Below are 57,671 nucleotides of genomic sequence, written 5' to 3' on the forward strand. Positions count from 1 at the left end.
CAAGAGAATGCCAATTTGGTCTTTGCAAACCAATGCAGTCTCTTGTTTCTATTCTTTTACAAACACTAGCGTTCCAAAACGCTGCGGAATATGAAAATTCACTTTACCGGTAGGTGACCACGCCCAGTAATGCCGATTACCTGCCATATCGTCATCAATCCGATACAGGTTCCACCCCCACTCGGCGCCGTGCCGAGGGACTCGCATCCGCTCTCGCTCCAGCTCCTGCATTCGCCCCAGCTCCAGCTCCCGCTCTCGCCCCAGCTCGCGCTCCTCCCCGCCCTCAGCCAACAAATCGGCAAAAGGAATCCGCAGCTCGTAATGCTTCCACCCGGCTTCGCCATCGGCAACCGAAGTCGTCAGGCCCTTGGCGTCCCAAGCCACATCCACCTCTTTATTTCCATCGAGGCTATTGCGGATCAAAGCGTCGAATTCCACGCCCTTCGGGCTAAGCTCGAATTCATAGTAGATTCTGCCTGTGCCGATGGGATCGAGGAACACTTCCACGACATCCTCCTCATAGATCGGATCGTCACGCCGCTCCATCGTCGCCACGACATGATCGTCCTCACATTCAAAACGCACATGCAGAACATCCTCCGTCCAGCAAGCACGGAAACGCGTCTCCAAACGCGGCTTGCCTCCGGTTACAACTTCAACCAGCGTTCCTGCAGCCATTTCCTCCCATGGAAGATGACCTTCTGCAGCGTTTATAAATCGGCATTCGTATCTCATCCTGGCCCTTGCTCCTCGCTTTGCTATTAGCTTTTATACACAATATTAATATCATGTTCTTTATCTAAAAAGCTAGAGATTTGATCGCGCGCCTCGGACTTGACGTCTTTTAACCAGGATGCATCCAGTTTGTCGATCGCTTCCATTCTTAAATTCTCATATTTGGATTTCGCTTTTTCAATTCGCGCCACCCGGTTTCGTGTAAACATGAAAAAAGAGATAGAAGCCAGCAGCGATCCCGATAATAGCTTGTTCGAAGTCAGCAAATTAAGAATGGCTAAGGCATTGCCGCCTGAAACTAGCAGCACTTTTTGATAGAAAGTAAAGGTAAAATATAGAATCAACACGCCGGTTAGCACGATAAATATGACTTGAGTCCTCTTAAGCTTGTCCCAATCTTTCTTTCTATCTTTCAGCTTTTCCAACAATTTCATCGTATCGTCGCTTAGATTTAGTTCAGGCTGCTTCATCGGCACTCCCCCTCACTACCATCGTATGCTGGATCACAACGAATCTTGCAAGAAAAAAAGACCGAAAGCATCACTCATAGAGCGTGGTCGAAGATGCTTTGGTCTTTGAATATTCATGTTAGAAACGCTTTTTTCCTACTAGGAACTTTTTGTTTCCTTTTTTCGCTGTCACAGGCACATGCTTGTAACTGCGGATCATCGGATTTTTGCATAGAGGACAAGTTGGTAAAGCTTCCGTAACGAATTCTTTGCGAACCCATGCTTTACAATCTGACTCTTTACATTTCCAAATTTCAATCTGTTCGACTTCTGGTTTCTGTTCTTCCGTAACGGTACTCGTTGATGTAGACATTTCAGCATGTTCTCCCTGTTTCGTAGATTAGACTACTTATTATTATACAGATCCCATTTAATATCAAGTCTTTCCCGTATTCAAAATTATTTACCGATGGTAGAATGGGAAAAGCGGCTACAAATTAGACACACAATACAAAGGCAGGAATCTAGCATGACAAATTTGCTTCGAGAATGGAAGTCTCAGTTTCAGGGATACAGTCGTAATATTTTGCTGTTCTTTTGGTTTAACTTTGTTTGGAACTTAGGATTGGGCATGTTCGGACTCGTTTATAATCTTTATGTGAAAAGTCTAGGCTATGAGCAAACGACGGTCGGCAGCATCGTTGGCATGACGGCACTGGCTGCCGCCATTATTCTTATCCCGGCTGGTATGATGAACGACCGGTTCGGGCCAAAACGCGTCATTACGTTTGGTCTGGTTTTTACTATTATCGCTTTGACTGTGCGTTCTTTATTTGAAGCCGAAGGAGGCATGTTGGTTTCATCTTTCTTCGGAGGCATGGCGCTTGCCGTTGTTTCGGCGACGATTCTGCCTTTTATGGCCAACAATTCCACTCCGCAGCAGCGTGTGCATTTGTTCAGCTTCAATATGGCGCTAGTGATGATTGCCAACGTCGTTGGCATTGCGCTCGGCGGCGTGCTGTGCGACTTTTTTCAATTCATGATCGGACTTGAGGAAATTCTAAGTTTGCGTTTTACTTTATTGATTGGAGTCGCCATTGCCGCGCTTGGCATCATTCCTATCGCTTTATTCGAAAAGAGCGAGCAGGAAATACAACCCGAGAAACAATCACTCAACATCAAGCATACGTGGCGGGCACACAAAACCTCCCTTCAAGTCATCGCTATTTTTTGTCTGTTGGGATTGCTGTCCTCGATCGGCGGGGGCATGATTGTTCCGTATTTAAATGTGTATTTCGAGGATCGGTTTGAAGCTTCAAAGTCCGCCATCGGTATTGTTGTTGCTTTAGGCCAAGGCGCTACGGCGATCGCTTTCCTGATCGGGCCTATGATTGTGAAGAGATTTGGGGAAGTCAAATCCGTTGTATATTTGCAATTGTGCTCCATCCCTTTCCTTCTCTTGACTGCTTTCTCGGCAAATTTCTATTTGTCCTCCGGCGGGTATTTGTTCCGTCAGGCACTGATGAATGCGGCGAATCCTTTTTACAATTCGGTCAAAATGAGCTATGTCGACCGCTCGCTGCGCGGACTAGCCTCCTCTTCAGGAGAAGCCGTTTTCAATCTCGGCTGGTTCTTGGCGGCTCCGGTGAGTACTGGCCTCGTTTTTCGTCACGGCCCCTACTATGGCTATGCGTATGCCTTCTGCATCACAGCTGTAGTCTATACCGTCATCTCCTATTTATTCTATTTCTTTTTCGGAAAAAACCGGTTCAAACCCGTTGAGGAATCCCAATAAATCTAGCAATCTTACTCATAAAATGATTCTTTTCTGTCGTTGACTTCTGCGATGGAAAGGAAATACAATAAAATGAGAGCGCATACATAAAATCATTTTTGAACTCGTTTCTAGGTCCGATTTTGATTGTGAGGAGATTGCTATATGAAAAATAAAATCATCTTTAATGGACAAAGTATTGTCTTAACGTGGATGATCTCCTACATCGTTATTCTCCTTTTACCTGTCGTAATCGGCTTATTACTGTATGTGGAATCCAGCAGAACGCTGAAAGAGGAAATTCAGCAAGCCAACGATTCCTTATTGAAACAGGTTCGCGAGGTGATGGACAATCAGTTCAAAGCCATGGAGCAGCTGAATTTCGAAATCACCTGGAACGTGAATATGCAGGAACTGCTCTATTCAAATAAGTACGAAGCTTTCCCCAAAGAATACCGATATGATATTTCTCAAATCGCTCGCAATCTATCGATATACAAAACCTCCTATCCGCTGATTGACTCTTTCTATGTCTATTTGTTTAAAGATCAATCTGTAATTCTTCCGACGACGGTTAGGCCAAGCGCTTTTGCCTATCAAACCTTGCATATGAGCGATGATTTCTCCTTCTCCGCCTGGCAGGACATTGTGAATCGTACCAATTTCAAAGGTTTTATTCCGATGGCCCGGATCGGCGACGATAATAAGCTGCGCAAAACAGTTGCCTATATTAGCACTTATCCTGTTGAGCATAATCAACCTCTCGCCACGAATGTGATCATGGTCGATCAATCACGTATCCTTGGCGCCATTCAAAACATGGAAATTTGCAATAGAGGCCACGTCTTTATTTTAAATAATGAGAATCAAATTCTGGCTTCCAATTCTGCTAACGCGCTTCCGGGCGATTTTCCTTATGACAAACTCGAGACTGCGCCGAACTTCTATTTTTCCGGCTCCAGCGGTGAGAAATACGAGGTTTTTAACATTCAGTCCCCCCGTTCCAAATTAAAATACGTTTCGATCATGCCGAGTACGATTTTTTGGCAAAAGGCCGCTCACATCCGTAATCTAACCTATATGAGCATGGGAATTTCACTGCTTGGCGGCGGTATTCTCACTTTCTTCTTTTTACGAAGGAACTATAATCCTGTCCGGCGTTTGGTTCATGCTTTTTCCAAAAAGCAAGCCTTAGCCTCGGGCCAGCGCTACAACGAGTTTCATTTTATTCAAGAAGCCGTCGACAGCACCTTGCTGGAAATGGCCGATTTTAAGAGCAAAATGGAGCAGCAGCGTCATATGGTCCGTTCACACTTCATTGAAAAGCTCCTGAAAGGCAAACTCGACCGCCGCATACCGATCGCCGAAGCCTTAACAAGCTTTGATATGAAGCTGGATCAGAAAGATTTTGCCGTCATGCTGCTCGTCGTCGATACAAGCGCGCCGTTCTTCGAACGGATTACCCACACATCTGATGAGGATAAATGGAAGCTGCTTCATTTCATCATTATGAATGTCGTGGAGGAGCTGCTTTCGAAGCGGCATCGCGGTTATGCGACGGAGATTGACGACTCGCTTGCGTGCTTAGTCAATTTAACGCCGGAAGATGGCGTTAACGGCAAGGACGAGCTGCTGCTCATCGCCGAAGAAACGCAATCTTTCCTCGCAGCTACTTACGACATTCATCTTACGATTTCGATCAGCAGTATTTATGAGCAAATTTCAAGTATCCCTCAAGCCTTCTTGGAAGCACTCGATGCCATGGCCTATAAGCTAGTTATGGGAGGGCGGGAGATTCTCGCTTACGACGATTTGCAAGCTAACCGGGTATGCGAGCCGGCTTCCGGCTATTATTACCCGATGCAGGTTGAACAACAGTTCATGTACGCCGTCAAATCCGGTGAACTGGAGGAAGCTCAGAGAATCCTTGCCGAGATTATGAACAAAAATTTTGAAATCCGCGGAATTTCCGTTTCCTTAACCAAATGTCTGATGCTTATCTTGATCACCACGATGATGAAAAGCATCAGTGAAACCGGCGATATTCAAGAAAGCTTCTTTGTCCGCAATCCCAAACTCATCGATCGGTTATTAAGCAGTAAAACCGTCCAAGAAATGAATCAGTATTTGAACGAAATGCTCGTGCAAATCTGTGCCTACACCGCAGCCAAACGGCAGGCCGCCATCTCGCAAACACGGCAAAAAGCGCTGCAGCAGCTCGTGGAAGAAATTTCTGCTTTTATTGAGGACAATTATTCCGATGCGAACTTGAATGTGACTTTGATTGGCAGCCATTTTGACCGCAAAGCCACCTATTTGTCGAAGCTGTTCAAAGATTATGCAGGTGAGGGACTGCTGGATCGCATCAATAAAGTCAGGATCGACAAATCCAAGCAGTTGCTGAGAAAACAGGAGCAATCGGTCGGCGATGCCGCATACGGGGTCGGGTTCAACGATATTAATGCCTTCATCCGCGTCTTCAAAAAAGTCGAAGGCATCACACCGGGGAAATACAAGGAACTGATAGAAAAGTAACTGCTTCGGGCAGCCTTTGGGCTGTCCTTTGCTTTTCCCGGGTTCGCTCGAGGTGCTCAGCGCCAAGTCCATAAACCTCATTTTGGCTATTTTGAAGACCCAATTGGAGATTTTGTAGAGCATTCTCGCAACAATTCGAGATGCAATTGGACAATTTGCAGATAGTTAGAATGTAAGCGCTGTCATATAGTGAAGGTGTGACAAACGGCAACACAGCAACGCTTTCAAAGCCAGTTTTTCTGGCGAAAAACTCAGTAACGCTTTCGAAGCCAGTTTTTCTGGCGAAAAACTCTTAGGAGGTCAACCGATGCAAAAAAACAGAAAAAAGATGTTCACCGTGCTTGTCGCTACATCGTTAATGGGAAGCTTGACGGTTGCTTGTTCGTCATCCGGTACGCCGAGTACGCCAACCAGCGCCAGTCCGAAAGCAACTGCTGGGGCAGCGACAGCTCCGGCAGCAGCGGCACCAGTCACGTATCCGCTGAAATCGGACAAAACGTTAACGTACTGGGGCGAACTGCCCGGTAACCTGACAGGCGTTAAAGCTGCTCACGCTGACGTTCCTTTCTTCCAAGATTGGCAGAAAAAGACCGGCGTTCCATTGAAATTCCTTGCGCCTCCTACGAATCAAGGACAGCAAGCATTGAACGTTTTGCTAGCCTCCGGCGACCTCCCGGATATGATCGAGTTTGACTGGCAGGGAGCCTTCCCCGGCGGTCCTGAAAAAGCAATCAAAGACGGCTACATTTTGAAACTAAATGATTCGATAGATAAATTTGCGCCGAACTTGAAGAAATACCTCAAAGAACATCCGGAAATCGATAAACAAGTGAAAACCGATAATGGAAGCTACTATTCCTTCCCTTTCATTCGCGGCGATGATTATCTGCGTGTCTACCAAGGTCCGATTGTCAGAAAAGATTGGCTGGACGATCTAGGTCTGCCTGTTCCTGAAACGATGGACGATTGGTACACCACACTCAAAGCCTTTAAAGAGAAAAAAGGCGCTACAGCCGCATTCTCTGTTGTCAGCGTACCCAGACCATTCAACGAATTGGCAAACGGAGCCTTCGCCGGAGCTTATGGCGTGACGCGGGATTTCTACACGGATAATGGCACCATTAAGTTTGGTCCGGCTGAAAAAGGCTACAAAGACTTCCTCGCCACGCTGCACAAATGGTATGAAGAAGGGCTGATCGATAAAAACTTTGCAACGGCAGACAGCAAAGCTTTGGATGCCAACATGGCTTCGGGAGCAACCGGTGTGACAGTCGGCAATGCCGGCGGCGGTATCGGCAAATTCCAACCTTTGATCACAGCGAAAGATCCGAAGGGTGTGCTCGTCGGAGCGCCGTATCCGGTGCTCAAAAAAGGCGACATCGCCATGTATGGCCAGAAAGATCCGTCATTCTCGCCTGGCGGAATGGTTGCCATCACAGCTTCGTCCAAAAACATCGAAACGGCGGCCAAGCTGCTTGACTATGGCTATTCCGACGCAGGCCATATGTTCTTCAACTTCGGAACCGAAGACGTTTCCTACAAAATGGAGAACAATTATCCGAAATACACCGATCTGCTCATGAAAAATCCGGACAAACTGGCTCCGGCGCAATCGATGTCTCTTTACATCCGCGGTAATTACAACGGTCCTTTCGTACAAGACAAGCGTTACATCGAGCAATATTTGGCCTTGCAAACCCAACGTGACGCCGTTTCGACTTGGTCCAAAACAAATGTAGATAAGTACAAATTGCCGCCGATCACAGCTACACCGGAAGAAAGCACAGAGCTTGCCAAAATCATGACGGACCTCAACACATTGGTCGATGAAATGACGCTCAAAATCATCCTGGGCACAGAGCCTGTAGACTCTTTTGAGAAATATCAAGAAAAATTCAAGTCCGTTAAGCTGAGCCGCGCGCTTGAAATCAAAAAAGCATCCTTGGACCGTTATAACAAAAGATAACTAACACACCAGAGGGAGGGCATCACCCGCGCTCCCTCTTCTCAAGAAAATCGCGGCGAAAGGAGAGATTTCATGCGCAAAGATGGGCAAGCAACGTTCCAAGTACGCTTCAAACGCGATTTTCTGCTCAATAAATATTTATACTTGATGATGGTTCCCGTATTGGTCTACTACATTGTCTTCCATTATGCACCGATGTATGGAGCTCTGATTGCCTTCAAGGAGTATACCCCCAATAAAGGTATTTTGGGCAGCTCTTGGGTCGGCTTCCAGCACTTCAACGATTTCTTCAGCTCCTACTATTTCTGGCGAATTCTCAAAAATACCGTCATTATCTCGCTATACTCGCTTTGCTTTGAGTTTCCGGCTCCTATCATTTTGGCGATTCTGATCAATGAGCTGACGAACAAAAAATTTCAGCGTTTCGTGCAAACGGTCACGTACATGCCCTATTTCATCTCACTGATCGTGATTGCCGGGATGATCAAAGATTTTACGAATAATGGCGGATTAATCAATAACTTCTTGACTCATTTTGGCGCCAGCGATACGGCGATGCTGCAGAAACCGGAGCTGTTCCGGACGATCTATATTTTATCGGAAATATGGCAGAAAATCGGGTGGGAGTCCATCATTTATTTAGCTGCTCTCATGGGGATTGATCAGGAGCAGTACGAAGCGGCGAAAATGGACGGGGCCAGCAAGCTGAAGCAAGTCTGGCATATTACCCTGCCGGGTATTCTCCCCACGATCGCCATCATGTTCATTCTGCGGATGGGGAATTTATTAAATGTTGGCTTCGAGAAAATTATTTTGCTGTATAATCCGAGCACCTACGATACGGCTGACGTCATTTCCTCCTTCGTGTATCGAAAAGGATTGATTGAATTCGGTTGGAGCTACTCCTCCGCCGTCGGCTTGTTCAATTCCGTCATCAATCTGGCCTTGCTTATTGCCGCAAATAAAATTAGTAAAAAAGTAAGTCAAAGCAGCTTATGGTAAGAAGGAGGGACTGAAGTGAAAACCAGCTACTCAGATAAAGCGTTTACTACGATCATCCACGTTTTATTGCTCTTGCTTGTTGTCGTTACGTTGTATCCGCTTCTCTACGTTACCTTCGCTTCCATAAGCGATGCTGGGCAGTTGATTACCCACAAAGGATTTCTGTATAAGCCCTTGGGCTTCAGCCTCGAAGCATACAAAAACGTTTTTAATAACCCTGCGATTCTCAAAGGTTACCGGAATACGCTGTTCATCCTGACATTCGGTGTTACAACGAACCTAATCGTCACCTCACTAGGCGCTTATGTCCTTTCACGCAAAAATGTCATGTGGAACAATGTGTTTATTTTCATTGTCGTCATTACGATGTTTTTCAGTGGCGGCCTCATCCCGCTTTACCTTGTGGTCAAAGGCGTAGGTTTAATTGATTCCCTTTGGGCGACGATTCTGCCTTTTGCCGTGAACACCTTTAATCTGATTATTATGCGTACAGCCTTTATGGCCGTGCCTGAAAGCCTTGAGGAATCTGCAAAAATGGACGGGGCCAATCATTTTGTCATCCTGTTCCGCATCATCATCCCGCTCTCCATGCCTGTCATTGCCGTCATGATTCTTTATTATGCCGTTGAAAAATGGAATGGTTGGTTCTATTCCTCCATTTTCCTGAAAGATCGTGATCTCTACCCGCTTCAGCTCACCATAAGGGAAATTCTTATTGCGAATAATACCGATACCATGACAACCGGCGCCAATGCAGCCGATCAATTTCAAATTGGGGAAACCATCAAATATGCCACGATCATGGTCGCTTCCGTACCGATTCTCATTTTGTACCCTTTCGTGCAAAAGTATTTCGTCAAAGGCGTCATGATTGGCGCAGTCAAAGGGTAAGCTCGCTGAGAATGAATTCGCCGCCAACCTCTTCCTTGAGGCTGCGGCGTTTTTTTCTTTTTTTGCTTGCTTTTGGACGTTGTAGGCAGAAGCAGTTTCTCTAAGGAAACTTGACCATACACTATAGGACAGTGTTGCTCATTTGACAGGAGGGGCCTTCATGTTTGTTGATCTAGGGTGCGGCGAGCATAAGCATAAGCATTTTTTTGGAATAGATCGTCTGGGAGGCCCTGAAGTGGACATGGCTTGCGATATCAATGACGGCATTCCGCTGCCCGATCAGTCCGTCGAGTTTGTTATGGCAAGCCGCAGTCTGCCTTATGTCAACGATCTCCTCGCCGTCATGTCCGAGCTGTACCGGATTTGTGTCCACAAAGCGATCGTCTGCATCCTCTCCCCGTACGCCCATCATTTTCGCCATATGTCGAATCCCTATCTCAAGCAAAAGTTTGATGAGTACACGCCCCGGTATTTCACGCCTCATTTCCATCAACCGCCGGGCAGTCCCCATTGCCCACCTGTCCCCATTTATACCGGTAACTGTATACCGTTTGATTTCCGTCTCCTGAAAATGGAGTTTTTCTATGAATCTCCCTTTACCAGCCCATTGTACCAGCAGGACGAATTAGACTTATTAGTACAGCTTCAGCCGAATGTCGTGAGTGAAATTATGTATCATTTCGTCGTCGTTAAGAAGGAGCTCTCTGTCGACGAATGGATTTGGATGAGCAACCAGAAGTATCGTGAGCCTATCTGGACCGAATCGTTAAGACAGTCTGCACCGGCGATTGCGGAGGATGCCGCCTCCTTGGAACCAGATATGTTATTCCCCGCTTCAACTGCCGCTGCCCGTATCCGTAAGCCTGTTAAATTCGTCAAACCAGCTTCACGCCGCCAAAGAAAGAAGTAATTTTTACGTTATATAATGATTTCTTATCATGTTTTCGAATTTGCATCATACCTTGAAACCATCGGCCAAAATGCCTCGCCATCACTCGACTATTCAAAACATAGGAGGTGACGATCATAGCTCTCGTCGTCAGGTCCACACTCAACGCGACTGGCGCGATCACGTTCACCGGAAATACACTTGGCCTAAGCCGTTCGGATACGGTAGGCCAACCGGGAACACAAGATAGCATCGGCGCTTTCACAACCGTGGATACAACGCAGAAATTCGGAACGTATCCGGCAGGAACGACCAGTCTCTACACCTCCAACAGCTCAGCCGCAATACTCTCTTTTCCTGCAGGAAGTACCGTACTTTATGCGGAGCTGATCTGGGGCGGAACTTATATCAACGGCAATGTTAACCTGAGTGCTGTGATCAACAATGGCATCTCGTTTACGACACCTGCAGGAACGTTCACCGTCACACCCGACGCTACGACTAGCAACGAGTTCAATTTAGGCAGCAGTACCTATGCGTATACGCGCACAGCCAATGTCACTACACAGGTGCAGCAAGGAATGGCCGGCACCTACACAGTGGGGGGTGTGCCAGGTACAATTGTCATCGACGGCGATCCTACAGCCAATCATGCCGGTTGGACACTTGCCGTTATTTACCAAAATACAAACCTGCCTTTCCGGAACATGTCCCTTCGGGTTGGCGCCGTGCTCGTGCAGTCTACCTCCCCCCCTGTGAACACGACGATTACCGGATTCGCTACACCGGTAACAGGCGCATTAGGCGGCAGAGCGCTCTTCAGCGCCCAGGAAGGAGACGCGAACCGAACCGGGGACCAGGCGTTGTTCGGACCTACGACAGCTTCGCTCGTCGCGTTATCCGGACCGAATAACTTTGCCACTAACTTTTTCGCCTCCCAGATCAATAACGATGCCGGACAGCTTAACACAACAGGAACATTCGGCACCCTCAATCAAATCAACGGAGCGCCCGGAACGAATATCAGCGGAGGCCGGCAAGGCTGGGACATTACGAACATCGACGTATCGGCGCGCTTAACGAACAATCAATCCTCTGCGATCCTGCAATTGACGACATCAGGGGACGCCTATGCCGTCAACGCCAATGGCATTCAAGTTGACATCAACGCCCCGAAAATCAACGTGACCAAAAGCGCCAGTGTCACCGGAGCCGTCTCGGGCGATACCATCACCTACACGGTAACGACCAGCAATACGGGCACGGCCAGCGCCGCCAGCATCGTGTTATCCGACGCCTTGCCGACCGGCTCAACCTTTGTAGCCGGCAGTGTCGTCGTCGCCGGCGTGTCAAAGCCGACCTACGATATCACAGCAGGAGCGCCGTTAGGCTCCCTCGCCTTTGGTTCGTCCATCACCGTCACCTATAAAGCTACGGTCTCAAGCATTCCCAATCCGCAGCAGCTGGTAAATACGGCGAATGCCGCTTTTACCTTCCAAAGCGTCGCAGGCGGCTCTACCATTTCAGGCGTCATTCCATCGAATAGTGTGACGATACCGGTTTATGCGCCGAAGATTGCCATTGTGAAATCCGCAAGCACGGCGAATGGTTCTGTCGGGAGCACGGTAACCTATACGCTGCAAATAGCCAACACAGGAAATATCGGCGCTGCGATGACTGTTACGGATAACATACCTGCCGGAACGTCCTTCGTTGCCAACAGCTTCAAAGTGAACGGCGTCGTCATTTCCGGCGCCAATCCGGTCACTGGCGTAAACATTGGCACGGTGGCGGCAGGCGGGTCATCCAATGTCACCTTCGACGTATTGATCAATTCGCTCCCTTCGCCGCCGCAGCTCGTGAATTCCGCGAATAGTACATATACGTTCCAACCACCGGACGGCCGTACCATTTCCGGAACTGCCGGCTCCAATACGGTGACCATTCCAGTCCGCTTGCCAAGCGTTAGCGCTGTCAAGAGTGCGAGCATGATCGACGCGGTCGTCGGAGATACGTTTACATACAGTACGGTGATCACGAATTCTGGCATTCAAAGTGTAACGAATGTCATTCTCACAGATGTTATTCCCCAAGGAGCCGTTTTTGTACCCGGCACTGTTACCGTTGGAGGGGTTTCGAGCCCAAGTTCAGTCCCAGGTGGCGGCATCTCCGTAGGCACGATAACAGCCGGCAGCTCGGTGACGGTCACCTTTCAGGTCAATGCAGTTTCATTGCCGGCTACAGCGCAATTCAGCAACCAGGCTTCCATTTCATACAGCTCCGGTACGTTTACTGGAACTTCTTTAACCAACACGATTACGACACCCGTATATCAAGCTATTATCTCCGTGGCCAAAAGTGTGAACAGTACGAACGTTACGGTAGGCGCTACGCTGACATACACACTGCTCGTTAGCAATCAAGGAAATATCGCTGTTGTGCCAACGCTCGTAGATCCCCTATCGCCATCTACTTCGTTTGTGACAGGCAGTGTTACTGTAAATGGCGTTTCCATTCCGGGGGCAAACCCTGCTGCAGGTATTCCGATAGGCGCTGTGGCGCCTTCCGGCACGAGTCAAATTGTATTCCAAGTTGTCGTGCAAAGCCTTCCGTCGCCACCAAGGCTCCTTAATCAAGCAACAGCCAATTATACGTACCAGCCGCCGGATGGTCGCACGCTAACCGGCAGCGTCGTTTCGAGTACGACGAATATTCCGGTGTCTGCACCCAATGTCGTCGTAAACAAATCGGTCAATCTGCTTTTTGCAGCAATCGGCGATACGCTTATTTACACGCTCAACATCACAAACAGCAGTGTCGTACAGGTGAACAATGTCGTTGTTCAGGATGCGCTGCCCGCCGGTATTGCGTTCCAAGCCGGAAGCGTAACGGTAGACGGTGTGCCCAAATCTTCGGCCGACCCGACAAGCGGCTTCTTGATCGGCGCGATTTCGTCCGGCATCACGACGCAAGTTATTTTCCGGGCAGTCGTAACTTCCGTGCCGAGCCCGCCGAAGGCGGATAATTTTGCCAGCCTAAGCTTCACTTCCGGCGTTTTCTCCGGAGCTGCTTTTTCGAACAGCGTCACCACGCAAATCCAGCAGCCCATTGTATCGCTTGTCAAAAGCGCCAACGCATCACTCGCGGTTCTCGGCGATATTGTTGTTTACAAAATGGCAGTAGGCAATACCGGAAGTTCCGCTGCCAGTGTGACGCTAACCGATAACATTCCTGCCGGCACCACCTTTCTTGTGAACAGCGTGATCATCGATGATGCTCCTCTTCCGGGCGTCGATCCTGTGAGCGGCATTCCGATTGGCACGCTTGCGGTTGGCGCAATCAGAACCATTACCTTCGAAGTGACGGTAACTTCCCTGCCGACACCTCAGCAGCTAGTCAATCAGGCATCCGCCGCCTACACGTTTACGCTTACGGATGGGCGTACGCTCTCCGGATCTGGAAATTCGAACTCCGTTGCCATTCCCGTTTCTGCTCCCAACGTGAAGGTGGCGTCTACCAGCAATGTCAGTTCCGCCGTACAAGGAGATACCATCACCTACACCAGCGTTGTCACCAATCAAGGTGTCGAGAACGTCAACAATGTGATTCTTACGAGCATTGCCGATCCGAGCACTTCATTCATTCCCGGTAGCGTCAGTGTGAACGGCATTTCTTTGCCGAACACCAATCCGTCGACCGGCATCCCAATCGGTAGCCTGGCTCCAAACAACCCGGTTACCGTGACTTTTGAGGTGAAAATCATAATGCCAACATCGCAAGTCATTAACCAATCTTCCGTCAGCTTTACGTCCGGAACATTCTCTGGTTCCTCTTCTTCCAATAATGTCGTAACGCCCGTTACCCAACCGATTATCCAAGCCGTCAAAACAGCTAACACAACCAGCGCAACAGTCGGCGACACGGTGTTATACAGCATCGTTGTATCGAACACAGGCAACTTGTCAGGGAATGTCATTGTCACCGACACGATACCGACAGGAACTACCTATGTGGCGAACAGTGCGCAAGTCGACGGCCTGCCGCAGGCTGGCGCAGATCCCGTAAACGGAATTAATGCCGGCAGCATTGCGCCGGGCAGCTCTAAGACGGTAAGCTTCTCCGTTCTGATTGGAACTTTGCCCAGTCCGCAAAAGATCAGCAATACCGCCACCGCCACATACACGTTCACCCCGCCGGACGGCCGTGTCGTCACGCTTGCGGTTGCCTCCAATACGGTTACGTTCCCGGTATCTTCTCCGAATGTGAACGTAACGAAGAGCACCTCTTCTACAGCATTAACCGTAGGCGATACGATTACGTACAGCACCGTCATCATGAATAGCGGAATTGAGGCCATCAACAATGTCGTATTCACCGATACCATTCCTGCCGGCGGAGCGTTCGTTCCCGGCAGCGTCGTCATCATCGGAGCTCCGACGCCGGTTGTGCCTCCGAATCCGACCACAGGCGTTTCGCTTGGCACGATTGCTGCTGGCGCCACAGTCACGGTTAGTTTCAATGTACTTGTTACTTCCGTTCCGACATCTGCGCAATTATCCAATCAATCTGCGGTAACCTTTACATCAGGCGCACTCTCAAGCACAACTTTCTCAAATACCGTAACAACACCTATTTTCCAGCCTGTCCTCAGTGTTCTGAAAGCCGGAAGCACATCGAACGCTACGGTAGGAGACACCATCATTTATACGCTGAATGTCTCTAACACAGGCAACTACGCGGCTGCTGCCACCCTGACAGATACGATTCCAGCCGGAACCTCCTTCCAACCAAACAGCGTATTCGTAGGTACCACGCCTGCCCCGGGCGCGGATCCTTCTACAGGGATTAATATTGGTTCCGTACAACCTGGCGCAACGGTTCCGGTCTCCTTCTCTGTCGTAATCAATACCCTGCCGAATCCGCAGGTTCTATCCAATACAGGAACGGCCGCTTATTCCTTTACGCTTCCGGACGGCCGATCGTTCAATCGATCCGCCACATCCAATACGGTGACGATATCCGTTTCGTCGCCTAACGTCAGCGTCACCAAAAGCACCACGGCAACGGACGCCGTCGTCAATGATATTATCCCTTACACCATTGTCATCATGAACAATGGACTCGAATCCGTTACTAACGTTGTTTTCTCTGATCCCCTGCCCTCGGGAGAAGCCTTTATTCCGGGCAGTGTCGTCATTGTCGGTGCGCCTACGCCGCCTGTTCCTCCTAATCCGGTTTCGGGCATCGCGCTCGGCTCCATTGCGCCTGGCGGAACAGTTACCATTACGTTTAATGTGAAAGTCACCGCACTGCCCAAACCTTCGCAATTAAGCAATCAAGGGATTGTCAGCTTTACTTCCGGAGCCTTCTCGGCAGTTGCATTTTCCAACACAATTACAACACCGGTTTATCAGCCTATTCTTGCCGCAAGCAAAAGCTCCAGTACGACCAATGCAACGATTGGCGATTTGATTATCTACACCGTAAATGTCAGCAATTCCGGCAATTATCCGTCTGCGGTCTCACTTGTTGATCCAATACCGAACGGAGCCACCTTCCAGCAAAACTCCGTCGTGCTCAACGGTACCACACAACCTGGCGCCGATCCTACGGCAGGTATTCCATTCACGGCAGCGCCCGGGGTTGTTAACACTGTGACATTTGCCGTTCTTATCACTTCGCTGCCGAATCCACAGGTGATCACGAATACCGCTACAGCCAACTTCAGCTTTAGTCCGCCGGACGGCCGCCTCCTTACAGGCTCTACCGACTCCAATACGGTTACCATTCCGGTATCTGCCCCTAACGTCACTGTCGTAAAATCGACGCCTGCCACCGATGCGGTTGTCGGCGATGTCGTTACCTATTTCGCCAATGTAACTAATGGCGGGATTGAATCTATCAATAATGTTCAGTTTTTTGACCATCTCCCCGGTTCCACAAGCTTTGTTCCGGGCAGCGTCACGATCGACGGCAGCACAGTACCTACCGCGGATCCGACCAGCGGGATTGCGCTTGGGCCCATTCTGCCGAGCACAACCGTTACTCTTTCATTCAAAGTCACCGTTACTGCTCTGCCGCAATCCGGGCTGCTTACGAATCAATCTTCCGTCAGCTTTACAAGCGGCGCCTTCGCCGCATCGGCCTTCTCCAATACCGTTATCGTTCCGGTTTATCAGCCGATTATCGCCCTCGTCAAAAGCGCGAACACAACAAATGCAACCGTTGGCGATACGATCGTATACACGCTTACCATCCACAATTCCGGGAATCTGCCGGCAGCGGCAACCGTGTTCGATACCATTCCGACAGGGGCCGATTTTATACCGAACAGCGTAATTGTTGACGGTCAGCTGCAGCCTGGCGCCAATCCCGCAACCGGCATCGATGCTGGAACAATTCCTCCAGGCGATACGGTTACGGTGAAAATAACACTCGCCGTTAACGTAGATGCCTTGCCGAATCCGCAGCAATTAATAAACACGGCATCTGCCAACTACACTTATTCGCCGCCGGATGGCCGTCCATTCTCGGGCTCCGTCGTGTCCAACACGCTCGTGATTCCAGTCTCGTCGCCGAACGTTACAGTCGTGAAGAGCACCGATGTTATCGACGCCATCGAAGGCGATACCATTACTTACCAAGTTGTTGTCACGAATAATGGGATTGAAGCAGTCAATAATGTCGTATTGACAGATCCGATCCCGAGCGGAACGAATTTCATCCCAGGCAGTGTAACCGTCAATGATATCCCGAAAACGAACTTGAACCCAAGCACAGGAATTCCGCTTAATACGATACCAGCCGGAGGATCTGTCACCGTCAAATTCGAGGTGACGGTCGTATGACGGCCGAATCCCAACCTCCCAAACATCTGCTTAATCAATCTGTTGTCAGATTCAGTTCAGGAGACTTGACCAGCCACGCCTATTCAAACACCGTAGATACCCCCGTGGTTGGTCCCGTCATTACCATTCTGAAGAAGGCGAATTCGTCTGAAGCTGCACTCGGTCAAGTGGTGACGTACACCTTGACGGTAGCCAATAAGGGTAACTTGGATGCACAAGTTACCATCTTTGACACCATGCCGGCCGGCACTTCGCTCATTCCTAACAGCGTCATCGTGGATGGCGTTCCGCTGCCTATGGCCGAACCCGAGAAAGGCATCCCATTGGGGGAGCTTCATATAAATCAGCGCATGCATGTGGCCTTTCAAGTCATTGTGCTTCAACCATCTTCACAATTAAAAAATCAAGCTGCAGCTGCCTACACTTTCCATACGCCCGGAGGAAGAAGAGCAACCGGGAGTTCTAAATCCAATACCGTCATTCTTCCATTCGAAGAAACAAAAGTCAGCTTTAAGAAACATGCCGACAAAACCTTTACCTTTGTTGGCGACACGATCACGTTTCAGTTCACCATCAAAAATGATGGAAGTTCTACGATGAACAAAACCTTTTTCAGAGACCTGCTGCCAAATGGCGTTGCCTTCGTTCCAGGCAGCGTAAAAATCGGGCATGTTGCTTACCCGTCCGCTAATCCCGCAGATGGTATATCACTAGGCGAGCTAACTCCATACGCTGTTCTTACACTTCAGTTCCAAGTCACAGTTATCCATACGCCGACCTCCGGGAGAATCGTGAATGATGCGGAGTTGACGCTTTTTCTTGGCGGCTACAAACAAAACATCCTTTCCAACACAATCCTATTGGAAGTGCTCGACCCTGCAATTACGGTCGTCGAATCCATCCTTCAGCCCAAGGCTACTTTAGGCGATACATTAACCTATACCGTTCTCATTTCAAATTCAAGTAATCTGGGTGTAGAACTATGGCTGTCTGATCTCATTCCGGAAGGCGGTTCCTACGTACTGGGAAGCTTAACGGTGAATGGAGCTCCTTATGGCAATCCAACGATAGAGAGCTCTCTGTATGTCGGGAATTTGTCTGCAAGAAGCCAATTGACCGTCTCGTTCCAAGTAACCGTGAACACCGTTGCTATCTCCGCAGAACAAACGATGCTTACGAGCCATGCCGACGTGTTATTTCAATTTCGGCTGCCGGATGACCGGGTCGTCTCCGATCGCGTGCAGTCCAATACCGTAATCGTCGAAATAGTACGGCCGATCATGGCCATCCTGCTTGCCGCAAGTCCTCCGACTGCCGAGCCTGGAACTGCCATCCAGTACCGGATTCGCGTATCCAATACAGGGAATCTTGCAGCGGACAGCGTAAACCTGCACGATTGGCTCTCTCCGCTGACAACGCTGGATCCAGGTACGCTGCAAATCAACGGTACTCAGACGAATCAATCGCTAAGTGCATCTCAGCCTTTGTATCTCGGCGTCATTCCCCCTCAGTCCACTACTGAAATCACATATACTTCCGTGATTTTTCTTCGTCCGAATACAAAGCGCATCCCGCTAAGAGCAGCCGCCAACTATGTATTCCAAGTCACCGATCTTGTTCATACGGGAACCGTGCTTTCCAATGAAGCCGTCGTTCGCATTGAGGAAGCCGATGAATGAAAAAAAGCCGGGGCATCCAGCTCCCCGGCTCTCTCTTATTTACGCTCGTTAATCGCTTTAATCCGTTCAACCGGAATTTTCGGCTTCCGGTCATAGGTGAGCAAGCCGTTTATTTCCTGCTCCACATCTGTTAACTGCGTATAACAATACCCCTGTACAACTCCCGAATTGAGCAGAGGACGGATGACAGCCCGCAGCTTTTGCTCATAGTCTTCATCGTTATCCGCGCCTGAATATCCCCAGCCCTCCCAGTCGCTCTTCTTGTAAGCAATCCCGCCAAACTCGGTAACGAGAATCGGCTGGTTTTCATAAGGGAAGCCTTCGACAAAAAGGCGCCGGTTAGCCGGCATCGCATGAACAGCCTTCTCCTTTGAGCTATATCGCTCTGTCAGCACCTCTTCCCGCCACTCGTAATCATGAATCGCGAACAAGTCCGTTTTCACCAGTTCCCAACCGTCATTGGAGATGACGGGACGCATCGGATCGAGGGATTTGGTCAAATGGTACATGGTCAGTGCGTGCTGCTGCTGCCTTTTATCGATTTGAATATTGGGAACTCCCCAGCTTTCATTGAGCGGAACCCAAGCAATAATCGCCGGGTGGTTATAATCGCGTTCGACAGACGATTGCCATTCCTTGGTAAACCGCTCTACATATTTTTCCGAATACTCGTAGGCATTCGCCGCCTCGCTCCAGACAACAAGACCAAGCTGGTCACACCAGTACAAGTATCTCGGATCTTCCAGCTTCTGATGCTTGCGGGCGCCGTTAAAGCCCATCGCTTTCGTCAACTCTACATCCTGTTTGATCGCTTCATCGCTGGGCGGCGTCAAATTCCCATCCGGGAAATAGCCTTGATCCAGCACCATTTTCAGAAAATAAGGACGGTTGTTGAGGCAGAGCTTGCCATCCTCGATTGAAACTTTACGCATTCCGAAGTAACTCGTTACGACATCAACAACTTGTTCATCGATCAACAGGGTAAACGTCACATCGTACAAATTCGGATGCTCCGGTGACCACCAGCCGCCAAGTCCGTGATCGTTAAAATCGTTCAAACGAACCTTTCTCGTCCCAGAGCTGTCTTTCAGCGAATACGTATCCTCCGAAACCAGCTCGCCTTTGAAGAAAATCTCAACCTTCACCTGCTGATTAACTTGCGCTTTAGCGGCTTCAATGAAAAATTGGAATTCCACCTGCTTCTCATCAATGTCCGGCGTCATTTTCACTTTTTCCAAATAGCCATCGGCTGATACGGCTTCCATCCATACCGTTTGCCAAATACCGGTCGTTCGTGTGTAGAAAATGCTTGCCGAATCCGAAAGCCAATACTGCTTGCCTCTGGGAAGCGTCACATCCCGGGAGTAATCGACGGCTTTGACGACCAATGTATTCGTCCCATCCTGCAGGGCATCGGTAATATCCGCATGAAAAGGCGTATGTCCGCCTTCGTGCGTCACTACCAGATTGCCGTTTACCCAAACGGAAGCATCGTAGTCAACCGCCCCAAAGTGGAGCAAAACCCGTTTATTTGCGAATGAGTCCGGAATTACCAATTGTTTGCGGTACCACACAACATCATGAAACTCATTGCTGCCAATACCGCTTAGCTTGCTTTGAAACGCAAAAGGCACCTGAATCGTTGTAGAGAATGCCTTATTGCCTAAATGCCACTTCTCTTTGCTGCCTGCACGGTCATCATCAAATTCGAACTCCCACTCGCCATTCAAGCTCACCCAGCTGTCTCGTACAAATTGTGGTCTAGGGTAATCTGCCCGGGGTTGATTTGTCATGGTTGCGGCCACCTCCATAATGTTAATTAATAAGTTAATTAAATAAGCTATATATAACTAAGACTATTATCATATCATGCTTATTTATTGTCAATACATGTTATTTAATTAACTTTCAAGTTACATTAAGTGATGTAGAAAGACCTAACCTGCCGCCGCATACACAAAAAAACGACACAGGGATAATCCCCGCGTCGTCCTTTTTCCATTAATCCATGTACCCGGCAAATCCATGTTTCATCAAATACGCCATTTCCGCTTCCAAAATGGTGTCCACCGCCAGCTCCGTCAACTTCACATCCGGCCTGCTCAAAATATGATCGATCAGCTCGTCGCTGTCGATATCAACTTCCCCTTTAGCATTTTCCTCCGCTTTAAGAATGTACGCTTTCTCATACTTTAACACGAGCGCTATTTGCTTCGTATCTGCCTTCGATTGTTCCGCTATAAAATGGATCAGCTCTTGTTCATTTAATTCTTTGCTCATGATTGGTCATCTCCTAGTTCCTATTCGTGTTTATAACTATTGTAACATAGTTGTCCCACTTTTTATTTTTCTCAGCCATACACGTCTTGCCCGACCCATGTTAACATAGAATGAGTTGGAAAAACATACCTAAACCATAAACATCAAGGGGGCATTTATGGATCTAGAACTGCGCGTTGCCGTATTGGAACAGAAAGTTAAAGCGCTGGAGCAGCTCCTGGACCAAGCGCTGGATCGCAAAACGGCCACAACATCTCAAAGCTCAGATTGGCCGACTCCTGCAGCAGAACAATCCCAGCCGTCTCCTCCGTCTCGTCCACATCAAGAAACCGTTGTGCCCGCGGCTCCGCCCGCTCCCCCAAGAGATTGGGAGCATCTAATTGCCCGCGTCTGGCTGCCGCGCATATTTATCATCGTCTTCCTGCTTGGCGTTCTCTGGGGGTTTACAGCGGCCGTGAGTGCCGGCTTCATCACGGAACCGGTGCGGTGCATCCTCGGAATCCTTGCAGCAGGTGTTATGTACTGGCAAGGAGAAACACAAATGCGCCGCAAGCGCACAGCGCTGGGGCAAGTGCTGCTCGGCGGAGCAAGCGGCGTTCTGATCTTATCGCTCTTCGCCGCTCATATGCTCTTTGGACTCATCCCCCCATGGCTGACGTTTGTTCTTTATATCATTTCTATTGCTGCAAGCGTGTTTATAGCGATTCGCCACCGATCTCAGGCACTCATGATCATCACCCTGCTCGCTGGTTATCTCGTTCCCTTCATGGTAACATCTGCACAGCCGAATCATTGGATTTTCGCCGGTTATGAGGGCCTCTTTTCCATGGCGATGATGCTGCTATCCTTGCGCTATTCTTTCCGTGGCGCTTATTTTACCGCTTTTGGCGTACTACATTTGCCCCTGCTCGTTTCAACTTTGATCAGCAATGGCGCGAATGACCGTACCGCTCTGCTCACCATCGTCATCCTGCAGCATCTGCTCCTCTTCGGGATTGCGCTTCTGCGATCGGAAGACAGCCGAATCGGGCAGCGTATCACCTTGTTCTTAAGCTTTGGCCTGGTTGCCGCATGGACATACGGACTGTATGGCTCTTCAGCCGGAGACCGGCACCTCTACGAGTGGATGCTCGCTTTGTGGTCGGTTCTGTATATCGGCACATCCTTCTGGCTTTACTGGCAAAAGCGTGCTTTCTCCGTTCAGCTATCGATCGCGACGTTCAGCACGTTCCTATGGTTGATCAGCGTCCTTCATGCCGACCAAAGCGGGGCAGCGCTGCTGGTCGAAGGCGGCATAGCTCTCGGTCTGGGAGTCCGCTTCCAAAGCAGACTGCAGCAAATCAGCGGCGCTCTCGCCTATTTTATTGGCATGCTGTTTGTATTCACTCATCCCATTCATCGCATAGGCTCCTATGAATCTTTTGGTTGGCTGGTGCTTGTGGCCACCGTTTGCGGTCTATACGCCTATTTTCGCTCTTATGCCCGGGAAGGCCGTGTGCCGTCGCGATTCCCTCTCCTTTTGCTATGGATGGCATTTATCTTTGTGCTAATTTTCATCTCCCAATTAACGAATGTCCTGACGAGCGGACTCGATGTTGATTACGAACATCTTATCCTCTCAGGGGTCTGGGCTGTGTACGCCGTGCTCCTCATTATTGCAGGACTGTTTGTCCGGCGAGCGAAGGCGAATCTGATCGGCATCCTGTTCTTATTCATCACCCTGCTCAAAATCATATTCATTGATTTACCTGACGTTTCCACCGCCGTTCGGGCGATCCTGTTTATTGGCCTTGGCGCTATCGGGGTTGGGATCTCCAGGTTGTTTTATAAGCGCAAAGAACCCAACGACCGCTGACTTAACGTAAAAGCCTTCACCCCCGCTTACCTGGGGAATGTGAAGGTTTTTTCACTTTTTCGAGGGCAAGATAGAATGTGAACTTTCCTTGAAATCATTGCATTAGCCTTTAAAATAGCGTATATTCTAGACTTGCGATTAAAATTTTATATATAATATGTATTTACTTACAAATACATACATTAACTAGATGAAGAGGTGCATTACCATGACTTTGAAAAAAACTGCCGCAGGCGTAATCCTGCTTACGATGATGGTTACCGGAGCAGCTTGTTCCTCAGAACCGAAAAACACGGCTAGCCCCGCTCCAACGGCCAGCGCTGCCGCTTCACCGCAGGCAACTGCTGAGACTCAGGACGCTGTCAATATGAAAGGCTATATCGCTGCAAGAATTGCGCAAGAAAAAGCGGGCTTCCTTTTCGGAGAAGCGAAATCCAAAGACGATAAGCCGATTCTTAATCCTATCGCCGCAGATAGCAAAGAGAAAGCCGTGAAATTCCTTTCCAGCTACTTCGATAGCGCTATGGCGGATAAACTGGCGGCTCACTATTTGACCGATCAGAAGGCCGACGGAGCCATTGTAACGAACGCAGCCGCGTTCTTCCCCACTAACCTGTTAACTACAACGAAAGCGGACATCACGTTCGATGCGGCGAATACAGCCGATCTAGTCAAATTCACGACGAAAGACGGCGTAACCTATTCCACCAAAAAAGTAGACGACAAATTTATTGTCACTGACGCAGCAAAAAAATAAGCTCTGCCCAAGAACAGGCGAATCGGCGATTCGACCTGTTTTTTCTTTTTCTTGGCCTGCATCTTGGAGACGAAGATCCGCCATACTGTGGGAACTCCATTCCCTTATTTCGGTGAAAAGCAGAATTTCGGGCGTCCGAGGGGAACTATAGGGTCTTATTTTACCAAATGATCGAACGATCTGCTCGGAATGGCGGAATAGCGGACCCTAGTTCCCTTTCGTTTGCCAAAAAGGTTGCTTCTAGCAAAATAGCGCCCTGCAGTTCCCCCTCTCTCTCCCAAGAAGCTAAGGAGACTGGAGGACTCGCCGTCTTTAGACAAAAAGAGACCCACAGCAACGGGCTGCGGGTCTTAAAGTATTTATATTTTAAAGGGGGTCGAGTTCTATTATAGGCTTGTTTCATTAAAGTTAGATGAAAGAAACATTTCTTTTTGATTACAAATTTTTGTAGACAATGTAAACGTCAACTGGCATTATGGCACATTGATTGTAAAAGGTACAATGAACACTTCATTCCCCTGTTGGAACTGCCCCCATATTTTGTAGACACCGGTCTTGGGGAAGAGGATGGTGAAGCGTGCCTCAGGCCCCGATCCCTTCTGGTCATTCGGATGGACGTGGACATACTCCTTCGCGTCGGCGCTGATCGCAACCACATGCCCCAAACTGCCGAGATATGGCTGCAGATCCGTGACCGGCTGTTTCGTTTCAGCATTCTTAATCGTGAAAATCATATCTAATCCCATGCCCGCCATAAGGTGGTCGAACGAAAGCGTCACTTCTTTGCCGCTGATTATTTTCGTCAGCGACGTATCCGGTTGAAGGTCGGCTTGCTTCGGCACCTTACCTTTGATCGTAACCCAGTGTGTCTGCACCGTCTCGCCCATACCTTGTGGTGTGAAATCGGCAATCAGCTGATAATAGCCGCCTGCCGGGAACTTTGTTTTGACTTCGAACCTCCCGTTTCCGGCATATTCAGGATGCAGATGGTCAAAATAAGAGAGGTCCTTGCTGACTACGATCACATGCATCAGCTTCTCATGCATAAGGTCAAAAGCATCAATGGGCCTATTCCATTTATCTTGAATGAGAATCGTAACTGTTGCCTCTTCATTCGGCATATAACGATCCGCAGCAACCGAGAAATGCGCAATCGCATCATTGCTGTGAACGTGTGCCGTAGAGGCCGCCGGCATCTCCATCCCCATCATGTCATGCGTGACGGTTTGCTTCCCGCAAGCGGCTAACAAAACAGCCATGCCCATGAGAATCCATACGAGCTGTTTCATTGGTTTTTCACGGTCGTTACCGGAGCTGTCGTCATTATACTTAATCCCAGTGAACTGAGACCGCAAATAAACATCGTGCCTCCCCACAGCTCGGGTGCCCAATCTAACGTGTGGAACAGGCGTAAATCCGCAAAATATAAGCCCCAGATGAGAACAGGGAGCACAAAGAATATACCCCGATATTGCCACGCGCCGGCTTCTTTCTCTTTTACGCTTGCAAAGAGCACATCTCCGACAATCCCGCTAATGAGCAGAATCACGATAGATCCGTAGTGCGAGAAGCCATCAAGAACGGCCATCAAGACAGCCTCAAAAACAAAGAAATAAGTCACCGTGCCAAATGGCAGCTTCCATCGTCTTAAAATCAGCATGACTGGCAGAACGAGCACCATTGTTGTAACAAGAAAGTCTACAACAGCCCTGGCGATGGCATCTTCTTCCCTGGCCATCCATAAGTTTTGGCGAAACGACCAAGCGTACATGAGAAAAAAAGCCATCACGGCAAAAGTTAACGCCACCGAAGTCAAGGCCGGCAGCAACCGGCGAAAGCTTGGCGACGCCTCCGTTTCCGTATAACTCATCGCGCGATACGGACTGGTCAGAATCATCAGCGCTCCGGTCAGCAGAACCAGATGCGTCGGGCTCAGAAGAGCTTCAATATTTTTCTCAATGCCGAATATCGTATGCCAGAGCATATCGCCAAGACCGCCGATAAAAAAGACGATGACTCCCGCCACGCCAAGCTTATAGCCTGCCGGGATCGACTCCGCCCATGTGGCTTGGCGAGCTCTTTTATTCTGATAGGTAATGACAAAAATCCAAATGGCGCAAGCCAAGTACCCCGAGTACAAAATCGCATGCCATGGCGTAAAAAAAGTTTCGACCGCGCCGTGGTTATGTGCGAAGCCATCGATAAACAAACCGACAATCAGCCATATCCCCATCACCATTGTGACGACATGTTTCATAATGCCCATGTTTCCCACGGATTGCGCCTTGTTCAGCTGTATTGACAAATCGAACCACTCCCAACATTTGTCATGATTACGGTACTATCATAACACAGCTAGTCGGTCGATGAGATCCAAATCACACCTTTTTTCTTCAGGTCAAGCTGCCATTCTTTAGGGGCGGGAACATCGCTTACAATGATGTCGATCTCTTTTAAATCGGCGATTTTGTAAAATTGCACAAGTCCGAACTTCGAGTGATCGCAGAGTACGATGTTTTGCTTGCTGAATTTCATCAATTGCTGGGTCAATTGGCCTTTGCTTTCTTCGAAACCCGTGATCCCTTTGTCCAGCATCATGCCGTCCACGGACAAGAACGCCTTATCCGCATTGAAATTTTCCACCATTTTCTCAGCCAATAGACCCGCTACTCTGGAATGCATAGCGTTCACTTTGCCGCCAATCATAAAAATGTCTCCTGAGAACAAGCCTTTGTTCTTATAGTCAATTAATAAGTACAGGGCTGGGATCGAAATCGTTAGAACAGTCAGGTTTTTCTTGTTAAGTAAATAATCGATGATATGCAGGGTCGTTGTTCCGTCATCGATAAAGATAACGTCATTATCCTCAACGATAGTCGCAGCCGATCTGCCGATTTTGCGCTTCTCATCCGCGTACAGAACTTCCCTTTTCAGGTGCGACGGCTCATCTCTGGACAAATTAATTTTGACCGCGCCGCCGTATACCCGTTTCAGCTTATTTTCGTCCTCCAGCTCCTCCAAATACCGGCGTATCGTCTCCGAAGAAACTTCCAAACGCTCGACCAAATCATTTGTCTTTACTTTGCCTTCCAAGTTCAGCTGATTGAGAATAAAATTTTTCCGTTCTTCTCCGATCAAAGACATAAGGTCGAACCCTCCAATTTCGGCATGGTTGGCTGCTGGCAGGTTTACTTCGGCATTTGCCAAGCAGCCGTTCTTTTTTTCACCTTTTTCAAAATAAACTCGTACACCAAACGGATCGCGATATTCGTCCCGACAATCAGCGTAGACATCGCCGCAGCGGCTGCTACGTCTCCTGCATCTTCCATATTAACCAAGGCGACAGCCGCGAGGTTCATATCCGCAGACCGCAGGAACACAACCGCAGATACCGTAACCATCGAGTTAACAAAAAAGTACATGGCAATTTCGATAATAGCTGGCAAAGACATGGGCACCGTTACTCTTAGAAATGTTTTGTAAAAAGGGATGCGCATCGATTCCGAAACGAGTTCGAACTCCTTGTCCAGCTTTTTCAGCGCAGTTGTAGCCGTGATAAAGGGCACTGCATAGAAATGCGTGATGTTCGCAAGCACAATGATCGCCATCGTGCCATACATCCAATTCAGCGGATTGCCAGGATCGTTAAAGAAGAAAATATAAGCCAGACCAATGACCATACCCGGAAGCGCAAGCGGTAAGATGGACAGGAAATATCCGACCTGACGCATGCCTTTCATTGATCTGGTCTTTTCAATCAAATAAGCGAAAATAAAGGTGATCACCGTGCCCGCCACCGCAGTTATGAGGGAGACTTTCAGCGAATTCCAGAACGGCTCCAAGCCTGACCCCGCCACACTCGAAAAGTCGTAGTGTTTGAGGCTTAGGCTCAATTTGTACGGCCAAACCTTCACCAATGAAGCAAATACAATCGTCAACAACGGAATCAGGATCGCAATAGAGACTAGGAGGCAAAATACGCGATAAAACCTGTCCCGGGCACGTCCTTCCGGTACGCGGTACGGCGTCGATTTCGAAGAAAGCATCGAGCGCTGCTTGCGCTCTACGAATCGGTCTACGGCAAAAGCAATGATGGCTGGAATCGTCAGCAGGATGCCCACCGTTGCACCCATCGATAAGTTCTGCTGCCCGATCACCTGCTTGTAAATATCGGTGGCCAGTACGTTAAACTTGCCTCCGATGGCTTGAGGCGCCCCGAAGTCCGTAAAACTGGCGGTGAAGCAAACGAAGATGGCGCTGATCAGGCCGTATTTGACGGATGGCAAGGTTACGGTGAAAAACGTTTTGAATGTATTCGCGCCCAGCGATTCCGCTGCCTCATAGAGCCGCTGGTCGGTCATTGACAAAGCTGTAATAAAGATTAGAAAAGCCTGGGGAAATAAATATATGACTTCCGAGATGACGATCCCGATCGGGCCGTAAATCCCAATGCGAAGACCCGGCAAAAGTCCGAAAAAGCCGTTCGTGATCATACCCTGATTGCCAAACAAATAGGTAAGTGCAATTCCGTGCATCATTGTCGGCTGAAAGAGCGGCAGCAAGGCCACATAGCGGAAATAGCTTTTTCCGCGGATAGCGGTGCGGCTTATGCCGTACGCATAGGCGAAAGCGAGAACAACAGCGAGTGCTGTAGATAGCACCGAAATCCAAATTGTGTTCGTTAGCGATTGAATCAGCGAAGGCGTAGAGAAATATTGGACAAAATTAGCTAATCCGACGTACTCCTCATTTTTATTGAGCAAAGCTTTGCTGAATAAGAGGAGTAACGGAATCAACGTGCTTGTTGTCAGTGTGAGTACGAGCAGAACAATCAACACATTTTGCAATGAAAAGAGGGTTCCCCAGTGGCGTCGGATCGGCGGATTCATGCTGACTATTCCCTTGTTCATCAGGCACCTACCATGCTGTCGGCCGAGAACGAAATCATTTTCTCCTGCGGAAATTCAACGGATACCACGGCATGTTTGGCCAGCCTCAGTTGGTGAGACGCTTGCGCCGACACATCCACTGTCAGAAGCGCATCCTCGTAGCCGCTGCCTGCTGCCGGTTGAAGCAGCACTCTGTAGAAGGCTCCCCGGAACTCGACATGCTTCACAACCGCCTTCATGCCTCTGTTCGATTCTGACGCAGAAAGGCGAATATGCTCAGGTCGAATCGCCAGACTCCCCTTCGGCGACAGCTCTGCCTGCTGCCTATTCTCCAGGAAATTAATCGATCCGATAAAATCGGCGACAAAGGCCGAATTCGGCTGCTCATAGACTTGTTCCGGTGTTCCCATTTGGACGACTTCGGAGTTTTTCATCACGACAATGCGATCTGCCATCGTGAGCGCTTCCTCTTGATCATGCGTGACCATCACCGTTGTAATGCCGAGCTTGTCCTGCAGGTCGCAAATTTGCTCGCGAAGCTTCACGCGAACCTTGGCATCCAGCGCCGAAAGCGGCTCATCCAGCAGCAGGAAATCCGGTGACAGCACAATAGCCCTAGCCAGTGCGACACGCTGCTGCTGTCCGCCGGACATTTGCGCGGGGTAACGATCGTGGAGGTGCAGCAAATCGACCAATGACAGCCCTTCACGCACTTTCTCATCGATCTCTTTCTTCGAAAGCTTCTTGCCTTGCAAGCCGTATGCCACGTTCTGATAGGCCGTCAGGTTCGGAAAAAGCGCATAAGACTGGAACACCATGCCGAAGTTTCTTTTTGCCGGCGGCAGCGCCGTGATATCTTTGCCGCCAACGATAATGCGGCCTTGCGTCGGCTTCTCCAATCCGGCAATGATGCGAAGCAACGTCGTTTTGCCGCATCCACTTGGGCCAAGTAAACAAATGAACTCATTTTTCTGAATATCAATATGAATATTTTTCAATGCGCTGAAAGATCCAAAAGTTTTGTTTACTCCTTGAATGGACAAGTAAGCTTGTGTCATGATCAAGCAGCCTCCTAAGTCTTGTTAACTTGAGTATAAGGTCGAATTGTTATCGGTTTGTTAATGATAGAAAAAAGACTGCTGCAAAGCATGGTTCGCAGTCAGCCTTTTCTTGGTTTTGCTTTTATTTTTTCGGCTCGCTCTTAGCATTGAAACGCTTGTCCCACTCAGCCAGAACCGTGTCGCGTTTTTTGGCGGCATCGTTCAAATCATTTTTAATAAGCTGCTTGATCGGGTCAACCGAGTAGCCGTCAGGGATTTTTGCAGCATCGGTTTTAATTGCCAGAATGGCGTAATTTTTATTGTATTCTTTCATAACGTCGTCGGTAATCGCCCAATCCAAGAAGTCTTTAGCCACCTGCTTCACAACTTTCTTTTTCATGAGAGCATTCGCTTCAACATCCCAGCCGGAGCCTTCCTTAGGGAATACTACTTCGACCGGAGAACCGCTTTTCTTCTCTTGAATGCCACGGTAACCGAAGGAAATACCAATCGGATATTCGCCTGTGCCAGCTAATTTAGCAGGCTTGGAACCGGAATGAACATACATCGCGATGTTGTCATGCAATTTGTTCATATAATCCCATGCCGCATCGTTGCCCTTCAATTGCACTAATCCGGAAACCGTCAAGAATCCAGTACCTGAAGATGACGGGTTTGGCATTGTAATCAGCCCTTTGTATTCCGGCTTCACGAGATCCTCATAGGATTGCGGAATGGCAAGCTTGCGCTTCTCCATCTCCACTTTGTTCACGATGAATGCCGTCTCCCAGGCATCGATGCCAACCCAGTGCGTTACCGGATTTTTATCTTTAAAATCAGGAAGAATACGCTCAACGCCTTTTGGTGCGTATGGCTCTAACATGCTGTTCTGATCCAGCACAAGCAAGCTTGTTGCGGCCAAGCCCCATACAACGTCTGCTTGCGTGTTATCTTTCTCGGCAAGCAGTTTGGCTGTTACGATTCCAGTAGAATCACGAACGATGTTTACTTTTACATCCGGATATTTGGCTTTAAAAGTTGTGAGGTATGTTTTGATTTGATCATCTTCCAAAGCCGTGTAGACGGTTAAGTCCTTGCTCTTCGTATCCACATTCACTTCTGCGCTTGCTGCCGGCGCGGATGCCGCTGCTTTCGTTCCGTCTGGAGTTACCGCCTTAACGCCGCAAGCCCCTAACATAATAGCAACTGACAACAATGCGACTGCACTTCCTACTGATCTTTTCATCTTCCTACTCCCACCTTCATTCGAATTTATCGGCTTTGATTTCTTAACCTGATAAAATTAGTATAAAATAGATTTGTAAAGTCAGTATTAAGTACAAGTAAATTGTTTGTTTTTAAATTTTATTACTTGGTTTTAATTTGTTTTAACTCATTTTCCAAAATAACTGTCTCTCAATGCCTGCGAGCAAGCGTTCAATGTCCGGGAGATGGATATCGCCAATATTGCCGATTCGGAACGTCGCGGCGGCTGTTATTTTGCCCGGATAAATAACAAAGCCTTCCTGTTTAATACGCGAATAGAACTCATCAAAGGAAAACACAGGCGAATCCGGATATAAGAAAGAGGTGATAATCGGCGATTGCAGCTCCGACGGAAGCAAAGTTTGCAGACCGAGACGCTGCATGCCGGCAACCAACGTTTGTTGATTGCGAGTGAATCTTTCGAATCTGCGCGCAACGCCGCCTTCTTCTTCCAACTCCTGAAGAGCTTGATCAAAAGCTCGAACCGTATGCGTAGGCGAAGTATAACGCCATTTGCCATTGCCTTGCTCCATAGTCTCCCACTGATCGTACAGATCTAACGACAAGGAACGGCTTAAACCTTTGCATGCCTTCAAAGACTCTTTACGGGCAATGATAAATCCAAAACCGGGAACACCTTGTATGCATTTATTGGCACTGCTGATTAAATAGTCGATGTTTAGCGCCGCTACATCAATCGGAATGCCGCCAAAGGAGCTCATGGCATCGACTATTAACGTTTTGCCATACTGTTTGGCAATACGGGCCGCATCCGCGATAGGATTGATCATCCCCGTCGTTGTTTCAACATGAACCAACGCAACGTGCGTGATGGACGAATCTACCTTCAGCACTTCCTCTAGCTGCTTGACATTAACTGGCTTTGTCTCCCCGGCATCCAGAACGATCGAGTAAATCCCGAGAACTTCCGCCATTTGGGCAATTCTTTTACCGTAAGCACCGTTCGTTAGAACGAGCAATTTGCCTTCTTTCGGAATGACGGAACCAATAACCGATTCCACACAAAACGTACCGCTTCCTTGCATAAGCACGGTCGTGTAATCATCCGGCTTACTCGACGCCATCGTGACAAGCCGGCTGCGGATGGACTGCACGAGCTGATTGTAATCTTGGTCCCACGTACACCAGTCACGCAGCATGGCAGCCTTTACTTTTTTACTTGTCGATAAAGGGCCTGGCGTCAGCAATAAGTAAGGGTTATCCGGCAGTTGATTCGTCGTTGTTGTCATGGACGTTCACCTCTTTGAAGTTTTTGATTGATTACTGGAATGAGCTGGTCTAGCTCACCGATTGTTGTAATAACGTAATGTGCGCCTTCTTCACGAAATTTGGATGCGACCGCATCCATGCGCGCTTGCAGGATATCCGCATCGCAAGATGCCACTTCCGCTTCACTCATGCCGAGCTCGCTGCTGCCAAGAACGACGCCAATTGTCCAAGTACCGGCGTTGACGCCTTCCCGGATATCGCTCACCGTGTCTCCCACCTTCATCACGTTATACATGGGATAGACATTCAGGGCAGCCGCGTTCTCGTAGATCATCCAAGGATAAGGACGCCCGGCAGGCACATCGTTTGGCGTTACCAAATGGTCCGGAGCATAACCGCGTTTCTTCGCTTCAACGGTGACAATCGCCATCATCTCAGCCGTGTAGCCCGTTGTTGAGCCGATTCGAATGCCATCTTGACGCAAGCGCTCTACAAGTGCCAGAGCTCCCGGGACCGGCTCGGCATATTGATCAACGACAGCCAGCATCATCGGCTCAAAATCCGCATAAAGCGCGTCAACGTCCGATTCCTGCGGCAGCTGACCGTAGCGCTCCAACCACAAGCCGGCAACCCGCTCCATCTTTAAAATTTCGCTAATATGATCGCGTTTGAGCAATCCCATCGGGGCTCTTGCTTCAGACAACGTGATGGCAATCTCTCTCTTACGAAAAACCTCCATGAACACGTTAAGGGGAGCAAAGCACCCGTAGTCCACCATCGTCCCCGCCCAATCAAAAATAACTGCTTGTATCATTTGATAATCCTCCTGTTTGACTGAATTAATTGTAATGCCTAACACTTTTGTTGGATTTGGTTGCGTCTATAAGTACATCTTAAACTAGAAATGTAATCGTAGCGTTAAATGCATGTAAAATTTGTGTTTTTAATTTGTTTTTATTTGTTTTAGTTGCTTATGTGGCTAAATTTACTTTCATCACTGAACATTCCAGTTGACTTCCTTGGCATTATGTTGGAAATTAGATTATGAACACGGGGAGGGATCATGGGGATGAAGCCGATTAAAGCGGTTATTTTCGATTTAGACAATACGCTGCTATGGGATGAAAGAAGTATTGGGGAAGCATTCAAGGCAACCTGTCAAGGAGCCGCTGAAGCTGTACAAGTGGATCCATCCGCTCTTGAATGCGAGGTGCGTGAATCATCTGAGCGTTTATTCAAGGAAATGGCTTGTTATGATTATGCGAAAATGATTGAAATCACACACTTGGAAGCACTCTGGGGACGGTTTGACGCGAAGGAGTTTCCCGCCTTTTTGGAACTGGGACAGCTTGCGCCCAATTACCAAAAGAACGCATGGACGCAAGGCCTGCTCAAACTCGGCATCGATGATCCGGAGCTAGGCGAAAGCCTCGCAGTGCGGTTCGCAAAGGAACGTCGGGAGCGTCCGTTGGTCTATGAGACAACCTTCGAAGTATTGCAAGCCTTGCGGCCCAAGTATCAGCTTCTCTTGTTAACGAACGGCGCACCTGACCTGCAGCAGGAGAAAGTAGACAGTATTCCGGGACTGGCGGATTACTTTGATCATGTCCTAATTTCCGGCTCCTTCGGGCGAGGGAAGCCTGATCCTTCTATTTTTGTACACGCTCTGAACTTGCTCGGCGTTACGGCAGAAGAAGCCATCATGGTCGGAGATAATTTGGATACCGATATCCAAGGAGCATTAGCGGTCGGCATGCGGAGTGTTTGGATCAATCATCATCAGAAGACAGCGCCGCTTCACAATTCACCTAGTCATGAAATCGCAGCGCTGCGTGAGTTGCTTGATATTTTATAGGCATAACCTTAGGGATATCAAGAGCATTAGCCCCACGCTTGCAAGTTTTGTTGGATGAAATCCAGCGATTTGGAGCCGAATCCGGGCAGATTAGAGCCTCCAGAGACTTCTATCCTGCGAAAATGGGTCTTTTCGGCTGAGATAGAAGTCTTTTGGGGCTCTTATTATTCGGATATTGCCTGATTGGAGCAGAGTCCAGGCAGATAAGAGCCTCCAGAGACTACTATTCTGCGAAAACAGGGCTTTTCGGCTGAGATAGAAGTCTTTTTGGGCTCTTATTTTCCAGAGAGAGGCTGGAATAGGGGCTGGGATGCCCGACACACATTAGGCAACACCCATTCTGAAATGAAAAAAAGGACTGCTCCAAAGGTCAGGTAAGACCTTCGAAGACAGTCCTTTCATTATTGCCAATCCTCAGGCACATTCAATTCCTTAGCGCTGCTAAGTCCGTCATACAGAGCCTGCCGGCGAAGAACCAAATAAAGCTCCGCTTTCGTTGAATGATCATACGGAAGCACGAACAGGATGCCGATGCCTAGGGCTAGCGAGCCCAAGATGTACCATCCAAGAAAAGAAAGATCCAGAACAAAAATCCTCCACTTCTGCCCTCTCGTCATTTGTTTACTAAGCTCTACCGCCCTCTTCGCGCCGATCTGAGGGTTATCCGCCAGTATAAAAGGCACCATGCTGTAGGCATATGTCTTCACAATTCCCGGAATAATGAGCAGCAAAAACCATAAAAAGGTCAAAATATTTTTCAATAACATCCCTTTTACGATGGCTAAGTACTTGCCCTTTTGAAAGGAATACACCAGATAATTCATATTCACATCTTCACCGGCAGCTTGTTTAAAATATTGCATGACGCTCACTTCGAAGGGAGCTACTACAAAAATATGAAAGGCAATCGATAAGAGCGCAACAAAAACCAGGAGCATAATCGCACCGATCATAACCGCAACAAATACCGGACTGTTGGTAAAATCCCCCCAACTGCCGTTCGTGCCGGTGAAGGGGAAGCTTACGGAAGTCCCTCCGCCCGAATTGTAGGAACAGCTCGACACTCCGCCGCTCAACACTGCCAACAACAAGCTTACTAGAAAAGCCTTCCAGTAAGAGGTTCGCAGTACTTGCTTTGCTCTACCTTTTAGCTCTCTGCGCGTCCAATCCAAGAAATCACCATCCAATTTCCACATATTTACTATCTATCGTACAATAGAATAGCCAAAAGTAGAACCCCCGGATGATGATCAGCATCACAGTGATGGTACGCGGGTGTCATGCCTCGCACTGTCGGCAGTGAAAAACCCAGCCTGCGGCTAGGTCCTTGTCTAAAACGATACATTTGAGCAAGGGAAAGAATTGGATGTTGGAGCTATCGCTTTTTCACCCCATATCCATTCCCTTACTCTTGCCCCGATTCGGTTGAAAGAGTCCTATGTCTTATCACGATTCGGACACAGCGGCCGTTATCTTCGCGAAAAGCGTCGTATCTCTCTGCTTACGGACACCAAAATCCTTATTTGCCGATTTCGGGAGAAATCAGTCCCCAAGTGAGCAAGTAACAGCGTTTGTGTCCGTTGCATTTTCGAAGAGGTTCTTTGCAATCGAATAAGGGCCTCTCAGTTCGTTAGCTTGCGCCATGTTCGCCATTTCTAGTGAATTTACCTGTACGAAATGCAGGTATTGCTTGAACTACACTTGAAGATGCTGATTTTGATGTGCTTTCTGCAGTCCGCATTGAAATTCTACGATAGATTTCAAAAAAAGACACCCGCAGGTGCCCTTCCAGTCCTTATATGATTTTAAATTCCGGCTTCACCTTCGTGAAATGCGGGTTTTTCCCTGTCACCATCAGCCCCATGCCCCAGTCAAAATGCGTCTGCTCCGTCGGGAAGTCACTCGGATCGCGGTATTGGAACAATACATTTCTTCGTGTTCTTGAACTGCGGTTCGATTCAGAGCCATGAATCGTTAAATAGTTAAAGAACAGCACATCGCCGGCCTCGGCTACACAGGGCGTTCCTTCATTGATCGGATACGTTTTGTGATTCAAATAATGCTGGCCCATGTGCGGCAATGTACCACCCAAGTGCGAACCCGGGATAACGCGCAAGCAGCCGTTCTCTTCATCCGCATCATCCAAATGCACGCTCGCAGCAAGCATTGTGTGCTTCTCATGCGGGAAGTACGGATGATCCTGGTGCATCGGGAAGGCAGCGCCATTTTCCGGCGGCTTCACGAGCATTTTGGAATGGTGCAGCAGGACATTGGGCCCAATGAGTTGCTCCAGCACGGCCGCCATATTCGGATGAATCACAGCGCGCATAAATGCGGCATCGTGATAATGCACATCGTGAAACCCTTTTAAGACAAGCTTTTTCAATTCTTCCGCAGGAAGAAAATCACCCTTCCATTGATCGTTGCGGTCTGCTTTTGCTTCTGCTGCACGTATAATAATTTCCTCTACGGCATTTCTCATTTCTTCAACTTCCCGCTGATTGAATACCCCTTTCACGAGCAAATACCCATTTTCTTTATAAAAATCTACATCCGCACGAGTAATCATTGTGCTTCCCTCCACCACAAAATTTGTTTGTGAACCGCTTTCTTATCTATTATTATAGGGAATAAGACCGCGATCTGTCTTTTTCTGCAAAGGACAGGTTTTTGCAAAATAAGGACATTAAGGGTGAGAAGGATCATGTACTTGTGCAAAGAGACCAACGCCATGCTCAATGAAATCGCAACTGTTATTCACGGACCTGACGCCTGCTTCAAAATACAATACTGGGGTGTCAATCCGTGCATGTTCGACAATCAGCCCCATAAGCATTCCTTCTTCGAAGTCTGTTATGTTCTAGGAGGCGAAGGAGAATATACGGAGCAAGGCCGTCATTACTCGCTTCGAGCAGGCACCCACTTCTGTTCCAGACCTGGCATTACGCATCAAATCCGCACCCAAAAAGGCCTCTTTATTATGTACGTCGCCTTTGAACTGGACGAATCTCAAAGCGGTGAGACGATGAGAAATGCCTTCCATGAGCTGTCAGAGCATGCCGAGGTTTACAAGGATGACGGAGACCAGTATCCGACTGCCCACCTGTGGAAGTCGCTTTTGATTCAAGAGCGGCAAGGAAGCGTACCGGCGGCAGCCGTACCTTCGTTAGCCTACACACTTCTCGTATCGTTTCTGAATCTTTTCGGAAAAGAAACCGACAAACCTTTTGTCCATCGAAAAAATACGAATATGCTGCTGCAGCGCGCCAAACTGTATATCCGCGACAATCTATCCCAACCTCTTCATCTTGGCGATGTTGCCGGAAATCTCAACGTTTCGGAGCGCCACTTATCGCGCTTGTTCTCAGAAGGCATCCATGAAACTTATACCGATTTCATCCGCAGTGAGCGCATACGCCAAGCAGCCCACCTGCTGCTGACAAGTGAGCTGTCGATTAAAGAAATCGCCGAAGTGACCGGCTTTTCTTCCGTTCATTATTTTACGCATACGTTCACCCAAGAAAAAAAGCTGCCCCCGGGCAAGTTCCGCAAACAGGAACAGACGGGCAGGTAGTCTAATTTCCTAAGAACGGCTGTAAACCAATGGATTCAGCGCCGTCGCCGCCAAATCGCCGGGCTGAGCGCCGGGGAACCACGTTTTCAGATCGCTCTCACGTGCTTTACTGTCCGGCTGAGCAATGCGCAAACCATCAGCATAATAAATAATTGTCATTACCTTGCGCATCGAGTCTGTCGGATTCCCCGGTGCGCTGTGCAGCGTCCACCCGGCATGAAAAGTCGCATCTCCGGCCTCCATAGCCCCGTAAGACTTCGTTTCCAAACCTTTGCCCTCAATATACCCGGCTAACGTGCGATGGGATTCATCAGAAATAACCATTTTGTTAATGTATCCCATACGTTGGGACTCGGAGGCAAATGTCATGGATCCAACTTCTTGTGAAATCGGAACCAGCGGCATCCACATCGTTATCGTTTTATCTGTATCCAACGGCCAATAGATTTGGTCCTGGTGCCATGGTGTGTGACCTCCGTGAGGTTCTTTATATAGGGCCTGATCATGGTAAATTCGCACGCCTTCAACACCCATCAACTCCGCGGCGATTTTGGCAAATCGTTTCGCCAGCACGAACCGGCGGACGGCTTCACTTTTCTCCCAGAGGTTCGAGATTTGAATAAATGCCTTTCCATACGTGTCCCGCTCTTCAAGCGGCTTGTTGTGATAATTCAGCTCCTTCACCAGATCTGAAATCATCGGTTCGTAAGAAGCAATTTCGGATGAGTTGGCTGCCTGCTTTATTAGAATATGCCCTTTCTGCTGATAGCTTGCAATTTGCTGCTCCGATAACGGATAGCTCTCTTCCAATGAGGGTAACGAAAGGATATGGTTTGTCTCCTGCATGCTCATCTGGATCACCTCGACTTGTATAATTACAGTTTTATTATAGTGGCATCCCTCTTCTAAATCTTTGTCAAACAAGGTTATATTATTGTCAAAAACAACTGGATTCAGATGCCATGGGGGCCTTACAATAAGAGTCGTACAACCTTTACCGCGGAAAGGACCTCACATGCTGAACAATTTATTAAAACAACATCCCATCGTTCCTTTCGTTAGACAAAGCGACTTTGCCGTGCGTAAACCTTGGACTTCCCCGGAACGAAGACTGCTTGATTATTTATTCGTTTACATCCAAGAAGGCACCTGTTCTTTCCGGATAGATCATCACACGCATACTTTTACCGAGGGTCAATTTTGTCTGGTGCAACCTGGCAGCTTGCTGTCTTTGGAAGGATTAACGAACACCGTTACGCCATATATACATTTTGATCTCTGTTTTAACACCCAGCGTGAAAACAGCTTTCCTACCCGGCCGGGGCAAATTGATCTGTCCGCATACATGCATCTGATGCAGCCAACGATCAAAGATCTGTATGGGATTGATGTGCCTGTGCATGCTTTTCCTTCCAACCCGTTAAAATTAAAAGAAACGCTCTTGCAGGTTATCGAGCAGGCTGAGCAGCAGGATCCGCTTATTCAGCTTAAAACCCAGCATCTAGTGACGGAAATCATCATTTCATTATTAGAAACCTATTATCAACAACCATATACGTCTGTTCATTCATTCGACTGGATTACATCATACTTTTCACATCATTTAAGCGATCCCATCTCCTTAGAGGACATGGCGGCTCGAGCCAATCTGTCGATTTCGAGATTCAGCATCATTTTCAAACAGCGTTACGGCATTTCCCCTCACCAATATTTGATGAATATGCGAGTGAATCATGCAAAAGAGCTTCTCACAAACACAGATCTGAGCCAAGAAGCAATAGCCGGCTATTGCGGTTTTGCAGACCTGCACCATTTCTCCAAAACATTTAAGAAACGTACCGGTCTTACGCCAGGTGAACTTAGAAAAAACAAAATCCCCTTCATCCGAGCCTAAACGCTCGAATAAAGGGGATTTTTTGCTTATTTCCTGGGAAATAGTTGAAATTAGTCGAAGTAAACCGCCTTGCCTGTTTTAGCAGACTCGTAGATGGCTTCTAAAATCTCGGAAACGACACAAGCCTGCTCCGGTGTAACAACCGGATCTGTATCATTTTCAATCGCCTGAATCCATAGGCGCATCTCCAGATCAGGCGCACTTTCCGTTTCGCCGTCATAGAAAGCAACGCCGCCGGCTTGCAGCTCGACCTCTGTTGTGTACAAGCGGCTGTGCTTCTCGCCGTTGATGCGAAGACCGTTTTTCATGTCAGCTCCGCCTTCTGTACCGCTTAACGTACATTTCGCTTCATCCACTTCAAGAGTATTCAGCGCCCAGCTGGATTCAAGAATAATGGTCGCGCCATTTTTCATGGTGATCATCCCGAAAGCGGAATCCTCCACCGTGAACTTAGTTGGATCCCAAGGGCCCCATGCATTTGCTGCATTTTCGCGTTGGGACAATTTATGATAGGAAGTGCCGAGAACGACTTTCGGCTCATAGTTATTCATCATCCAAAGCGTCAAATCGAGAGCATGAGTACCGATATCGATCAACGGACCTCCGCCTTGTTTTTCTTCATCAAGGAAAACTCCCCATGTTGGTACCGCGCGGCGGCGAATGGCATGAGCTTTAGCAAAGTAAATGTCACCCAGCTCGCCTTCCGAGCATAGCTTGTGCAAATGCTGGCTGTCGCTGCGGAAACGGTTGTTGTAGCCGACCGTCAATTTTTTGCCGGTACGTTTCGCTGCTTCCACCATACGGCGCGCATCTTCAGCCGTTTTCGCCATCGGCTTCTCGGACATAACGTGCTTGCCGGCTTCCAGAGCCGCAATCGTAATTTCCGCATGCGAATCATTTGGCGTACAGACATGAACGATGTCAATTGAGCTGTCTTGCAGAAGCTCACGGTAATCTTCATACACGCGTGCTTCGCCTTTTCCATACTTAGCGGCAGCCTCATGGGCTTTCTCAGAAATAATATCGCAGAAAGCAACCATTTCTACATTTTTTAATTTGTTCAAACTTGGCATGTGCTTGCCGTTGGCAATTCCTCCACAGCCGATAATCGCAATTCGATACGTTTTGGACATCATAATCCTCCTTAAGCTATGTAAACATCGTATGTTTCTATCTTTTGTTCTTCACCGGTACACTTAAAGTATACCAAAATCAAAATAAAATAAAATTTCGGATCTGGCGATAAATGTATACGATTGTGACATCTCTTACTTTTCGATCTTCCTTATTTCAATTTTACGGATACGGTGATCGTCCCTCTCACGGATCATGAATGTCCATGATTCGTTGGTCCATTCTTCCCCAACTGCCAACTCCGGCAGTTTGCTGTACAGCCAACCGCCGATGGAGTCCACATTCTCGTCATGGATGTCTGTTCCTAATCGATAGTTGATCTCATTAATGTGGACGATCCCTTCGACTAAATAGTGATTTTCGCCCAGCACTTCGATCTCTTTCGTTTCATCTTTATCAAATTCGTCCCGAATTTCCCCGACAATTTCTTCAAGGATGTCCTCAATCGTAATTAATCCGGACGTCCCGCCGTATTCATCCAGCAATAGAGCGATGTGGACATTTTGCTGCTGCATCTTCTTGAGCAAAACTTTAACGAGCATGCTCTCCGGAACCGTCAGCATCGGCTGCAGCAAGCTGTGCAAATCAAAGTCCGGATCATGCAGGTAGCTCAAGAAAAACTGCTTCGTGTTGACGAAGCCGATGATATGATCCTTGTTCCCTTTAGCAACAGGGAATCGCGTATATTTTTCACTCGTAATAATGTTCATGTTGTCTGCAAGGGATTTATCTGCGAAAAGGCATATCATATCCGTACGAGGCACCATGATCTCACGCGCCAACAATTCATCAAAAGAAAAGATGCGATTCACATAGCCGAACTCCGTCTTATTAATTTTCCCGCTCATATAACTGTCAGATAAAATAATGCGGATCTCTTCTTCGGAATGGGCTTCTTCATGCTCGCTTGCCGGCTTCATGCCAAACGCTTTGATAAGCTGGTTCGCCGAACCGTTCAGCATCCAAATAAATGGGTACATGATTTTGTAAAAACTAATAATGAGCGGCGCAGTGAGGACGGAAATCGCTTCTGCTTTTTGGATGGCTAACGTTTTGGGGGCCAATTCCCCCAGCACCACGTGAATATACGTGATGAATACAAAAGCGATTATAAAGGATAGAAAATGAGATAACCCTTCCCCTGCGCCAATCCATGTGAATAGCGGATGGAGAAGTTTCTCGACTGTCGGTTCGCCAAGCCAACCAAGTCCTAAAGCAGTAATCGTAATTCCCAGCTGGCAGGCGGACAAGTATCCATCCAGATTGGAAACAACCGTTTGAACAGCGCGGGCATTTTTTTTGCCTTCCGCCACCATTTGATCTACGCGGCTGGGCCTGATTCGAATAACAGCAAATTCTGTTGCTACAAAAAAAGCGGTTAATACAATAAGTAGTGCGATTAACATCAAATTAATGAACATATGAACCTCTTTCGAGAAGTTTTTTTATCAATTATAACCAGTATCTGCATTTATGCGGTCAGCTATGAGGTTTGTGACACAAAAAAAGCCCGGGCAGCTGTAATACCAGCACCCTGGGCTCCTCATTTCTTGATAATTGTCGCTACCAGTTTGTATCCGACGCCCCGGATCGAATCGATTTGCACCGATTGCTGATTCATCTCCAGCTTCTTGCGAAGAGAACTCACATGTACATCTACGGTTCTTTGTCCCCCGATATAATCAAATCCCCAAACAATGTTCATGAGATCGTCTCTCGTTACAACGACGCCCGGCCGCTGAACAAGATACAGCAGAACCTCGAACTCCTTAGGTCGCAACGGAATAGATTCCCCATTCAGCACCACTTCGTATTTCTCCGGATAAATGTACAGCTCGCCGGCTTGAATGACTTTCTCATTCGTACCCTGCTTGTCTACCGCGGCATCCTCTGACTGCGTTCTGCGCAGTACGGCGGATACCCTTGCCAACAATTCCGCTACGCCAAATGGCTTCGTAATATAATCATCCGCGCCGTGCTTCAAGCCTTGAACGACCTCATCCTCGGCATTCCGGGCCGTTAGAATGATGACCGGCGTGCTGTTTCCTTTTTGCCTAAGCTTAGCCAGTACCTCAAAACCGTTCAAGCCAGGCAGCATGATATCTAGAATAATTAAATCATAGGACTGCTGAAGCGCTTCTTGAAGCCCGTCGCCGCCATGATCCACGACCTTTGTATGGTACCCTTCCTGGGATAGATTGTACGAAAGCAAGCGAGCTAAGGTAGGCTCGTCCTCGATAACTAATATTTTTTGTGCCATGGGATCCCCCGTATTTACAGTATATTAACATTGCACACCCATATAATAACACAATTTTGTAAAGCGAATGTAAATATTGCGTTATCGCCATGTAAATTAGTGTATAACAGGCAATTCAATGGTGAATCTTGTGCCGATACCGACTTCGCTATCCACGCGGATTGTCCCTTTATGCAGTTCAACTAAATGTTTCACGATGGATAAACCGAGTCCGGTTCCGCCTGAGATTCTTGAACGAGCTTTGTCTACACGATAAAAGCGCTCGAAAATGCGCGGCAAATCTTTCTTCGGAATCCCCATTCCCGTATCGGACACAATTAAACGAAGCCGTTCATAATCGCCGTCACTATTCGGATCGAGCGGCTCCACACGCACCTTGACCTTTCCTCCGTCCTGCGTATAAGCAATCCCATTGGAGAGAAGATTGATAATAATTTGACGCAACCGATCCTCGTCGGCTTCAATATACATGTCTTCGTCAACCTGCATGCTCAGCTCAATGTGCTTCTTTTCCGCTTCTTTACGCAGCACATGAAGCGATCTCTCCAAAAATTCCGGCAAATAAATCGGCGAAAAATTCATCGGAATCCGCTTCGATTCAATTTTGGACAGCTCCAAAATATCGCCGATCAGCCGGTTCAACCGCTCGCTTTCGTCAAAAATAATTTGCAGGAACGACACCGCCGTGTCCTTATCGTTCAGCGCGCCGGCTAACAACGTCTCGGCGAAACCTTTAACGGCAGCAATCGGCGTCTTTAACTCATGAGAAACATTGGCTACAAATTCGCTTCTCATCCGCTCCAGCCTGCGGACAGCAGTAATATCATGAATGACGATGAGCACACCGGACCACTCTTCGTCCTCATGGGCAATTGGACTTAAGTGAATATCCAGAATGCGCTCAGCCGGATAATAGAATATCATTTCGTCACGAATCGATTCGCGCGTTTCAATGCATTCCTGAATGAGCTTCGTGAACTCGAACTGCTGCTTCGCTTCGTTGTACCTTTTCCCCAACAGTTCCTGCGAAGAAAAGCCTAAAATGTTCTCGGCAGAGGGATTTAACAGCATAATCCGCTCGTCCCGGTCGATCATCATAATACCGCTCAGCATATTCTCCATAACGCCTTGAAGCCTGCGCTCATTTTCCCGAATCCGGGCCATTTGCTGCTGCAAGCTCTCCGACATGCGATTGATGGCAAGCCCTAGCTGCCCAACCTCGTCATTGCTGTAGGCGGGTACACGGGATTCATAATTCATATTCGTAATTTGCTGGGCAACTTTCGTCATTTTCTCGATAGGATGGGTAATCCCCTTAGCAATGCGGTAGCTGACCAACCCGGCAATCAGAAACAAGATGAGCAATCCTACAATGAGAAAATACCATAAGCTGCGGATTGACTTATCCACTTGCTCCAGGCTCATTGAGATTCTTAGGAAGCCGATCGTTGCTTTCGCCTCATTTTTTACCGGAATGGCGGCGTAGAGCATTTTCTCCTTAAGGGTGTCGCTGTATCTTGTAGAATAGCCTACTCCACTAGCAGCGGCCGCAGCAATTTCAGGACGGCTCAAGTGATTGTCCATTTGTCCCGGCTCTTGATCGGAGTCGCCGATCACCTTCCCGTCCGTACGAACATAAGTCAGCCGTTCATTCGTTACCCCTTTAATCCGCTTGGCCTGCTGGGAAAAGTAAGCCATCAGCTCATTCTCTGATCCGATCCTGCTCCAGTCCCCTGTAGCCACAATGACACGCAGCTCGCGTTCCATATTGTCTTCCAAGGACTTCACATGAGAATCCTCAAGCACTTTAGCCATAAAAATACCGGCAATCAGCATCGAGCAACCGATCATTACAATCATAATAAACGTTAGTTTGGCACGGAATTTGGTCATCTGGTTCTCTGGCCTCCGATAGATCAAGTCTGTAAAAAAAAAGAAAAGGGCTACTCTACATAGTAACCCTTTCTCCCGTGCCTAATCCAGTTATTTATTTGTAAAGGAAATAAAATGTACGGTGATAAGGCAATATTTATTTAAATACAGGCTCTTTCAGCGCCGACAATTTCTCAAATGCGTTCTTCTCCACATCTGCATGCAGACTGTTGCCATGCGAATCCATCGTTACAATCGCAGCAAAACCTTCTGTCTCCAAGTGCCACATCGCTTCAGGAATACCGAATTCCATGAAATCCACGCCTTCGACTTTCTTAAAGCATTGCGCATAGTATTGTGCGGCTCCGCCAATGGCATTCAAGTAAACGCCGCCGTGTTCTTTGAGCGCTGCCAATGTTTTCGGGCCCATTCCGCCTTTACCGATAACTGCACGAATGCCGAACTTCTTGATGATTTCGCCTTGGTAAGGCTCCTCGCGAATACTTGTCGTCGGGCCAGCCGCTTTCACGTGCCACTCGCCGGCTTCATCTTTGCTCATGACCGGACCGCAGTGGTAAATAGCCGCCCCATTCAGATCAAGCGGAGCGTCATGATCCATCAAATACTTATGCAGCGCGTCGCGCCCTGTGTGCATGGTGCCGTTAATGACAACCACGTCGCCGACTTTCAGGCTGCGGATTTGCTCTTCCGAAATCGGAGTCGTCAGAACGATCTCGCGACGGTCCTCTTCCTTCACATTTTTAGCTGCTTCAGCGCTAGCTTCAAAAGCTTCTTGGAAGGACACTTCGCTGCCTCGCGGATAGGACCAGCCGTTGATTTCGCCGGTTTCCGGATTGAGCAGCACGCCTTGACGGCGGAACGCCCAACAGTTGTAAGCCACGGACACGAAGAAGCTGGCCGGCAAGCGGTTCGCCACGCCAACTTTGCAGCCGAGCAAGGTCACTTGGCCGCCGAAGCCCATCGTACCGATACCGAGCGTGTTGGCATGCTCCATGACGTACTCTTCGACTTTACGCAGCTCCGGATGCGGGTTCACATCGTCTACGTGACGGAACAATTGATGCTTCGCCAGCTCGTAACCGCTTGTCCGGTCGCCGCCGATGCCAACGCCGATAAAGCCTGCACTGCACCCTTGCCCTTGCGCTTGATACACAGCGTGCATAATACATTTGCGAATGCCGTCCAGGTCGCGCCCGGCTTTGCCTACGCCTTCAAGATCGGCCGGCAAGCTGTATTGAATGTTTTTATTTTCACAGCCGCCGCCTTTAAGAATCAGCTTCACTTCAACTTCATCGCGTTCCCACTGTTCGAAATGAATAACCGGTGTCCCAGGTCCCAGATTGTCGCCCGTGTTGGCGCCAGTCAAAGAATCTACCGAGTTCGTGCGAAGTTTGCTCGCTTTCGTCGCATTCGCGACAGCTTCGAGAATATGCTTCTTCATAATAATTTGGTTTGCCCCAACCGGACAGTGTATAATAAACGTTGGCATGCCTGTATCCTGGCAAATCGGAGAGACATTGCATTCCGCCATATGAATGTTATCGGCAATACGGGAAAGGGAAAGCGCTGAGCGAGTTCCTTTGTCTTCTTTCTCACTTGCGGCTTGAACCGCGCGACGCACATCACCCGGAAGGTTTGTGGACGTTTCGACAATTAAATCGTAGACGCTTTGATAGAAATGCTGCATGACTAAAAATGGCTCCTTTCGACTTACAACTAATAATCATTACAAACTATTATACCATATAAGGAGTTACGCTGACATGTCCAAAAGAATCGGGATCACGATTCTGCTAAGTCTGATAGGGCTCACGCTTCTGCTTACGCCTCTTCAGGCCAAGCGATCTCAAGATATCTACTATCAGGATCAAGTTGCTGTTCTCATGTATCATCATATCCATGACACCGATACAAGTTCCAGTACGATTACATCCAAATTGTTTCAAGATCAGCTGCAGTTTCTGCTGAGCAAAGGCTATCATTTTATTTCCTTGAATGAATTCAAGCAGTATTTGGCTGGGGCTACCGTCCCTGCTAACGCCGTTCTCGTGACTTTCGATGACGGGTATCAGAGCTTTTATACAGGGGCTTATCCGATTTTGAAAAGCTTGCGGGTTCCCGCTGTCAATTTTGTCATCACGACTGATTTAGCCAATCCCATGGGATCCTACATCCCTTCGATGTCCAAAGATCAAATCAGAGAGATGACCCATGCAACGAATTTTATCGATATCGGCTGCCATACCGATAACCTGCATCACAAGCTGCCGAATGGCCAAGCAGCGCTAGTCGGCCGTTTGGATGGGGAAGGCGGCGACGCCTACAAGCAGCGGGTGCTGAAGGATACCCAGGCCTGTGTCGGCAAGCTTGCCGGTCTGACGGACGCGCCGCTCGACGTGATGGCGTATCCGTACGGCATCACGTCGCCTGAGGCGACGGAACTGATCCAGCAGGCGGGCATTCGCTACGCCTTCACGATCTCCCCCGAGATGGCGACGCGCAGCGCCGACCATCTGCTCATTCCGCGGATCAACGCGGGCAGTCCCGGCATCACGCCGGAGCTGCTGGACCGCTCGATCCAGCGTCGTGTCAGGGCGCAGCCGGGCAGCGCCCCGCTGCGCGTGGATGCGGCCGCCGCCGCAGCGCAGCTCGGCGGCAGCGCAAGTGCGGAAGGCGGAGTGCTGCGCCTCCGCCTCGGGCAAGAGGCATTCACCCTGCAGGTGAATGCGACTACGGCCACGCGCGGCAGTTCGCGCGTGAAGCTGCGGCAGCCCGTGCTGCGCGAGCACGGGCAGGTCACGATCGCGCTGGACGATCTTAGCGCGCTGATCGGACAGCCGCTCGTCTACACCCCGGCCACCGGAACGGTGGCTGTGCGGGTGGCGCCGAGCGTGAAATAACATCAAAGGAGTCAAGAACACGATGAATCATCATTTTTTTGCTTATTTATACCGCCTCAAATATATCGATCGTTGGAGTCTCATGTGGAACATGCGCAGAGATACCGTAGCTGAGCATTCTTTCTACGTATCTACCATCGCACATATGCTTTGCACCATCGCGAACGAGGTTTACGGACGCGACGTGCCTACCGATCGCGTTGTCTCCATCGCTTTGTTCCACGATGCTTCCGAAGTATTAACGGGAGACATCCCGCAGCCCGTCAAACACAACAATGAGCAGATCTTGCGCAACTTCCGCGAAATTGAAGATGTTGCTGTAGAACGGCTCATCGAAACGATCCCGCCGGAAATCAGCGGCATCTACCGCAAGCTGATTCAGGACCCGGACCCTGAGCTGTACCGCTGGGTGAAGGCTGCGGACTTGCTCGAAGCCTATATCAAATGCTTAACAGAACTTTCAACCGGCAACCGGGAATTCGTTGTCGCCAAACAGCAAATTCTGGAGAGCTTGAAGAAAATGAACATGCCGGAAGTCGAGTATTTCCTTGAACATATGAGCTCCTCGTTCGAGAAAACGTTGGATGAAATCACCTTGCATCCGAATGAAAGCAAATAAAACAAAAAGGGCTATCCATGAAGGTCTGTGAAGACCGGCTGGATAGCCCTTTGCTTTGCTTATTAGAGAACTATGATCCTGTATGTCCCTTAAACAGAAATTAAGCCAACAATTGCGGATTAGTCATGAACAAAATAGCTACAACTACCGCTACAGCAGCGATCCAACTGAACGTTTTAATTTTGGCTGCATCCGTTGCCGTGCTGTTGCCTGCCTTTGCGTTGGCAACCAGCTTCTTGATTCTTCCGCCGATCATGCCAGTCACCGCTCCCACGATAAGCAGCAAAACAATAGCCAGCACCATCCAAAGAACGGACACCTCTACTTTTGAAACCATAGCGCCGCCTGTGATGAACGTTACAATCAATGAAAACTGTCCAATTCGGTTTAACGAAGACAGCAGCCCCATAAAGCCTTCAAGCGCAGCACCTGTTAGTGAAGCCGCACGTCCTGCAATAAATGGGAACACTACATATGCGCCAAGAAGCAAGGCACTGATGACATGTAAAAAAATCATGACTTGATACATTTTAACACCCTCCGCAATTTAAATGAGAATCCCTCTAATGTAGTATACCGAATACATTTCGTTGGGACAAGAAAGCGATGTCAACATTTCGGCCTTTTCACCATATCTACATACAAATGTGACTAAATCCGTCATAACTGCTGCATAGTGGTCTTGTCTCCGGTTCCGTGCTGAGTGTCTTATCTCTTACCCCGACTCGGTTCTCAATCCGGTATTCCTATCCATGAATTCGGACATAGCGGCCGTTATATTCGCGAAAAGCGTCGTGTCTCTCTGCTGACGGACATCAGAGTCCTTATTTACCGATTTCAAGGCGAAATCAGTCCCCAGGTGAGCAAGTAACAGCGCTGGTGTCTGTTACTTGCTCGAAGAGGTCCTTTTCCATCGCATAAGGGCCTCTCTGTCCGTTAGCGAGGAAAAAGAATACGCTAATCCCCATTTTGTCTGCACGACAGGCTGAGCAAACAGCCTTACAAATCTTTTCGTCACAAGAACAAGTTATACATGAACGCCACTTTCAACGGTACAGTATCCGTAAGCATTGCTCACGACCGAGCTCCTTTACGTATGAATTGGGAACTCCATTCCCTTATTTAAGCAAATTGCCGAATTTCGTGGGTTGAAGGGGAACTACAGACTCTTATTCTACCTCCATCGTTCAAATATGTGTCAAAATGGCAAAATAGAGGACCCTAGTTCCCTCTCCCTCACTTAAAGGGATCTTTTGGGCAAAATAGCGTCCTGTAGTTCCCCTGTAAAAAAAAACCTAGCATCCGCTGCTAGGTCTTCCTTCTTCTTTATGGCAGCGGCTGTGCAGGTACATCGGCAATTGTGACTGCCTCCGTAAATTTAGCTGTCGTGTTCTGCCTCAACCTCATATTCGCCGCCCCAGAAGCTGTTGTATTGATTTGTACGTTCACGATCTTCTCCGCATGCCCGCTCGCGTTAGCGGTCAGTGAGAAGCTCGTGCTGTACCCGTACGCGGATGGCCAAGTTCCGTCGCTGTTTTGAATTTTGGCCACTTGTGTCCCTGAACCGTTATAAATACCAAGATTGTAGTCTGTCACCGTCGAATTCGGGGTTAATCCGTTAAGGATAATTTTCACCTGAAAAACGGCATGATTCGGCAATTGCGCTTGATGGACGAACGCGAAGGGATCCGTTGTATTCGTCCCTGACGTATAGCCGTAAGACCCGGGTTTAAACGTCGATGGATCATACCACTTATAGCCTGCTGCCGGCGCGGCCCAAGGTTCAGCCTGCGGTTCCGTCGAGTTCGCCGGCTGCTCCCAGGTATACAGCGTTGTTGCCGTATCTAAGGTAAGGCCGGATACTTGCGTCAAGCTTGTATAGCTTTCTTTCGTGGCTAGCCACTTGACCATATTCACGAGCAGCACAGCGTCATTTTGTTCCTGGAAGCCTGCATATGTCGTTTTGGCGCCGCCTGTTTCTTCTTTCAAATATTTCGGAGTCGCATCTTCCACTGGCGAGGAATCGCCAATGAAGCCGGCTTTCCCTGCACTCACCTTCGAGACCGCCACAAACGGTCCTTCCGCCACACCGCCGCCATTGTAGACACCCTGATCCACTGCACTTGACCATTTGGTCGTTGTGGCCGGCAAATACACAATTCCCTTGGCCTTATTCGGGTTTGTAATGGCTAAGGTTGAGCCTGCATGCATGGCAACGGTAGAGACTCCGCTTGTTATGTTGAAAGCTTGAGACGGGCTTACAATGTTGTTTGCCGTAATATCGCCAAGCGCATTGTAGCGGAAACGCACGCCGAAATTCGTTGACAGCCAGTCGGAGCTGGCCACTCCTTGCATGGCAGCCGAGTTTGCTTCCTCTGTGCTCATCCCTGCAGCCGGGTTTGTCCATGCGCCGCGGCGGTAACCGTTAAACACTTCCGAAGCATCCCAACGATTCTTATTGCGATCGGCATTGTAATGATCGCCAATGAAGAAGATGCTGCCTCCGCCTTGCACGTACTGCAGCATGGCGCTTTGTTCCGATGTCTTATAGGGAATATTAGCTTCCCCAATCACGAATACATCGTAAGCGGATAAATCGGCTAACGTAAGCGCTGTGCTTTTGCGCAGCTCCTTCACGTAATAGCCCGCATTTCCAAGCGCATTGGCAAAATCAGAAAAACCACCGTCGATGACCCAGTCAGCCGCGCCTGCCGTTTGACCGTGCGTATTGTCAAACAGCACTTTTTTGCCGTTCGGCGATGCCGGCGTAATCGAAGGCGCAGGGTCATTCGGCCCTTCGGCCAATGCTTGCGGCACAGCTCCCAACAAAGTCACCGACATGACGGCCGTCAGTGCAAGACCTTTCCAACTCTTAGTTCCAAGCAAACTTCTCTTGAACATCATATCCCTCCAGTACATGGAATAATTAGCCAATGGTCATGGCCTAGATGTATCGTAGCATATGGAAAGAGCTTGGAATAGCGTCTTGGTGCGATTTTACAAAAGTAATAAATTTCTATGCAATCAACCAAAAAAAAGAGCCAACCCCTCTAAATAGGAGGCTGGCTCTTTACTGTATTGTGTTTAACCTGTTACAACTTTGATTACGTTGCGAACAGAGTTTGCCGTTTTGTCCAAAGCTGCTTTTTCTGCTTCTGTCAGCTCGATATCCATAATTTTCTCGATACCGTTGCCGCCAAGTACAGTCAGAACGCCCATGAACAAGTTGTCATAGCCATACTCGCCTTCAAGAAGGGCGATTGTAGGGATGATCCGTTTTTTATCTTTCAGAATCGCTTCTGTCATTTGCACAAGGGAGGCAGCTGGCGCGTAATATGCACTACCGTTACCAAGCAGGTTGACAATCTCCCCGCCGCCCGTACGTGTACGTTGAACGATTGCTTCAATACGTTCCGCTGGAATCAGCTTCTCGATCGGCACTCCGCCCGCGTATGTGTAACGAACTAACGGAACCATGTCATCGCCGTGTCCGCCGATAACAACCCCTCTAACGTCCTCAACGGAAACATTCAGCTCCTGGGAGATGAACGTCAAGTAACGAGCTGTATCCAGTACGCCGGATTGACCGATCACGCGGTTTTTCGGGAAGCCAAGAGCTTGGTAAGCCACATAAGTCATCGCATCAACCGGATTGCTCAAGATGATAACGATGGAGTTAGGAGCTACTTCTTTTACGTTTTCACAAACGGATTTCACGATACCTGCGTTCGTGTTGACCAAGTCGTCGCGGCTCATACCCGGTTTACGGGCGATACCGGCAGTGATGATGACGATGTCGGAATCAGCAGCATCCGCATAGTTGGATGTACCCGTGATTTGAGCGTCGTAGCCTTGAACCGGACCGGCTTCAAGCATGTCGAGCGCTTTACCCTTTGTAGGGTTTTCCAATTGCGGAATATCGAGAAGAACAACGTCACCAAGTTCTTTTTGAGCAAGCATTAGTGCAGTAGTTGCGCCTGTGAAGCCTGCGCCGACAACGGTGATTTTATTACGACGGATCGCCATTTAGAATGTGCCTCCTCATTGTATAAAGATATCGTTAGCTTGCGCTATACGAAACAAATTAAGCCATGTTTTTGATGATTTCGTTCGCGAATTCGGAGCATTTGATTTCAGTTGCGCCTTCCATCAAGCGAGCAAAGTCATAAGTAACTGTTTTGTTGTTAATGGATGTTTCCAAGCCTTTGTAGATCAGCTCAGCCGCTTCCAACCAGCCAAGGTGCTCAAGAAGCATTACGCCGGACAGGATAACGGAACCTGGGTTAACAACGTCAAGACCTGCATATTTAGGAGCTGTACCATGCGTAGCTTCGAAGATCGCGTGGCCAGTCAAGTAGTTGATGTTTGCTCCTGGAGCGATACCGATACCGCCAACTTGTGCAGCAAGTGCGTCAGACAGGTAGTCACCGTTCAGGTTCAATGTTGCGATAACGTCAAAGTCAGTTGGACGCGTCAATACTTGTTGCAGCGCGATGTCAGCAATCGCATCTTTTACGATGATTTTGCCAGCAGCTTCTGCGTCTTTTTGAGCTTTGTTCGCAGCTTCTGCACCTTGCTCTTCTTTGATGCGGTCGTATTGCGCCCATGTGAATGTTTTGTCGCCGAACTCACGCTCAGCCAACTCGTAACCCCAGTTTTTGAACGCGCCTTCTGTGAATTTCATGATGTTGCCTTTGTGAACCAATGTTACTGTTTTACGGCCATGTTTGATTGCGTACTCGATTGCTGCGCGTACCAAACGCTCTGTACCTTCGGAAGATACTGGTTTAACACCGATCCCTGAAGTTTCTGGGAAGCGAATTTTGTTAACGCCCATTTCCTCTTTAAGGAACTTGAGTACTTTCTTAACTGCGTCAGAACCAGCTTCCCACTCGATACCAGCGTAAATATCTTCTGTATTCTCACGGAAAATAACCATGTCAACCAGCTCAGGACGTTTAACCGGTGAAGGAACGCCGTTGAAGTAACGAACCGGACGGGAACATACGTATAGATCCAGCTCTTGACGAAGCGCAACGTTCAGGGAGCGAATGCCGCCGCCGATAGGCGTAGTCAGAGGTCCTTTGATGGACACGATGTATTCGCGCATAGCTGTCAGCGTATCGTTAGGAAGCCAGTTGTTGAATTTGTTAAAAGCTTTCTCGCCGGCAAAAACTTCGTACCAAGCAATTTTTTTCTCGCCTTTGTAAGCTTTCTCAACTGCTGCATCAAGAACGCGTACGGAAGCTGCCCAGATGTCAGGACCTGTACCGTCGCCTTCGATGTAAGGAATGATTGGGTTGTTTGGTACTTGAAGTACACCGTTCTCGATTGTGATTTTTTGACCTTCTGTTGGAAGTTCGTAATTTTCGAATTGTGGCATGATAGTTCCTCCTAAATTTGTTTAAAATGATACGAATGAGTTAACTATGGTGCAATACGCTGCGTGCTTTTGGCAATCCCTTCCAACCGCTTGTTATAATCAATTATTTTGAATGACTTTTATATGTAAATAAATCGACTATAAAGGCGGACACTACGTTTCTCCAGGCACTGCCAAGCACTCCACTAGCTACGTTACTACAACGAGTACCCTTAACACAAATCTAACTCGTCCCCGTAGTAGTAGGTAAAAGCATTCAGACACACAAAAAGTGACGGGAGCTGCGGTACGCCCCAGGAAAACCGAAGTCCCCTGAAGCCGGGTACCGAACTGCCCGCACCTTAAGCGAATAAGCAAGCCGATTAGCGAGCGCTGATCGGAATGTATTTTTGGTTAACCGGACCTGTGTACTCAGCGCGAGGACGGATCAAGCGGTTGTTCTCGTACTGCTCCAGGATATGGGCAGTCCAACCGGATGTACGTGAGATCGCGAAGATCGGTGTGAACAGGTCGCGCGGGATTTCAAGTGTTGTGTAAACGGAAGCCGAGTAGAAGTCTACATTCGGTTTCAAACCTTTTAGTCCAGTTACAAGCTCATCTGCTTTAATGGACATTTCGTACCATTTCAGGTTGCCAGTCAGCTTGCCAAGCTCATAAGACATTTTTTGCAAGTGCTTCGCACGAGGATCTCCGTTTTTGTATACACGGTGTCCGAAGCCCATAATTTTGTCTTTACGCTCTAATTTATCATTAATGTAAGGAACTACGTTCTCTACAGTACCGATCTCTTCAAGCATGGCCATAACCGCCTCGTTTGCACCGCCGTGAAGAGGTCCTTTGAGCGTGCCGATAGCGGAAGTAATACCGGAGTAAATGTCAGTAAGCGTTGCAACCGTTACACGCGCAGCGAACGTGGAAGCGTTCAACTCGTGGTCCGCGTGAAGCACCAACGCTTTGTCCAAAGCTTCAATCGCAACTTTGTCCGGCTCTTTTCCAGTCAATTGGTACAAGAAGTTAGCCGCAACGGAAGAATATCCCGGGGAAGCTAAAGGCTCTTTACCTTCACGGATGCGAGCGAATGCCGCAATGATGCCAGGGATTTGCGCTTGCAATTTGATCGCTTTACGAACGTTGGATTCCTGGCTCATGTCGTTCGCTTCATCGTCATACAGCGCAAGTGCAGATACAGCCGTACGAAGCGCAGCCATGGAATTCACATTTTTCGGGAATGTTCTCAACTGGTTGATCACCGCATCGGGCACCTTGCTGTGAGCGTTCAGGTCGCTTTGCAGTTTCTCAAGCTCAGCTTGGGTAGGCAGTTTGCCGAACCAAAGCAAATAAATAACTTCTTCAAATGTCGCATTTTCTGCGAGGTCATCAATATCAATCCCGCGATATGTCAACACTCCATCTACAATGGAGCTGATCGACGAGGTCGTGGCTACAATTCCTTCTAAACCTTTGGTTGCAGTCATGAGAATCTCTCCTTAGCTACTCTATTAGCAAAAAATTGCTTTTTTCCTAACTTCAATAATAAAGTATTTTACCCGGTAAGTGAACAAAAGAGGACATAAAAGTTCATTATCACTACCATAAAGAATCTTTTTGACACAAAGATGCCACTTAATTTTGCTTCACAACTTCAAACGCACGATACAAGTTTTTGTATATTTTCCCGAATTATTCAGCGTTTTTGTAAAAGTTTGTCGAGACGGTCTTCACTTGATACAATGTAGGCAAAACATCAGCGATTTTCTCGGATAAAGGAGCAATGACATGAGCAGCGGCACAAAAATCGGTATCATCGATATCGGGTCCAACTCGATACGGCTCGTGATCTATGAAATCAATGAGCTTGGGGCTTACCGCGTTATCAGCGAACATAAAGATTCCGCCAGACTCAGCGAGCGTATCGGGTATGATGGTATTTTACATAGCAAAGATATCATATCCATCGTCCCCATCCTATCTCACTACGCGCTGCTATGCCGGGTTCACGAAGTTCAAACAGTAAGAGCTGTGGCAACTGCAGCCATTCGCAACGCGGCCAATTCAACCGATATTGTACGTGTACTTGAAGAGCAGACAGGACTAAAAATTGAAGTGCTAAGCGGAACAGAGGAAGCACGCTACGGTTATTTGGGCGTAATTAATACCATTGACATTCGAGACGCGCTCATCATTGATATTGGTGGAGGCAGCACAGAGGTTACCTTACTGCGGGACCGGAAACTGATCAACAGTATTTCCTTCCCTTTCGGCGCCGTGAACACAACCCGTCAATACATGAAGAATGCCAATTTGACCGAACAGGAGTCGGCCGATATTCGCCGCATGGTGGAGGAGGCCATCGCCGAGCATCCTTGGATTACCCAATCTCCGAATCTTCCGATGATCGGACTTGGCGGTACGATTCGTACGCTGGGCAAAATGAGTCAAAAACGCGCGAAATATTCGCTCCAGCTTGCTCATAATTACGAATTAAAGTCCGGAGAGCTTCGTTCTTTCGTCACCTTGCTTTCTTCCCTTCCCATCGAAAAGAGAAGGAAAATAGACGGTCTCTCCAAAGAACGCTCAGACATTATCGTTCCGGGTCTTATTATTTTAGATACCTTGTTTCAAAGAGCTAGTGCCTCTCAGTGTATCATCAGCGGTTCCGGACTTCGCGACGGTCTGTTCTTCGAGACGTTCGATCCCAAGCAGCCGATCAAGCAGGATGTTCTGGAATCCAGTATTAACAACTTACTCTGCCTCCATCCGAACGGAGCGGAAAAGCATGTCAGACGTGTCGATCAACTCGCCATGCAGCTTTATGACAAACTTGCCGCTCATTTCGATCTTGACGAGGGCAGCCGGCGTTATTTACACGCAACCGCGTTTCTGCACCGAATCGGCGTAAGCGTGCACTATTATCAATATTTGAAGCACACTCAGTACATGATTGCGAATACACGAATCGACGGCCTCACGCATCGGGAAATCGTGATCTGCTCTCTGATCGCTACGTTCAAAACAAAAAGCCGGACCCATCAGCAAGCCCTTGCTTACAAAGACTTGTTAACGGAATCCGACGAGGCGTTAATTGTGAAATTGGGCACACTGCTGAAACTGGCGATTGCCTTGGATCATAGCGAGACTCAGCCTGTTCACGAGCTGATCGTTACCCGCTCTGAAACTTCCCTGACCCTCAAACTGCTTTGTGTTCACAACCCGATTCTAGAGTTGAAAGAACTCGCAGCGGTTACGAAAGAATTTGAGAAAACTTGGGGGCTCAAGCTTAAGACTCAAGCCGGAGTTTTTTCCAAGAAGTAATTTTCATCGCCTCGAACTGGCTCCGATAAGGGGTCAGTTCATTTTTTATGCGGGCATACATCCCGTTGGACATAAGCTCTCTGGCTTTGACATTGTCATTCAGACTGACGTTCAGAATCGAAATCATCATTTTTTTCATTTGCGGGTCCGTGACCGGGCACATCAATTCAATCCGGCGCGTCAAATTCCGTGTCATCCAATCAGCGGAGGATAAATAAACGTCAACATCGCCGCCATTTTCGAAGTAATACATGCGCGAATGCTCCAAGAACCTGTCCACGATACTGCGCACCGTAATATTTTCACTAAGCCCCGGAACTCCTGGACGCAAACAGCATACGCCGCGAATAATCAATTCAATCTTCACGCCCGCTTGCGACGCAGCGTACAACGCATCCACCATTTCCTGATTGGACAAGGAATTCATTTTGGCAATGATCTTGGCCGGTCTGCCTGCTCTGGCATGCGCCGCTTCCCTAGCAATCAGCTCAAACAACTTATCCTTTAGATCCGTCGGCGCTACGGCAAACGTCTGCCAATCATGCGGCGCCGAATAGCCGGTAATTTCATTGAACAACGCCGAGGCATCCTCGCCGATGACGCCATTGGAGGTGAAAAGTCCCACATCCGTATAAAGTCGAGCCGTAATGTCATTGTAGTTTCCTGTCCCCACATGCACATAACGCCGCAGCATATTTTCTTCTTGGCGCACAACGAGGGTAATCTTCGCATGCGTTTTGAGTCCGACAAGGCCGTAAACGA

The 57,671-nt window shown here is 48.4% G+C and carries 43 protein-coding genes (1 of these 43 running past the window's edge); 16 read left to right on the forward strand and 27 right to left on the reverse strand.

Going from position 1 to position 57,671, the window contains the following annotated elements; all coding sequences use genetic code 11:
- Positions 1-48: 48 nt before the first annotated feature.
- The 3 genes from GC097_RS14600 to GC097_RS14610 form a co-directional block, all read right to left on the reverse strand.
- On the reverse strand, positions 49-735 hold the full coding sequence (locus GC097_RS14600; RefSeq protein WP_171684037.1) for a carbohydrate-binding family 9-like protein: 687 nt from the start codon (positions 733-735) through the stop codon (positions 49-51).
- A 26-nt stretch (positions 736-761) separates the two neighbouring features.
- The gene (locus tag GC097_RS14605) at positions 762-1,205 is read right to left on the reverse strand and encodes a DUF2663 family protein (protein ID WP_171684038.1); all 444 of its coding nucleotides are present in this window, start codon (positions 1,203-1,205) and stop codon (positions 762-764) included.
- Positions 1,206-1,323: 118 nt separating this feature from the next.
- A complete protein-coding gene (locus GC097_RS14610; RefSeq protein WP_171684039.1) occupies positions 1,324-1,557 on the reverse strand; it encodes a cold-inducible protein YdjO-related protein in 234 nt (77 codons plus the stop codon).
- Positions 1,558-1,653: 96 nt separating this feature from the next.
- Here GC097_RS14610 and GC097_RS14615 point away from each other — a divergent pair, with 96 nt between their 5' ends.
- The 8 genes from GC097_RS14615 to GC097_RS14650 all read left to right on the forward strand — a co-directional run bounded on the left by GC097_RS14615 (position 1,654) and on the right by GC097_RS14650 (position 18,768).
- Positions 1,654-2,979 (forward strand): MFS transporter, encoded by a 1,326-nt coding sequence (locus GC097_RS14615; protein WP_376768388.1) that lies wholly within the window; start codon positions 1,654-1,656, stop codon positions 2,977-2,979.
- A gap of 144 nt (positions 2,980-3,123) precedes the next feature.
- Complete coding sequence (locus GC097_RS14620) at positions 3,124-5,493, forward strand: helix-turn-helix domain-containing protein (RefSeq protein WP_171684041.1); 2,370 nt, start codon at positions 3,124-3,126, stop codon at positions 5,491-5,493.
- A gap of 307 nt (positions 5,494-5,800) precedes the next feature.
- The gene (locus GC097_RS14625; RefSeq protein WP_171684042.1) at positions 5,801-7,459 is read left to right on the forward strand and encodes a type 2 periplasmic-binding domain-containing protein; all 1,659 of its coding nucleotides are present in this window, start codon (positions 5,801-5,803) and stop codon (positions 7,457-7,459) included.
- Between the two features lie 72 nt (positions 7,460-7,531).
- Positions 7,532-8,461: an ABC transporter permease gene (locus GC097_RS14630; RefSeq protein ID WP_171684043.1), complete on the forward strand. Its 930-nt coding sequence runs from the start codon at positions 7,532-7,534 to the stop codon at positions 8,459-8,461.
- A 15-nt stretch (positions 8,462-8,476) separates the two neighbouring features.
- A complete protein-coding gene (locus GC097_RS14635; protein ID WP_171684044.1) occupies positions 8,477-9,352 on the forward strand; it encodes a carbohydrate ABC transporter permease in 876 nt (291 codons plus the stop codon).
- A gap of 160 nt (positions 9,353-9,512) precedes the next feature.
- Positions 9,513-10,262, forward strand: coding sequence for a class I SAM-dependent methyltransferase (locus GC097_RS14640; protein ID WP_216625776.1), 750 nt, complete (start codon positions 9,513-9,515; stop codon positions 10,260-10,262).
- A 116-nt stretch (positions 10,263-10,378) separates the two neighbouring features.
- The gene (locus tag GC097_RS14645) at positions 10,379-17,089 is read left to right on the forward strand and encodes a DUF7507 domain-containing protein (RefSeq protein ID WP_446686397.1); all 6,711 of its coding nucleotides are present in this window, start codon (positions 10,379-10,381) and stop codon (positions 17,087-17,089) included.
- Complete coding sequence (locus GC097_RS14650; RefSeq protein WP_171684046.1) at positions 17,086-18,768, forward strand: DUF11 domain-containing protein; 1,683 nt, start codon at positions 17,086-17,088, stop codon at positions 18,766-18,768. Before GC097_RS14645 ends, GC097_RS14650 begins: the two co-directional genes overlap by 4 nt.
- Positions 18,769-18,803: 35 nt before the next feature.
- Here GC097_RS14650 and GC097_RS14655 read toward each other — a convergent pair whose 3' ends face one another.
- Entirely contained in the window at positions 18,804-20,561 is a 1,758-nt protein-coding gene (locus GC097_RS14655; protein WP_171684047.1) for a glycoside hydrolase family 2 protein, read from the reverse strand.
- Between the two features lie 208 nt (positions 20,562-20,769).
- Positions 20,770-21,048, reverse strand: coding sequence for a hypothetical protein (locus GC097_RS14660; protein ID WP_171684048.1), 279 nt, complete (start codon positions 21,046-21,048; stop codon positions 20,770-20,772).
- Between the two features lie 157 nt (positions 21,049-21,205).
- On the opposite strand from GC097_RS14660, the gene GC097_RS14665 reads away from it, so the two are divergent.
- Together GC097_RS14665 and GC097_RS14670 are read left to right on the forward strand one after the other, a co-directional pair.
- Entirely contained in the window at positions 21,206-22,903 is a 1,698-nt protein-coding gene (locus GC097_RS14665; protein ID WP_171684049.1) for a DUF2339 domain-containing protein, read from the forward strand.
- A 208-nt stretch (positions 22,904-23,111) separates the two neighbouring features.
- Positions 23,112-23,660, forward strand: coding sequence for a hypothetical protein (locus tag GC097_RS14670; RefSeq protein ID WP_171684050.1), 549 nt, complete (start codon positions 23,112-23,114; stop codon positions 23,658-23,660).
- A 473-nt stretch (positions 23,661-24,133) separates the two neighbouring features.
- Here the strand turns inward: GC097_RS14670 and GC097_RS14675 are convergent, their stop codons facing one another.
- The 8 genes from GC097_RS14675 to phnX all read right to left on the reverse strand — a co-directional run bounded on the left by GC097_RS14675 (position 24,134) and on the right by phnX (position 32,899).
- Positions 24,134-24,949 carry a DUF8832 domain-containing protein gene (locus GC097_RS14675; protein ID WP_171684051.1) on the reverse strand — a complete coding sequence of 272 codons (816 nt, stop codon included), beginning with the start codon at positions 24,947-24,949 and terminating at the stop codon, positions 24,134-24,136.
- Positions 24,946-25,965: a hypothetical protein gene (locus tag GC097_RS14680; RefSeq protein WP_171684052.1), complete on the reverse strand. Its 1,020-nt coding sequence runs from the start codon at positions 25,963-25,965 to the stop codon at positions 24,946-24,948. The genes GC097_RS14675 and GC097_RS14680 overlap by 4 nt, the downstream gene beginning before the upstream one ends.
- Positions 25,966-26,015: 50 nt before the next feature.
- Positions 26,016-26,804: a DeoR/GlpR family DNA-binding transcription regulator gene (locus GC097_RS14685; protein ID WP_171684302.1), complete on the reverse strand. Its 789-nt coding sequence runs from the start codon at positions 26,802-26,804 to the stop codon at positions 26,016-26,018.
- 44 nt (positions 26,805-26,848) lie between these two features.
- On the reverse strand, positions 26,849-28,570 hold the full coding sequence (locus GC097_RS14690) for a putative 2-aminoethylphosphonate ABC transporter permease subunit (protein WP_171684053.1): 1,722 nt from the start codon (positions 28,568-28,570) through the stop codon (positions 26,849-26,851).
- A complete protein-coding gene (locus tag GC097_RS14695; RefSeq protein WP_171684054.1) occupies positions 28,570-29,607 on the reverse strand; it encodes a putative 2-aminoethylphosphonate ABC transporter ATP-binding protein in 1,038 nt (345 codons plus the stop codon). Before GC097_RS14695 ends, GC097_RS14690 begins: the two co-directional genes overlap by 1 nt.
- 124 nt (positions 29,608-29,731) lie before the next feature.
- Positions 29,732-30,835, reverse strand: a complete 1,104-nt coding sequence (locus tag GC097_RS14700) for a putative 2-aminoethylphosphonate ABC transporter substrate-binding protein (RefSeq protein ID WP_171684055.1) — start codon at positions 30,833-30,835, stop codon at positions 29,732-29,734.
- A 142-nt stretch (positions 30,836-30,977) separates the two neighbouring features.
- Positions 30,978-32,105, reverse strand: coding sequence for a 2-aminoethylphosphonate--pyruvate transaminase (gene phnW / locus GC097_RS14705; protein ID WP_171684056.1), 1,128 nt, complete (start codon positions 32,103-32,105; stop codon positions 30,978-30,980).
- A complete protein-coding gene (gene phnX / locus GC097_RS14710) occupies positions 32,102-32,899 on the reverse strand; it encodes a phosphonoacetaldehyde hydrolase (RefSeq protein WP_171684057.1) in 798 nt (265 codons plus the stop codon). Before phnX ends, phnW begins: the two co-directional genes overlap by 4 nt.
- A 255-nt stretch (positions 32,900-33,154) precedes the next feature.
- Here phnX and GC097_RS14715 point away from each other — a divergent pair, with 255 nt between their 5' ends.
- The gene (locus GC097_RS14715; protein ID WP_376768389.1) at positions 33,155-33,940 is read left to right on the forward strand and encodes an HAD family hydrolase; all 786 of its coding nucleotides are present in this window, start codon (positions 33,155-33,157) and stop codon (positions 33,938-33,940) included.
- A 401-nt stretch (positions 33,941-34,341) separates the two neighbouring features.
- On the opposite strand, the gene GC097_RS14720 is transcribed toward GC097_RS14715, so the two are convergent.
- The gene (locus GC097_RS14720) at positions 34,342-35,136 is read right to left on the reverse strand and encodes a DUF975 family protein (protein WP_171684059.1); all 795 of its coding nucleotides are present in this window, start codon (positions 35,134-35,136) and stop codon (positions 34,342-34,344) included.
- Between the two features lie 599 nt (positions 35,137-35,735).
- Positions 35,736-36,509, reverse strand: coding sequence for a phytanoyl-CoA dioxygenase family protein (locus tag GC097_RS14725; protein ID WP_171684060.1), 774 nt, complete (start codon positions 36,507-36,509; stop codon positions 35,736-35,738).
- 135 nt (positions 36,510-36,644) lie between these two features.
- On the opposite strand from GC097_RS14725, the gene GC097_RS14730 reads away from it, so the two are divergent.
- Positions 36,645-37,514, forward strand: a complete 870-nt coding sequence (locus tag GC097_RS14730; protein WP_171684061.1) for an AraC family transcriptional regulator — start codon at positions 36,645-36,647, stop codon at positions 37,512-37,514.
- A 9-nt stretch (positions 37,515-37,523) separates the two neighbouring features.
- Here GC097_RS14730 and GC097_RS14735 read toward each other — a convergent pair whose 3' ends face one another.
- Positions 37,524-38,366: a phytanoyl-CoA dioxygenase family protein gene (locus tag GC097_RS14735; RefSeq protein WP_246294256.1), complete on the reverse strand. Its 843-nt coding sequence runs from the start codon at positions 38,364-38,366 to the stop codon at positions 37,524-37,526.
- 163 nt (positions 38,367-38,529) lie between these two features.
- Between GC097_RS14735 and GC097_RS14740 the strand changes: the two genes are divergently transcribed.
- Positions 38,530-39,408 carry an AraC family transcriptional regulator gene (locus tag GC097_RS14740; protein WP_171684062.1) on the forward strand — a complete coding sequence of 293 codons (879 nt, stop codon included), beginning with the start codon at positions 38,530-38,532 and terminating at the stop codon, positions 39,406-39,408.
- A 50-nt stretch (positions 39,409-39,458) separates the two neighbouring features.
- Here GC097_RS14740 and GC097_RS14745 read toward each other — a convergent pair whose 3' ends face one another.
- The 5 genes from GC097_RS14745 to GC097_RS14765 all read right to left on the reverse strand — a co-directional run bounded on the left by GC097_RS14745 (position 39,459) and on the right by GC097_RS14765 (position 46,382).
- Complete coding sequence (locus GC097_RS14745) at positions 39,459-40,541, reverse strand: Gfo/Idh/MocA family protein (RefSeq protein WP_171684063.1); 1,083 nt, start codon at positions 40,539-40,541, stop codon at positions 39,459-39,461.
- 135 nt (positions 40,542-40,676) lie between these two features.
- Positions 40,677-41,963 carry a hemolysin family protein gene (locus GC097_RS14750; RefSeq protein WP_171684064.1) on the reverse strand — a complete coding sequence of 429 codons (1,287 nt, stop codon included), beginning with the start codon at positions 41,961-41,963 and terminating at the stop codon, positions 40,677-40,679.
- Positions 41,964-42,085: 122 nt separating this feature from the next.
- Entirely contained in the window at positions 42,086-42,802 is a 717-nt protein-coding gene (locus tag GC097_RS14755) for a response regulator transcription factor (protein ID WP_171684065.1), read from the reverse strand.
- Positions 42,803-42,898: 96 nt separating this feature from the next.
- Complete coding sequence (gene pnpS, locus GC097_RS14760; protein WP_171684066.1) at positions 42,899-44,695, reverse strand: two-component system histidine kinase PnpS; 1,797 nt, start codon at positions 44,693-44,695, stop codon at positions 42,899-42,901.
- A 136-nt stretch (positions 44,696-44,831) separates the two neighbouring features.
- Positions 44,832-46,382: a fumarate hydratase gene (locus GC097_RS14765; RefSeq protein ID WP_171684067.1), complete on the reverse strand. Its 1,551-nt coding sequence runs from the start codon at positions 46,380-46,382 to the stop codon at positions 44,832-44,834.
- A 76-nt stretch (positions 46,383-46,458) separates the two neighbouring features.
- Between GC097_RS14765 and GC097_RS14770 the strand changes: the two genes are divergently transcribed.
- Together GC097_RS14770 and yfbR are read left to right on the forward strand one after the other, a co-directional pair.
- The gene (locus tag GC097_RS14770) at positions 46,459-47,595 is read left to right on the forward strand and encodes a polysaccharide deacetylase family protein (RefSeq protein WP_171684068.1); all 1,137 of its coding nucleotides are present in this window, start codon (positions 46,459-46,461) and stop codon (positions 47,593-47,595) included.
- A gap of 22 nt (positions 47,596-47,617) precedes the next feature.
- Positions 47,618-48,214: a 5'-deoxynucleotidase gene (gene yfbR, locus GC097_RS14775; protein ID WP_171684069.1), complete on the forward strand. Its 597-nt coding sequence runs from the start codon at positions 47,618-47,620 to the stop codon at positions 48,212-48,214.
- 100 nt (positions 48,215-48,314) lie between these two features.
- Here the strand turns inward: yfbR and GC097_RS14780 are convergent, their stop codons facing one another.
- The 5 genes from GC097_RS14780 to citZ form a co-directional block, all read right to left on the reverse strand.
- On the reverse strand, positions 48,315-48,743 hold the full coding sequence (locus tag GC097_RS14780; RefSeq protein WP_171684070.1) for a hypothetical protein: 429 nt from the start codon (positions 48,741-48,743) through the stop codon (positions 48,315-48,317).
- Between the two features lie 797 nt (positions 48,744-49,540).
- A complete protein-coding gene (locus GC097_RS14785; RefSeq protein ID WP_171684071.1) occupies positions 49,541-51,115 on the reverse strand; it encodes a DNA-binding protein in 1,575 nt (524 codons plus the stop codon).
- 183 nt (positions 51,116-51,298) lie between these two features.
- Positions 51,299-52,240 (reverse strand): malate dehydrogenase, encoded by a 942-nt coding sequence (gene mdh, locus GC097_RS14790; RefSeq protein ID WP_171684072.1) that lies wholly within the window; start codon positions 52,238-52,240, stop codon positions 51,299-51,301.
- A 58-nt stretch (positions 52,241-52,298) separates the two neighbouring features.
- Entirely contained in the window at positions 52,299-53,597 is a 1,299-nt protein-coding gene (icd, locus tag GC097_RS14795; protein ID WP_171684073.1) for an NADP-dependent isocitrate dehydrogenase, read from the reverse strand.
- Between the two features lie 362 nt (positions 53,598-53,959).
- On the reverse strand, positions 53,960-55,072 hold the full coding sequence (gene citZ / locus GC097_RS14800) for a citrate synthase (RefSeq protein ID WP_171684074.1): 1,113 nt from the start codon (positions 55,070-55,072) through the stop codon (positions 53,960-53,962).
- A gap of 301 nt (positions 55,073-55,373) precedes the next feature.
- Here citZ and GC097_RS14805 point away from each other — a divergent pair, with 301 nt between their 5' ends.
- Entirely contained in the window at positions 55,374-56,909 is a 1,536-nt protein-coding gene (locus GC097_RS14805; RefSeq protein WP_171684075.1) for a Ppx/GppA phosphatase family protein, read from the forward strand.
- On the opposite strand, the gene GC097_RS14810 is transcribed toward GC097_RS14805, so the two are convergent.
- Positions 56,875-57,671, reverse strand: partial view of an RNA degradosome polyphosphate kinase gene (locus GC097_RS14810; RefSeq protein WP_171684076.1) — the 3' portion only. The gene runs 1,327 nt beyond the window's last position; the window shows 797 of its 2,124 coding nt (coding positions 1,328-2,124); the start codon falls outside the window, past its right edge; it ends in the stop codon at positions 56,875-56,877. The two genes, GC097_RS14805 and GC097_RS14810, sit on opposite strands and share 35 nt — an antisense overlap.

This window comes from Paenibacillus planticolens (genome assembly GCF_013141725.1).
Lineage (GTDB): Bacteria > Bacillota > Bacilli > Paenibacillales > NBRC-103111 > Paenibacillus_E > Paenibacillus_E planticolens.

Excerpts from the sequence above, each read along its gene's own strand:
- GC097_RS14615 (WP_376768388.1), top strand. The coding sequence starts at position 1,654 with ATGGTAGAATGGGAAAAGCGGCTACAAATTAGACACACAATACAAAGG.
- GC097_RS14660 (WP_171684048.1), bottom strand. The coding sequence starts at position 21,048 with ATGAGCAAAGAATTAAATGAACAAGAGCTGATCCATTTTATAGCGGAA.
- GC097_RS14665 (WP_171684049.1), top strand. The coding sequence starts at position 21,206 with ATGGATCTAGAACTGCGCGTTGCCGTATTGGAACAGAAAGTTAAAGCG.
- pnpS (WP_171684066.1), bottom strand. The coding sequence starts at position 44,695 with ATGACCAAATTCCGTGCCAAACTAACGTTTATTATGATTGTAATGATC.
- GC097_RS14600 (WP_171684037.1), bottom strand. The coding sequence starts at position 735 with ATGAGATACGAATGCCGATTTATAAACGCTGCAGAAGGTCATCTTCCA.
- GC097_RS14780 (WP_171684070.1), bottom strand. The coding sequence starts at position 48,743 with ATGTATCAAGTCATGATTTTTTTACATGTCATCAGTGCCTTGCTTCTT.
- GC097_RS14655 (WP_171684047.1), bottom strand. The coding sequence starts at position 20,561 with ATGACAAATCAACCCCGGGCAGATTACCCTAGACCACAATTTGTACGA.
- GC097_RS14675 (WP_171684051.1), bottom strand. The coding sequence starts at position 24,949 with ATGAAACAGCTCGTATGGATTCTCATGGGCATGGCTGTTTTGTTAGCC.
- GC097_RS14735 (WP_246294256.1), bottom strand. The coding sequence starts at position 38,366 with ATGAGCATGCAGGAGACAAACCATATCCTTTCGTTACCCTCATTGGAA.
- GC097_RS14750 (WP_171684064.1), bottom strand. The coding sequence starts at position 41,963 with ATGTTCATTAATTTGATGTTAATCGCACTACTTATTGTATTAACCGCT.
- yfbR (WP_171684069.1), top strand. The coding sequence starts at position 47,618 with ATGAATCATCATTTTTTTGCTTATTTATACCGCCTCAAATATATCGAT.
- GC097_RS14785 (WP_171684071.1), bottom strand. The coding sequence starts at position 51,115 with ATGTTCAAGAGAAGTTTGCTTGGAACTAAGAGTTGGAAAGGTCTTGCA.
- GC097_RS14725 (WP_171684060.1), bottom strand. The coding sequence starts at position 36,509 with ATGATTACTCGTGCGGATGTAGATTTTTATAAAGAAAATGGGTATTTG.
- icd (WP_171684073.1), bottom strand. The coding sequence starts at position 53,597 with ATGCCACAATTCGAAAATTACGAACTTCCAACAGAAGGTCAAAAAATC.
- GC097_RS14625 (WP_171684042.1), top strand. The coding sequence starts at position 5,801 with ATGCAAAAAAACAGAAAAAAGATGTTCACCGTGCTTGTCGCTACATCG.
- GC097_RS14690 (WP_171684053.1), bottom strand. The coding sequence starts at position 28,570 with ATGAACAAGGGAATAGTCAGCATGAATCCGCCGATCCGACGCCACTGG.
- GC097_RS14620 (WP_171684041.1), top strand. The coding sequence starts at position 3,124 with ATGAAAAATAAAATCATCTTTAATGGACAAAGTATTGTCTTAACGTGG.
- GC097_RS14765 (WP_171684067.1), bottom strand. The coding sequence starts at position 46,382 with ATGCAGCATTTCTATCAAAGCGTCTACGATTTAATTGTCGAAACGTCC.
- GC097_RS14610 (WP_171684039.1), bottom strand. The coding sequence starts at position 1,557 with ATGTCTACATCAACGAGTACCGTTACGGAAGAACAGAAACCAGAAGTC.
- GC097_RS14695 (WP_171684054.1), bottom strand. The coding sequence starts at position 29,607 with ATGACACAAGCTTACTTGTCCATTCAAGGAGTAAACAAAACTTTTGGA.
- GC097_RS14630 (WP_171684043.1), top strand. The coding sequence starts at position 7,532 with ATGCGCAAAGATGGGCAAGCAACGTTCCAAGTACGCTTCAAACGCGAT.
- GC097_RS14650 (WP_171684046.1), top strand. The coding sequence starts at position 17,086 with ATGACGGCCGAATCCCAACCTCCCAAACATCTGCTTAATCAATCTGTT.
- phnX (WP_171684057.1), bottom strand. The coding sequence starts at position 32,899 with ATGATACAAGCAGTTATTTTTGATTGGGCGGGGACGATGGTGGACTAC.
- GC097_RS14670 (WP_171684050.1), top strand. The coding sequence starts at position 23,112 with ATGACTTTGAAAAAAACTGCCGCAGGCGTAATCCTGCTTACGATGATG.
- citZ (WP_171684074.1), bottom strand. The coding sequence starts at position 55,072 with ATGACTGCAACCAAAGGTTTAGAAGGAATTGTAGCCACGACCTCGTCG.
- GC097_RS14805 (WP_171684075.1), top strand. The coding sequence starts at position 55,374 with ATGAGCAGCGGCACAAAAATCGGTATCATCGATATCGGGTCCAACTCG.
- GC097_RS14720 (WP_171684059.1), bottom strand. The coding sequence starts at position 35,136 with ATGTGGAAATTGGATGGTGATTTCTTGGATTGGACGCGCAGAGAGCTA.
- GC097_RS14770 (WP_171684068.1), top strand. The coding sequence starts at position 46,459 with ATGTCCAAAAGAATCGGGATCACGATTCTGCTAAGTCTGATAGGGCTC.
- GC097_RS14605 (WP_171684038.1), bottom strand. The coding sequence starts at position 1,205 with ATGAAGCAGCCTGAACTAAATCTAAGCGACGATACGATGAAATTGTTG.
- GC097_RS14740 (WP_171684062.1), top strand. The coding sequence starts at position 38,530 with ATGCTGAACAATTTATTAAAACAACATCCCATCGTTCCTTTCGTTAGA.
- mdh (WP_171684072.1), bottom strand. The coding sequence starts at position 52,240 with ATGGCGATCCGTCGTAATAAAATCACCGTTGTCGGCGCAGGCTTCACA.
- phnW (WP_171684056.1), bottom strand. The coding sequence starts at position 32,105 with ATGACAACAACGACGAATCAACTGCCGGATAACCCTTACTTATTGCTG.
- GC097_RS14640 (WP_216625776.1), top strand. The coding sequence starts at position 9,513 with ATGTTTGTTGATCTAGGGTGCGGCGAGCATAAGCATAAGCATTTTTTT.
- GC097_RS14715 (WP_376768389.1), top strand. The coding sequence starts at position 33,155 with ATGAAGCCGATTAAAGCGGTTATTTTCGATTTAGACAATACGCTGCTA.
- GC097_RS14685 (WP_171684302.1), bottom strand. The coding sequence starts at position 26,804 with ATGTCTTTGATCGGAGAAGAACGGAAAAATTTTATTCTCAATCAGCTG.
- GC097_RS14745 (WP_171684063.1), bottom strand. The coding sequence starts at position 40,541 with ATGTCCAAAACGTATCGAATTGCGATTATCGGCTGTGGAGGAATTGCC.
- GC097_RS14700 (WP_171684055.1), bottom strand. The coding sequence starts at position 30,835 with ATGAAAAGATCAGTAGGAAGTGCAGTCGCATTGTTGTCAGTTGCTATT.
- GC097_RS14730 (WP_171684061.1), top strand. The coding sequence starts at position 36,645 with ATGTACTTGTGCAAAGAGACCAACGCCATGCTCAATGAAATCGCAACT.
- GC097_RS14755 (WP_171684065.1), bottom strand. The coding sequence starts at position 42,802 with ATGGCACAAAAAATATTAGTTATCGAGGACGAGCCTACCTTAGCTCGC.